Annotated in this window: 50 protein-coding genes and 1 tRNA gene (2 of these 51 only partly in view); 30 read left to right on the forward strand and 21 right to left on the reverse strand. The window is 34.3% G+C overall.

Features of this window, described 5'->3' with window-relative positions; all coding sequences use genetic code 11:
* Positions 1-875 carry the 3' portion of a tryptophan--tRNA ligase gene (trpS, locus tag EKL97_RS00950; protein WP_126457745.1) on the forward strand. Its footprint begins 100 nt before the window's first position, so the window shows 875 of its 975 coding nt (coding positions 101-975); its start codon lies off the left edge, out of view; its stop codon occupies positions 873-875.
* A 79-nt stretch (positions 876-954) separates the two neighbouring features.
* On the opposite strand, the gene dprA is transcribed toward trpS, so the two are convergent.
* Positions 955-2,055 (reverse strand): DNA-processing protein DprA, encoded by a 1,101-nt coding sequence (dprA, locus tag EKL97_RS00955; protein WP_126452292.1) that lies wholly within the window; start codon positions 2,053-2,055, stop codon positions 955-957.
* A 102-nt stretch (positions 2,056-2,157) separates the two neighbouring features.
* On the opposite strand from dprA, the gene EKL97_RS00960 reads away from it, so the two are divergent.
* Positions 2,158-3,102, forward strand: coding sequence for an SPOR domain-containing protein (locus tag EKL97_RS00960; RefSeq protein ID WP_126457747.1), 945 nt, complete (start codon positions 2,158-2,160; stop codon positions 3,100-3,102).
* Between the two features lie 57 nt (positions 3,103-3,159).
* Here the strand turns inward: EKL97_RS00960 and EKL97_RS00965 are convergent, their stop codons facing one another.
* From EKL97_RS00965 to EKL97_RS00990, 6 genes are all read right to left on the reverse strand, one after another.
* Positions 3,160-5,427 carry a helix-turn-helix domain-containing protein gene (locus tag EKL97_RS00965; RefSeq protein ID WP_126567805.1) on the reverse strand — a complete coding sequence of 756 codons (2,268 nt, stop codon included), beginning with the start codon at positions 5,425-5,427 and terminating at the stop codon, positions 3,160-3,162.
* Between the two features lie 284 nt (positions 5,428-5,711).
* Positions 5,712-6,278: an OmpH family outer membrane protein gene (locus EKL97_RS00970; protein ID WP_126459056.1), complete on the reverse strand. Its 567-nt coding sequence runs from the start codon at positions 6,276-6,278 to the stop codon at positions 5,712-5,714.
* Between the two features lie 316 nt (positions 6,279-6,594).
* The gene (locus EKL97_RS00975) at positions 6,595-7,443 is read right to left on the reverse strand and encodes a class I SAM-dependent methyltransferase (protein WP_126567807.1); all 849 of its coding nucleotides are present in this window, start codon (positions 7,441-7,443) and stop codon (positions 6,595-6,597) included.
* A gap of 220 nt (positions 7,444-7,663) precedes the next feature.
* Positions 7,664-9,535 carry a tRNA uridine-5-carboxymethylaminomethyl(34) synthesis enzyme MnmG gene (mnmG, locus tag EKL97_RS00980; RefSeq protein ID WP_126567808.1) on the reverse strand — a complete coding sequence of 624 codons (1,872 nt, stop codon included), beginning with the start codon at positions 9,533-9,535 and terminating at the stop codon, positions 7,664-7,666.
* A gap of 153 nt (positions 9,536-9,688) precedes the next feature.
* Positions 9,689-10,096 carry an rRNA maturation RNase YbeY gene (ybeY, locus tag EKL97_RS00985; RefSeq protein ID WP_126563538.1) on the reverse strand — a complete coding sequence of 136 codons (408 nt, stop codon included), beginning with the start codon at positions 10,094-10,096 and terminating at the stop codon, positions 9,689-9,691.
* Positions 10,093-13,395, reverse strand: coding sequence for a hypothetical protein (locus tag EKL97_RS00990; protein WP_126567810.1), 3,303 nt, complete (start codon positions 13,393-13,395; stop codon positions 10,093-10,095). The genes ybeY and EKL97_RS00990 overlap by 4 nt, the downstream gene beginning before the upstream one ends.
* 308 nt (positions 13,396-13,703) lie before the next feature.
* Between EKL97_RS00990 and gltX the strand changes: the two genes are divergently transcribed.
* Together gltX and EKL97_RS01000 are read left to right on the forward strand one after the other, a co-directional pair.
* On the forward strand, positions 13,704-15,209 hold the full coding sequence (gene gltX, locus EKL97_RS00995) for a glutamate--tRNA ligase (protein ID WP_126567812.1): 1,506 nt from the start codon (positions 13,704-13,706) through the stop codon (positions 15,207-15,209).
* A gap of 787 nt (positions 15,210-15,996) precedes the next feature.
* A complete protein-coding gene (locus tag EKL97_RS01000; protein WP_126457754.1) occupies positions 15,997-16,983 on the forward strand; it encodes an SPFH domain-containing protein in 987 nt (328 codons plus the stop codon).
* Positions 16,984-17,014: 31 nt separating this feature from the next.
* On the opposite strand, the gene EKL97_RS01005 is transcribed toward EKL97_RS01000, so the two are convergent.
* The 4 genes from EKL97_RS01005 to EKL97_RS01020 all read right to left on the reverse strand — a co-directional run bounded on the left by EKL97_RS01005 (position 17,015) and on the right by EKL97_RS01020 (position 20,396).
* Positions 17,015-17,266 (reverse strand): DUF6327 family protein, encoded by a 252-nt coding sequence (locus EKL97_RS01005; protein WP_126457755.1) that lies wholly within the window; start codon positions 17,264-17,266, stop codon positions 17,015-17,017.
* Positions 17,267-17,269: 3 nt separating this feature from the next.
* Positions 17,270-17,620 (reverse strand): competence protein, encoded by a 351-nt coding sequence (locus tag EKL97_RS01010; RefSeq protein WP_126452310.1) that lies wholly within the window; start codon positions 17,618-17,620, stop codon positions 17,270-17,272.
* Positions 17,621-17,659: 39 nt separating this feature from the next.
* Positions 17,660-17,989, reverse strand: coding sequence for a YtxH domain-containing protein (locus EKL97_RS01015; RefSeq protein ID WP_126457756.1), 330 nt, complete (start codon positions 17,987-17,989; stop codon positions 17,660-17,662).
* A 304-nt stretch (positions 17,990-18,293) separates the two neighbouring features.
* Positions 18,294-20,396, reverse strand: a complete 2,103-nt coding sequence (locus tag EKL97_RS01020) for a glutamine--tRNA ligase/YqeY domain fusion protein (protein ID WP_126561368.1) — start codon at positions 20,394-20,396, stop codon at positions 18,294-18,296.
* Between the two features lie 125 nt (positions 20,397-20,521).
* On the opposite strand from EKL97_RS01020, the gene folB reads away from it, so the two are divergent.
* Together folB and EKL97_RS01030 are read left to right on the forward strand one after the other, a co-directional pair.
* A complete protein-coding gene (gene folB, locus EKL97_RS01025) occupies positions 20,522-20,881 on the forward strand; it encodes a dihydroneopterin aldolase (protein ID WP_126515293.1) in 360 nt (119 codons plus the stop codon).
* An 82-nt stretch (positions 20,882-20,963) separates the two neighbouring features.
* Positions 20,964-21,034 (forward strand) — tRNA-Cys (locus tag EKL97_RS01030).
* A 305-nt stretch (positions 21,035-21,339) separates the two neighbouring features.
* Here the strand turns inward: EKL97_RS01030 and EKL97_RS01035 are convergent.
* The 3 genes from EKL97_RS01035 to rnr are packed head-to-tail and all read right to left on the reverse strand — an operon-like array spanning position 21,340 to position 24,997.
* On the reverse strand, positions 21,340-22,017 hold the full coding sequence (locus EKL97_RS01035; protein WP_126452318.1) for a LysE family translocator: 678 nt from the start codon (positions 22,015-22,017) through the stop codon (positions 21,340-21,342).
* A 41-nt stretch (positions 22,018-22,058) separates the two neighbouring features.
* Positions 22,059-22,802 (reverse strand): head GIN domain-containing protein, encoded by a 744-nt coding sequence (locus EKL97_RS01040; protein WP_126552834.1) that lies wholly within the window; start codon positions 22,800-22,802, stop codon positions 22,059-22,061.
* 5 nt (positions 22,803-22,807) lie between these two features.
* Positions 22,808-24,997, reverse strand: a complete 2,190-nt coding sequence (rnr, locus tag EKL97_RS01045) for a ribonuclease R (RefSeq protein ID WP_126567813.1) — start codon at positions 24,995-24,997, stop codon at positions 22,808-22,810.
* A 108-nt stretch (positions 24,998-25,105) separates the two neighbouring features.
* On the opposite strand from rnr, the gene EKL97_RS01050 reads away from it, so the two are divergent.
* Positions 25,106-25,339: a DUF2007 domain-containing protein gene (locus EKL97_RS01050; protein ID WP_126454931.1), complete on the forward strand. Its 234-nt coding sequence runs from the start codon at positions 25,106-25,108 to the stop codon at positions 25,337-25,339.
* A gap of 718 nt (positions 25,340-26,057) precedes the next feature.
* Positions 26,058-26,486, forward strand: a complete 429-nt coding sequence (rpiB, locus tag EKL97_RS01055; RefSeq protein WP_126454933.1) for a ribose 5-phosphate isomerase B — start codon at positions 26,058-26,060, stop codon at positions 26,484-26,486.
* Here rpiB and EKL97_RS01060 read toward each other — a convergent pair.
* Positions 26,483-26,761 (reverse strand): DUF1294 domain-containing protein, encoded by a 279-nt coding sequence (locus EKL97_RS01060; RefSeq protein WP_126567816.1) that lies wholly within the window; start codon positions 26,759-26,761, stop codon positions 26,483-26,485. The two genes, rpiB and EKL97_RS01060, sit on opposite strands and share 4 nt — an antisense overlap.
* Positions 26,762-26,825: 64 nt before the next feature.
* On the opposite strand from EKL97_RS01060, the gene EKL97_RS01065 reads away from it, so the two are divergent.
* Entirely contained in the window at positions 26,826-28,949 is a 2,124-nt protein-coding gene (locus EKL97_RS01065; protein WP_126567817.1) for a Tex family protein, read from the forward strand.
* Between the two features lie 40 nt (positions 28,950-28,989).
* Here EKL97_RS01065 and tatA read toward each other — a convergent pair whose 3' ends face one another.
* Positions 28,990-29,163, reverse strand: a complete 174-nt coding sequence (gene tatA / locus EKL97_RS01070; RefSeq protein WP_126454940.1) for a twin-arginine translocase TatA/TatE family subunit — start codon at positions 29,161-29,163, stop codon at positions 28,990-28,992.
* A gap of 214 nt (positions 29,164-29,377) precedes the next feature.
* Here tatA and EKL97_RS01075 point away from each other — a divergent pair, with 214 nt between their 5' ends.
* From EKL97_RS01075 to EKL97_RS01110, 8 genes are all read left to right on the forward strand, one after another.
* The gene (locus EKL97_RS01075; protein ID WP_126552842.1) at positions 29,378-29,899 is read left to right on the forward strand and encodes a peptidase; all 522 of its coding nucleotides are present in this window, start codon (positions 29,378-29,380) and stop codon (positions 29,897-29,899) included.
* Positions 29,900-29,966: 67 nt separating this feature from the next.
* The gene (locus EKL97_RS01080; protein WP_126567819.1) at positions 29,967-31,478 is read left to right on the forward strand and encodes a GH3 auxin-responsive promoter family protein; all 1,512 of its coding nucleotides are present in this window, start codon (positions 29,967-29,969) and stop codon (positions 31,476-31,478) included.
* Positions 31,475-32,353 carry a carboxypeptidase-like regulatory domain-containing protein gene (locus EKL97_RS01085; protein ID WP_126567820.1) on the forward strand — a complete coding sequence of 293 codons (879 nt, stop codon included), beginning with the start codon at positions 31,475-31,477 and terminating at the stop codon, positions 32,351-32,353. Before EKL97_RS01080 ends, EKL97_RS01085 begins: the two co-directional genes overlap by 4 nt.
* Before the next feature lie 43 nt (positions 32,354-32,396).
* Positions 32,397-34,076 (forward strand): DUF6909 family protein, encoded by a 1,680-nt coding sequence (locus EKL97_RS01090; RefSeq protein ID WP_126561364.1) that lies wholly within the window; start codon positions 32,397-32,399, stop codon positions 34,074-34,076.
* A gap of 7 nt (positions 34,077-34,083) precedes the next feature.
* Positions 34,084-35,067: a hypothetical protein gene (locus EKL97_RS01095; protein WP_126457764.1), complete on the forward strand. Its 984-nt coding sequence runs from the start codon at positions 34,084-34,086 to the stop codon at positions 35,065-35,067.
* A 34-nt stretch (positions 35,068-35,101) separates the two neighbouring features.
* On the forward strand, positions 35,102-36,412 hold the full coding sequence (locus EKL97_RS01100) for an MATE family efflux transporter (RefSeq protein ID WP_158614906.1): 1,311 nt from the start codon (positions 35,102-35,104) through the stop codon (positions 36,410-36,412).
* Positions 36,413-36,443: 31 nt separating this feature from the next.
* A complete protein-coding gene (locus EKL97_RS01105) occupies positions 36,444-37,508 on the forward strand; it encodes a hypothetical protein (RefSeq protein ID WP_126567823.1) in 1,065 nt (354 codons plus the stop codon).
* Complete coding sequence (locus EKL97_RS01110; protein WP_126567825.1) at positions 37,480-38,784, forward strand: O-antigen ligase family protein; 1,305 nt, start codon at positions 37,480-37,482, stop codon at positions 38,782-38,784. The genes EKL97_RS01105 and EKL97_RS01110 overlap by 29 nt, the downstream gene beginning before the upstream one ends.
* Here the strand turns inward: EKL97_RS01110 and EKL97_RS01115 are convergent.
* On the reverse strand, positions 38,720-39,826 hold the full coding sequence (locus EKL97_RS01115; RefSeq protein ID WP_126567827.1) for a glycosyltransferase: 1,107 nt from the start codon (positions 39,824-39,826) through the stop codon (positions 38,720-38,722). The two genes, EKL97_RS01110 and EKL97_RS01115, sit on opposite strands and share 65 nt — an antisense overlap.
* A 290-nt stretch (positions 39,827-40,116) precedes the next feature.
* Here EKL97_RS01115 and EKL97_RS01120 point away from each other — a divergent pair, with 290 nt between their 5' ends.
* The 3 genes from EKL97_RS01120 to EKL97_RS01130 all read left to right on the forward strand — a co-directional run bounded on the left by EKL97_RS01120 (position 40,117) and on the right by EKL97_RS01130 (position 43,358).
* The gene (locus EKL97_RS01120; protein WP_126457769.1) at positions 40,117-41,100 is read left to right on the forward strand and encodes a UDP-glucuronic acid decarboxylase family protein; all 984 of its coding nucleotides are present in this window, start codon (positions 40,117-40,119) and stop codon (positions 41,098-41,100) included.
* A gap of 120 nt (positions 41,101-41,220) precedes the next feature.
* Complete coding sequence (locus tag EKL97_RS01125; protein WP_126567828.1) at positions 41,221-42,573, forward strand: exopolysaccharide biosynthesis polyprenyl glycosylphosphotransferase; 1,353 nt, start codon at positions 41,221-41,223, stop codon at positions 42,571-42,573.
* 2 nt (positions 42,574-42,575) lie between these two features.
* Entirely contained in the window at positions 42,576-43,358 is a 783-nt protein-coding gene (locus tag EKL97_RS01130; RefSeq protein ID WP_126563527.1) for a glycosyltransferase family 2 protein, read from the forward strand.
* Here EKL97_RS01130 and EKL97_RS01135 read toward each other — a convergent pair.
* Complete coding sequence (locus EKL97_RS01135; RefSeq protein WP_126567830.1) at positions 43,342-44,652, reverse strand: phenylacetate--CoA ligase family protein; 1,311 nt, start codon at positions 44,650-44,652, stop codon at positions 43,342-43,344. The genes EKL97_RS01130 and EKL97_RS01135 overlap by 17 nt on opposite strands.
* A 132-nt stretch (positions 44,653-44,784) precedes the next feature.
* Here EKL97_RS01135 and purD point away from each other — a divergent pair, with 132 nt between their 5' ends.
* Complete coding sequence (gene purD, locus EKL97_RS01140) at positions 44,785-46,059, forward strand: phosphoribosylamine--glycine ligase (protein WP_126457773.1); 1,275 nt, start codon at positions 44,785-44,787, stop codon at positions 46,057-46,059.
* Between the two features lie 27 nt (positions 46,060-46,086).
* Here purD and EKL97_RS01145 read toward each other — a convergent pair whose 3' ends face one another.
* Positions 46,087-46,317, reverse strand: coding sequence for a DUF6341 family protein (locus EKL97_RS01145; RefSeq protein WP_126454980.1), 231 nt, complete (start codon positions 46,315-46,317; stop codon positions 46,087-46,089).
* Between the two features lie 143 nt (positions 46,318-46,460).
* Between EKL97_RS01145 and EKL97_RS01150 the strand changes: the two genes are divergently transcribed.
* On the forward strand, positions 46,461-47,390 hold the full coding sequence (locus tag EKL97_RS01150; RefSeq protein ID WP_126561356.1) for a DUF6427 family protein: 930 nt from the start codon (positions 46,461-46,463) through the stop codon (positions 47,388-47,390).
* On the opposite strand, the gene upp is transcribed toward EKL97_RS01150, so the two are convergent.
* Positions 47,385-48,038, reverse strand: a complete 654-nt coding sequence (gene upp, locus EKL97_RS01155) for a uracil phosphoribosyltransferase (protein ID WP_126454984.1) — start codon at positions 48,036-48,038, stop codon at positions 47,385-47,387. The genes EKL97_RS01150 and upp overlap by 6 nt on opposite strands.
* Positions 48,039-48,124: 86 nt before the next feature.
* Between upp and EKL97_RS01160 the strand changes: the two genes are divergently transcribed.
* Both EKL97_RS01160 and EKL97_RS01165 read left to right on the forward strand, forming a co-directional pair.
* On the forward strand, positions 48,125-48,730 hold the full coding sequence (locus EKL97_RS01160) for a DUF4254 domain-containing protein (RefSeq protein WP_126457775.1): 606 nt from the start codon (positions 48,125-48,127) through the stop codon (positions 48,728-48,730).
* A 43-nt stretch (positions 48,731-48,773) separates the two neighbouring features.
* Positions 48,774-49,781 carry a glycosyltransferase family 9 protein gene (locus tag EKL97_RS01165; RefSeq protein WP_126567832.1) on the forward strand — a complete coding sequence of 336 codons (1,008 nt, stop codon included), beginning with the start codon at positions 48,774-48,776 and terminating at the stop codon, positions 49,779-49,781.
* 85 nt (positions 49,782-49,866) lie between these two features.
* Here EKL97_RS01165 and EKL97_RS01170 read toward each other — a convergent pair whose 3' ends face one another.
* On the reverse strand, positions 49,867-50,919 hold the full coding sequence (locus EKL97_RS01170) for a ferredoxin--NADP reductase (RefSeq protein ID WP_126567834.1): 1,053 nt from the start codon (positions 50,917-50,919) through the stop codon (positions 49,867-49,869).
* Between the two features lie 151 nt (positions 50,920-51,070).
* Here EKL97_RS01170 and EKL97_RS01175 point away from each other — a divergent pair, with 151 nt between their 5' ends.
* From EKL97_RS01175 to EKL97_RS01200, 6 genes are all read left to right on the forward strand, one after another.
* Positions 51,071-51,412 carry a PadR family transcriptional regulator gene (locus tag EKL97_RS01175; RefSeq protein ID WP_091259149.1) on the forward strand — a complete coding sequence of 114 codons (342 nt, stop codon included), beginning with the start codon at positions 51,071-51,073 and terminating at the stop codon, positions 51,410-51,412.
* A 10-nt stretch (positions 51,413-51,422) separates the two neighbouring features.
* A complete protein-coding gene (locus EKL97_RS01180; RefSeq protein WP_126567836.1) occupies positions 51,423-52,094 on the forward strand; it encodes a hypothetical protein in 672 nt (223 codons plus the stop codon).
* A gap of 12 nt (positions 52,095-52,106) precedes the next feature.
* Positions 52,107-52,808, forward strand: a complete 702-nt coding sequence (locus tag EKL97_RS01185; RefSeq protein ID WP_126567837.1) for a hypothetical protein — start codon at positions 52,107-52,109, stop codon at positions 52,806-52,808.
* Positions 52,809-52,855: 47 nt separating this feature from the next.
* On the forward strand, positions 52,856-54,325 hold the full coding sequence (locus EKL97_RS01190) for a DUF5687 family protein (RefSeq protein WP_126563519.1): 1,470 nt from the start codon (positions 52,856-52,858) through the stop codon (positions 54,323-54,325).
* 50 nt (positions 54,326-54,375) lie between these two features.
* Positions 54,376-55,071 carry an ABC transporter ATP-binding protein gene (locus tag EKL97_RS01195; protein ID WP_126563518.1) on the forward strand — a complete coding sequence of 232 codons (696 nt, stop codon included), beginning with the start codon at positions 54,376-54,378 and terminating at the stop codon, positions 55,069-55,071.
* Between the two features lie 324 nt (positions 55,072-55,395).
* On the forward strand, positions 55,396-57,671 hold the 5' portion of the coding sequence (locus EKL97_RS01200) for a tetratricopeptide repeat protein (RefSeq protein ID WP_317125226.1). The gene runs 349 nt beyond the window's last position; only the first 2,276 of its 2,625 coding nucleotides appear in the window; the start codon lies at positions 55,396-55,398; the stop codon falls past the right edge of the window.

Raw genomic sequence — 57,671 nt, forward strand, 5'->3', positions numbered from 1 at the left:
AAAACGAATCGTTTCTTTTCATTGCTGATTTGCATTCAATCACGCAAATAAAAAACGGCGAAACTTTAAGAACAAATACTTACAGTACTGCTGCTGCTTGGCTTGCCTGTGGTTTGAATGTAGATAAAGTCGTTTTCTACAGACAATCAGATGTGCCGCAAACAGCCGAATTGTCATGGTATTTGAGTTGTTTTTTCCCTTTTCAACGCTTGACATTAGCGCATTCTTTCAAAGACAAAGCGGATAGACTGGAAGATGTCAATGCTGGTTTATTTTCGTATCCAATGCTGATGGCGGCAGATATTTTATTATATGACGCCGAGTTTGTACCCGTAGGAAAAGACCAATTGCAGCACGTTGAAATCACGCGTGATGTAGCGTCCCGTTTCAACCACCAAATGGGAGAGACTTTCGTACTTCCCGTAGCAAAAATTCAGGAAGACAGCATGCTGATTCCCGGAACTAACGGCGGAAAAATGAGTAAATCAGCTAATAATATTATCAATATATTCTTGGATGATAAGTCCTTACGCAAACAAGTTATGAGCATTGAAACCGACAGCACGCCGCTGGAAGATCCTAAAAATCCGGATACGTGCAATGCGTTTGCCATTTATAAATTATTGGCAAATCAACAACAAATAGCCACAATGACTGCCAATTACTTAAATGGAAATTACGGTTACGGTCACGCCAAACAAGCGTTGTTTGAGTTGATTGTAGAAACTTTCAAAACCGAAAGAGAAAAATACAAGTATTACATGAATAACCTTCCTGAAGTAGATGCTTTACTGAAAATTGGTGCTCAAAAAGCAGCTGTTGTTGCCAATGGAGTTTTGGCAAGAGTGAGAGAGAAATTAGGATTTGAGGTTTAAACAATCAATTTTTAAAACATATAAGTTTTTTTAAGTTTAATACTATTTTATTAAAGCTTTCATGACTTATATGTTAAAATCAAATCGCCTCAAACAATTTCCCCGGTAAAGGCCGTATCACGCCTTTCAATTCCATATTTAATAGCATTCCTGAGATTTTATAAATAGGAAAATCACAGCGCAAAGCAATAATATCCATTAGTTCTTTGCCTGTTTTAAGGAGGTAGTCGTATACTTTTTGTTCGTCTTCCTCTAAGCTTACAAACAATTGTTTTTGTATGGGTTTGGATTCCTTCTGAATGTCCCAATTCAAAATATAAACCAAATCAGCGGCACTAGTCAATACATTTGCTTTTTGAGTCTTTATGAGGTTGTTGCAGCCTTGGCTATACTTATCTGTAACACGACCCGGAACCGCAAAAACATCACGATTGTAATCATTCGCCATGTTTGCAGTGATTAACGATCCGCCTCTATCGGCAGATTCAATTACAATGGTCGCTTCAGACATTCCTGCAACGATCCTGTTTCTTCGCACGAAATTTTCTTTATCCGGATTGGAGGAACTCCAAAACTCAGTCATAAAACCACCGTTTTGCTCGACTTTAGCAACATATTTTTTATGGGTTTTCGGGTAAATTTGGTTTAAACCATGAGCAACAACACCAATGGTTTGTAGGTTATTTTCCATTGCCAATTGATGCGCCACAATATCGACACCGTAGGCAAATCCACTTACGATTATAGGATCGAGTGGAGCCAAATCTTCGATCAGTTTTCTACAAAATTCAGTACCGTACGAGGTAATTTGGCGCGTTCCTACAATGCTGATTATTCTTCTGTTTTTTAAATTGATATTTCCAGATGTGAATAATAAAAGTGGTCCGTCAATACAATGTTTCAACCGATCTGGATATTCTTCGTCCTGAAAATAAACCGCATTGATTTCATTTGCTTTTATAAACTCCAGTTCCTGAGTCGCTTTTTCGAAAACTGATTTATCTTTTAAATTTTTCAGCAAAACAGATCCTACTCCATCAATAGCAGCGAGTTGCGATGCTTTTGTATTAAAAACCGCTTCTGCTGTTCCAAAATGGGTAAGCAGTTTTTTGGCTATGATGTCGCCCACGCCCTCTATTCTTTGCAATGCCAATAAATAAAATAAATCCTGCTCTTTCATGCTAATTATTTGAGGGTGAAATGTATAAATTTTTATGCGGATTGTTAATAAAAATTGTAAATAAAATTTTGATACCTGTTTTCGTTGTATAACTTTGTGAGTATGAAAATCGAACTATACATCGCGCAGCTTTTATACCGTTATCAATGTGTAACCGTTCCGGGTTTCGGAGCTTTTTTGACCGAAATTCAATCGGCTAAACGGAACGAAAGCACGAACTCGTTTTCTCCTCCCAAAAAAATGATCGCTTTCAATGCTAATTTGAAAAACAATGATGGTTTATTAGCCAATCATATCGCTTTAGCAGAGAAAACGTCTTATGAATATGCCGTTAGTGCCATTCAATATGAAGTTTTTACTTGGAAAAAAACATTAGAAGAAAACGAACTTTTTTCTATCAAAAATGTAGGTGATCTTCATTTGAACGCGGATAAAAATATAGTTTTCACTCCATACGACCAAACGAATTACTTAACCAGCTCTTTTGGGTTGGCTCCCTTTGTTTCACCACTTGTAAAAAGAGCAATCTTCGAAAAAGAAGTAGAAGCAATTGAAGAAAAAGCAACCATCACTATGGTTCCTGAAACCAGAACAGCGAATCCATATTTAAAATACGCCGCTATTTTTGTGTTAGGATTAGGACTTGCGGGAAGTGTTGGTTATCCAATGTATCAAAATCAAATTGCCTCAGAAACGATTCTTGTAGAAACTGCCGTTCAAAAACAAGTTCAAAATAAAATTCAGCAAGCCACATTCTTCATCGAAAGTCCGGTTCCTGCTGTTACACTATCCGTAAAATCGACTATCGAAGCAAAAATGCCGTATCACATTATGGCCGGAGTGTACAGGGAAGAAAAAAATGCGGATAAAACACTGCGGATTTTAAATCGCTTAGGATATGATGCCAAGCGAATCGCTCCTAACCGAAACGGTTATTTTCCGGTTTTGTATGGCAGTTACGCCACATTTGCTGAAGCAGAAAAAGCAAAAAAAGAAATCAATGAAAAGCACAATCCAGAAGCTTGGATATTAATTCAGTCACTATAAAACAAAAACCCTATTCGTACCGAATAGGGTTTTTTAGTTTTAATACTTTCTTATTATTTAATTCAAACTCGCTTTGTACATTCTCGCTTCTTCCCAAGAAAATTTATGACCGTATTTCTCCATCAACGCATTCAGTGATTCTTCTTTATATCCTGCAAAAGCAGCTGCTAAATCCTGCATTTTATCCTCCGATAAAACCTCTGAAATTGAAACTGCTTTGGTTTGTATCAGCTTTACAAAATGGGTGTAAATCGTTTGTTTGGTCAGCACTCTGATAGTTGCAATATCCGCAATTGATTTCTTTTCGACCCACAATTCATAGGTTTCCTGCACCGTTGTTTTTTTAGGTACCGTTGTTTTTGCTTTTTTCGAAGTATAACGCTCTATGTCTTTATCATCGGTAATCAAGGTTATATTTAATTCCTTGAATTGATTTTGTATGGCTTCTGTCTTGCGGATGATGTAATTTTTTATTTCTGAAGAGGTCAATTTTTCTTTCGAAATGGCTTCTCCTGCCACAACGGTTTCTATCAATAATTTGGCCTTCATTAAGCGTAAAACGGCTTTGGTTTGCAATTCTTCCAGCACGATTAATTCATCATAAAACGTTTTTACTTTTTTGATGCGCTTTACTTCTTCAATTTTCCAAAGAATTTCAAAAACCAGCTCGTCCATTGGTTTTAGGAAATAACTGAAAGCGGCTTGAATGCGTTCCGATACGTGATTCAAATCGACCGTTTCCTGACCAAAAAGGGTATTCAACTGCGAAATGAATTTTTTGGATGGATCTAAAAGCTGTTCAATGATTTCTGTTTGCTTTTTGGCCCAAACAGCGTGTTTGGATTTCTCTGAAATTTCTGATTTTTCGTTATAACTGAATTTATGATTGCGCCATTCCTGAGCCAAATCGTTCCAATCAAAGGTGTTTGTCAGATAGTTATGGATGAAATTTTTGGTTTCAAAATGCAAGGCATTCTCTAAAAACGAATCCGAAGCTTTGTTTAATGAGTAATCCATGACATCCTGATCGTTTGAAATGCCATTCATACGCAACGGAGATAGTAAAATAAGCCCTTCTAGTGAGCGCAAACGAGATAATGCCACATAAGCCTGTCCGGGTAGAAAAACTTGCGAAACATCAAGTGCTGCTTTATCAAAGGTTAGTCCCTGGCTTTTATGCACCGTAATCGCCCATGCTAATTTGATGGGATAGTGCACAAAAGTTCCCAAAACCTCTTCATCAATTTCTTTAGTGGTTTCGTCTACTTTGTATCGAATGTTTTGCCATTCATATCTTTCAACTTCTATAGTTTTATTTTCTTCCGGAAAATGAACCAGAATTTCTTTACTCGAAAGGGATTTGATAACGCCCATTTTTCCGTTGAAATAGTGTTTATCAAAGGATAAATCATTTTTTACAAACATGATTTGCGCGCCCACTTTTAACTGCAATTGTTGTTCCACGGGAAATATCTTATCCGGAAAATCTCCGGTAATCTCCGGTTTATAAACCACCAGCTTTCCCTCCAGATCTTGTAAAGCCTGCGCGTTCATCGTATCGGCTTTGTTGTTGTGCGTGGTTAATGTGATGTATCCTTTATTTGCTTTTAAATCGAAATCGGGTTTTACATATTGGTTTAAGGTTTGAATGTCCTGCTGTGAAATCTCATTGTTGCGCAGGTTATTCAAAACCGAAATAAATGTATCGTCAGTCTGGCGAAAAATCTTGGACAATTCAATGTATAAAGGCGGATTTTGTTGCACGACGTGCGAATGAAAAAAGAATTTTCCTTTGTAATAGGTTTTCAGCGTACGCCATTCTTCGTCCCGAATGACCGGCGGCAACTGCAACAAATCACCAATATATAAGACTTGAACACCTCCAAAAGCAGTGTTGCGCTTGCGTACTGTTTGCATCATATAATCCATCGCATCCAGCAAATCCGCACGAAGCATACTGACTTCATCGATAATCAATAATTCCATATTGCGAATCACCGATTTCTTCAAACCACTCATTTTGAAATGCCTGCGCAAGGTAGCTTTGGTTTCAAATTTAGTACTTTCGGAAAATTGAGGTGATGAATTATCTGGAATAAATCCTCCAAACGGCAACTGAAACATGGAGTGAATCGTAACGCCTCCTGCATTTAACGCGGCAATTCCTGTTGGCGCCACCACAACGGTATTTTTGTGCGTGGTTTGGATAATTTCCCGTAAAAGTGTGGTTTTTCCCGTTCCTGCTTTACCGGTCAGGAAAATGGATCGATGAGTTTGATTGATGAATCGTATTGTATAAGCGGCGGCTTCTGAAATGGTTTGCATTAGGCGTGTATATATAAAGCTAAAGTATTGAAAATTAAAAACACTATTGGAATAATTGGAAAATATTTACGATTATAATTCGACTGTTTTTTAGCCCAGATAGCAGCGAAAATCCTCGAAATTTAGAAAAAACACTTGCTACACGAGAGATTACTTCACTATACTTTTATTTCAATTGGAGTTCAGTGAACTACGTTTATAGCGGATAACCGGGTATGGCTTCAAAAAAAAAGCCTTCAATCTAACTATAGACGAAGGCAATCTTTTGAATTAATAGTAAAAATTTATTTTTTAGCCGCTGCTGTTTCTTCCGTTTTTGCAGGAGCTTTATATTTATCGTTCAAGGCTTTGATAATTTCTTTTGTGATATCAAATTTATCTTCTGCGTATAAAATTGAGGCAGCGTCACCGGTTCCATAGATGTAGGCATATCCTTTTTCCTTACCGTAGGATTTAATAAATTTTTTCACACCACTCACCAGAGAATCCATTTCTTTTCCGCTTTCTTGCTGCAATTCCTGAGACAACGCTTGTTGTGCGTAGCTCAATTGTTGTTCTTTTTTTTGCAGTTCAGCTCCTTTTTGTTGTGCCCAAGCCTGCCCGTTAGCTTGTGCCTGAGCTTGGAAACCTGCTGCTTCTTGCTTGAATCGATTAATTTCAGCCTCTAGCTGTCTTCCTTTTTCTTCTGCTTTTGTCTTGTATTTTGCTTCAAGATCTTTGGCCTCTGTATATTCCTTCATTAATTCAGAAGTATCTACGTAAGCAGTTTTCACTTCCTTAACTTCTGCTGGTTTGTTACAAGCAACAATTGAAATTGATAATGCGATAATTACTAATGCTTTTTTACCCATATCTTTAATATTTCTTTTTTGGTATTGCGTTGCCAGTTCGCTAACGCTCGTGTCGTGAATCTTTGATTTCATTTTGATGAATTTCTAGTTTTGAGTATTGGTGACAAAAATATAAAAAAATAGATAGTATTGACATAAAGTTTGGAAAATGCTACTTTTTTATGATATAAGATTTTATTATTGTGATTCACAAATGCATAATCTATGACTATTAAAACCGAGCTTCATATCTTCTAAATAAACGAATTAGTTTAAAAATCCGATGATCATCTTCGATTTCATTAAAAAACACGCTTAAATACACTTAAAATGATTTTTAGATGTTTTTTAGGATGTAAATGTGTGAGGAATACTCAGAATTCTTCTTCGCTTCCCAATTTGATTGCAATCCAACAAAAAAGGCTTTTATATAATTCATTTTTCCGGTTTTGTATTTTTCCGAAAGCAAAGCAACATAAAACGAATCAAATTTCATGGGAAGCACTTGTACCAATTTCATTTCTTCTTTCTCGAAAAGCATTTTTATAGCCGTTTTAGAAAAATGCCAAAAATGAATTGGCACATCATAAGCGGCCCAAAACGTTCCGTAATGTTTTGCATCGAAGGATTTAAAATTTGGAACAGCAATAATTAAAGTTCCATTAGGTTTTAATAATCGTTTGAGTTCTTTGATTTGGTTTTCCAAATTAGGAACGTGCTCCAAAACATGCCACATCGAAATGACTTCAAAAGAATGATTGTCTAATTCACTGGTTTCGCCAACAAATGAAACGCCTTTCTTTTTGGCAATTGCTTTTGCTTTTTCACTTGGCTCTACTCCTATGGTATGCCAACCGTTTTCTTTGGCAACATATAAAAAATCCCCTGTTCCGGCACCTATATCTAAAATACTCCCTTTGTTGGATTGCAATGAATTGATTAAATTCAGTTTGTTTTTTAGCGCGATGCTTTTTACAAAATGATACGCTTTTTCAAACAAGGATCGCTTACCGTCTGTATGGGAAATGTAATCCACACTTTCATAATACTTCCCTAAATTTTCTAAACTGGGTTGTGGAGACGTAATCAGCATATCTAATTTGGCGTCATGATACAAGTTAAAAACCTCCTGAGAAACAGAATAATCTTTAACGGTTAAAAAAGGCTGTTGGTTTGAAATGTTCATTAATTAATAGTCTTTTATATTTTTAATTTTAAACAAAACCCTGAAAACACATACGAATGCTTTCAGGGTTGAATTATTTATTTTTATGATTCTTTAATAATTCCAAGGCTTCACAGCGTAGTTTCACGTGGAACAAATTTTAGTGTTCCGTGTTCAGAGGCGGTATTCAGTATAAATCGACAATTAAACTGATCACTATAAACTGAATACTGATCACTTCCTAACGTCCCATATAAATCAACAACACCGAAACATCACTTGGTGACACACCGCTGATTCTTGATGCTTGCGAAATGGTAACAGGACGAATCTTGCTTAGTTTTTGTTTGGCCTCAATTGACATGGACTTAATTTTATTATAATCAAAATTTTCAGGGATTTTAACATCTTCTAAACGAAGTAACTTATCAGCATTATTTCTTTCTTTTTCTATGTAACCAGAATATTTTACTTGGATTTCGGCTTGTTCTAAAATTTCTTGATCCACATCATTGGCGGCAACATAAGCTACTACTTTATCGAATTTCATCATGTCCTCTAAATCAATTTGCGGACGAGAAAACACTTTGAACATCTTATCCCCTTGCGAAATCAGCGCCGTCTCTTTTGCTTCTAAAACAGGATTTGCTTCCGCAACCGAAACACTCGTTTCTTTGAAGAAAGCCACCATTTTTTCGGATTCATTTAGTTTGTGCTCCATTCTGCGCAAACGTGCTTCTGAGGCCAAACCTATTTCATGTGACATGGGAGTTAATCTAAAATCGGCATTGTCCTGACGCAACAGCGTTCTATATTCTGCTCGAGACGTAAACATTCTGTATGGTTCTTCAGTTCCTTTCGTAATTAAATCATCAATTAAAACTCCGATATAGGCTTCGTCTCTTTTTAAAATTAAGGGTGCTTTTTCATGCACTTTCAAATGCGCATTTATTCCGGCCATCAGTCCTTGAGAAGCTGCTTCTTCATATCCTGTAGTTCCGTTTATTTGACCAGCGAAATACAATCCTTCAATAAGTTTTGTTTCCAAAGTATGCTTCAATTGTGTCGGCGGGAAATAATCATATTCAATTGCATATCCCGGACGAAAGAATTTTACTTTTTCAAATCCTACAACAGAACTCAATGCCTTGAATTGAATATCCTCAGGAAGCGACGTTGAAAATCCATTCACATAAACTTCACAAGTATTCCATCCTTCTGGTTCTACAAACAGTTGATGTCTTTCTTTATCCGCAAAACGATTAATTTTATCTTCAATCGACGGACAATATCTTGGCCCAAGACTTTTTATTCTACCGTTAAACATTGGCGAACGATCAAACCCTTCTCTCAAGATATCGTGAACTTCAAGAGAGGTATAGGTCATATGACACGATTTTTGATGAATCAACGGCGAGGTCACATCTGAATAGGAAAATTTATCCGGCTTCGCATCTCCTTTTTCTTCATTCATTTTTGAATAATCCAAAGATCGTCCATCAACTCTTGGAGGCGTTCCTGTTTTCATTCGTCCTGATTGAAACCCAGCAGCAACTAAATCTTCAGTAATTCCATGTGCAGCACTCTCGCCTGCTCTTCCACCACCAAATTGTTTTTCGCCAATATGAATCAATCCATTCAGGAAAGTTCCATTAGTCAACACAACCGACTTAGACCGAATCTCTACTCCTAGCGAAGTTCGGATTCCTTTTATTTTTCCGTTTTCAATAATCAAACCTTTCACCATTTCCTGATAAAAGTCAAGATTTGGAGTTCCTTCAAGCATCATTCTCCACTCCTCGGCAAAACGCATTCGATCACTTTGAACACGCGGAGACCACATTGCAGGGCCTTTGGATTTGTTCAGCATCTTGAACTGGATTGCAGTTCTATCCGAAACAATTCCAGAGTACCCCCCAAGCGCATCAATCTCGCGTACAATTTGTCCTTTAGCAATTCCACCCATCGCTGGGTTGCATGACATTTGGGCAATATTCTGCAAACTCATTGTTACCAGTAAGGTTTTAGAACCAAGATTTGCAGCAGCGGCAGCAGCCTCAGAACCAGCGTGTCCTGCGCCCACAACTATCACATCATATTCATTTAAAAACATCTTCTTTTATAATTTAATCCGTATTAAGGATTGTGATTTTGAAATCTATTTTATTGTTCCACGTGAAACATTACATACTCAATTTTCAAATCTAAACTAAATGTTCCACGTGAAACACTTTAGATTAAAATAAAGAAAACACTATTATTTGACCTAAAACATAGCGATTTTTTCATCTTCTTTACTACGCATTAAAAGCTCCTCCGACTCTCCTTTGTCTTTGTAGCCACAGTAATGTAAAATTCCGTGAACTAAAACGCGTTTTAATTCTTGCTCAAAAGAGACATTGAAATCAGCGGCATTGTCTTTCACTCTTTCGACAGAAACAAAAATGTCACCGTGTAACTCATTACCCATAGAATAATCAAAACTAATTATATCTGTTAGCGTATCATGATTCAAATATTCTACATTGATTTTATGTAGAAAGTCATCATCGCAAAAGATGTAATTAATCTCTCCTTCTTTCTTGTTTTCTGAAGTAATAACATTTTCCAACCAAGCTACAACAGCTTCTTCGTTGTCTAAATTAAAGTCGGTTTCGTAATTAAAATTGATCATTTTTTATTAAAATATTCTTGAACTTTTTGATTAAAATTCGAGCGTAAAGGTAAGGATTGTCTATTTAATATTTCTATGCTATTCAAATAATCTAATAAAGCTGCCGGAAGCACATTAGATGGGTTTTTAAACTCCTTTTTATTGGTTTCAGATTGGCGTTTGTTTTCTTCACCTTGTTGCTGAATAGCGGAATTTAATTTCAACAATTCCTGTTTCACATTCAATATCTTTTGAAGCGTTTCGTTCTTAAAACCTTTGTTTAATAATTGCTTTTCAATTTGCTTCATTTGTTCCAAAGCGCTTTGTCCATTACCAACCAATCCTTGTTTATTTAATTCGTTTTGCAATGCTTCCCTTAATTGCTTTTGTTCTTTGTAAATTTCCATTATAGCTTGTGCATCACCTTCTCCGCCCTCACCCTTTTGTCCCGGTTTTCCTTGATTTCCTTGTTTACCATTTTGTCCTTTTGGACTGTCCCCATACTTATCTCCTTTCTTAATTCCGTCTTTCATTTTCTCGCCAAGACCTTCTTGTTTTTTAATAATATCCGGCAATTGCATTCCTTGTCCTTGACCTGGCTTCGGTTTCCCAGAACCCATTCCTGACATTTGCATTTGCATATTGTAAAGCATGTCACTGAGAAAATCTGCTAGTTTGTTAGCCGATGAAATCGAATATTGTTGGTGAGACAAGCCTTTTGGAACTTGAGCGTCGGTTAAACTGGATAACGATTTGTCGACGTTGTAAACTACATTACCAATTTCTTTGGTAATATCCTCCGCAATTTTAGGATTACGCAAGGACATCGCAAATAAACTATCGTCAACATGCTTGAACTGTTGCTTTAAATCCTGTTGAATTTTTATGTTTTTATTGAACGCTGGAGACCCTGATTTATGCCTTTTGAACTGATTCATCAAATCTTCCTGTGACAAAGAAAAAGCTAATAAATTGTCTACGATTTGTCGCAACATGACAACATCTTCCTGCAACTGTTCCATATCTCCTTTATCCAAAGTTTGCGCCATTTTTTGCGCCATCTCTTTCATCTTTTTTGAAGCACTTTTTTGGTTTGGTTTAGCTTTATCCTTTTTATCTTTATTCAATTCCTCAGAAGCTTTCTTTAAATCATCATCAATACTTTTTTCTTTAGCATCATCTTTTGGTAAATCCAATGGTGATTTTAATTCCTTATTTTCTTTTTCCAAATCATTTAAATCTAATTGAATTTTATCAAACTCCGCATTAATATCTTCCTGTTTATCCAGTTTATTTTCATTTTCATCATCAGATAATTTGTCTAGTTTTTTAGAAAGCTTGTCCAGTTTTTCACCTAACTGTTCCGCTTTCTTTTCAACATAAAATCTCTTAGTCAACTCTACCAACTGTTCTAAATTCTTAGTCTGGTTTTTACTGTTTTGTTTAAAATTATCCAACTTGGTCAACAACTCTTCATTCTGGATTTTATCGTTAAGTTCTTTCAACTCATCTAAAAGCTTTTGGTTTTTTTCCAATTCTTTTTCCGATTTGTCCATTCGGTTTTGAAGCACTTCTTTTAATTCATCTTTTTTATCCGTTTTGAATTGCTCCAAATTGTCATTCATTTTTTTTGTAAATTCTTTCATCATCTCATCCTGTTTCATTTGACGCTTGATAAAATCATTTACTTTTTGCTGATCTTTGAAATCCAAATTTTCTTTCTCTTTTCCGGTTTTTTGAAACTTTTCTATATCGGCCATTTGCTTGTCCTGGTTTTTTAAAGACTTCTCTAAACTGTTAATGTTGTCGTTTTGCTGCTGCAAAATTTGATCTTCCTTTTCTTCATCTGTGGAAACACGATTAGAGAAAACCGAAGACTTCGTACTTTTAAAATTGTGAATCGCATCATTATCAAAAACTTCAAAATAATACTCATAAGAAACCCCTTGCTCCACCGGAAGATTACTTGGAAACGAAAACACGAATTGGTCAAAAGAACTTTTCTTAATAGCAATTGTTCCACGTTTTGCGGTTTGTGGTTTCTCTATTTCGTAATAAACAATCTGAAGTCTAGACAAACCATAATCATCCGTGATTTGGCCTAAAACATAGTTCTTAGCAATCTTCAAACTGTCCGGTGTATTGTTCACATTGATCGTTGGGAACTGATCTTTGATAACCATAAGCTGATAATTGAGTTTTTCGTGGTTTTTTACCTTATCATTTGAAGTAAATATTTGATAATCTGTATTTTGAAGTATATTTTTAGATAAAATAAAGGAGTTTTCTGTTTTCGAAAAAGAAGATTTGGAAATTCCGCTCATCCACGCAATATTTTGGGTCGCTTGAGTTTCTATTTTCCAAGTTACACGCGTTCCTTCAGGAATAACAGCATTTCCAGTTCCATTTATAGTTTCTGCTTTTTTATTCAGATATGAAGGAAAGTTCAATTGCATTTCGAAATTAGCAATCAAAGGAACGGTTATCACTTTCAATTCATAATCCGGAGAAGAAATAGCATTTCCCTCCACGTGAAACAAAATATTTCCTGAAGGCTTTGCCATCTTAAATTGAAATTCTCCAGCTTTCAATGATTCCATGAAATAACTTTCATCGCCAATGAAAATCATTGCATTCTCCGGAGCTATCTTTCCTTCGGTTTTTATTCGAAGTATAAAATCCTTTCCTTGCTCGGTTTGTAAATTCGAATTTAAAACTACAAATTTAAAAGGAGCCGGTGGTAAAAAAGCCGAATTGAAATGCACTACTCTATTCAAACTTTGAGAAATCATGCTGCTATTTCCAGAAAAATAAAAGAAAGAAAATAACAAAATTGGAATTAAAGCCAAAGGAAAATACTTTCTGTTAACATTATAATTTATGGCGTTACCAAAAGGGATTGGTTGCAATGCATTGGCTTTTTGTTCAATCGAAGCACCCAATAATTCCGATTTATTTTGATGAATATCCGAATCTGCCAATTGTAAGAAATTTGTCAACTTATCACTCACTTCCGTAAAATGATTTCCAATAATTTCCGAAGCCTGATTGTAATCGATTCCTTTTTGAAGTTTGAATAATTTAAAAATAGGAAACAAAATAAAACGGAACAACAAATAGAATTCTACTCCAATGAAAGTCCAAAATAAAATGGTTCTTCCTATTGGCTTGAGCCAAAGAAAATATTCGACAAAAAGCGTAAAAAGGAAATACAATAATCCTAAACCGACAAAGAAAATAGTTCCCCGTATCAATTCGTTGGTATAAAACTTCCTGATGAAAGCTTCTAATTTTAGATAAATAAATTCCTGAGTTTCCAAAATTTATGCTTTGTTTGTTGTAACCAATAAAAGTAATAATTTATATGCTGGCAATTATCCAAATTCCAAAATATCTGAATCAAAGATTGAAGTCTCTTGGCAAACAGAATCAACGTTTTTACCGCTAATTCGCTAATTTTTATAAAAAAATCTATATTAAATAAACCACTTGATGTAGAATTGCACTAATTAACATCCTAAAACACAAAATTTAGTTTTTCTAAAAATAAATTTGCGGATTTGCGGTTCTTTTAAAAACTGATGTGTTTGCCTACTTGAATTTGTATCTTTGCAAAAAAAATACAGCAATGTCTAGACAAGTTCGGGTGCGTTTTGCACCAAGTCCAACGGGACCTTTACATATTGGCGGAGTTCGTACCGCATTATTCAATTATTTGTTTGCCAAAAAAAACAATGGTGTCTTCTTCCTGAGAATTGAAGATACGGACCAAAATCGTTTTGTTCCCGGAGCCGAAGAATATATCATGGAAGCGCTAGAATGGTTAGGAATTGCACCCGATGAGACTATTGGTAAAAATGAAAAATTTGGTCCATACCGTCAAAGCGAAAGAAAAGAATTGTACCAACAATATGCTGCTGAATTAATCAATTCTGAAAATGCGTATTATGCTTTTGATACAGCCGAAGCATTGGATTCAGCAAGAAAATTAGAAGAAGATCAAGGGAAAACTTTTATTTACAATCATACTAACAGAGAGAAACTAGATACCTCCTTAGTGATTTCTGCAGATGAAACTGCTAAAAGAATTGCTGATGGAGAACATTATGTCATCCGTTTTAAAACTCCAGTGAATGAAACCTTGCATCTGAATGACATAATTCGTGGCGATGTGAAATTTGAAACGAATCTTTTAGACGATAAAGTATTGTTCAAAAGCGACGGAATGCCAACGTACCATTTGGCTAATATTGTGGATGATCATTTAATGAAAACATCACATGTAATTCGCGGTGAAGAATGGTTACCATCAATGCCTTTGCACGTTTTGTTGTACAGAGCATTTGGTTGGGAAGCACCGGAATTTGCACATTTACCATTGATTATGAAACCTGTTGGGAACGGAAAATTATCCAAGCGTGACGGTGATAAAATGGGATTTCCTGTATTTCCATTAGATTGGAAAACTACAGAAGGCATTTCATCGGGTTACAGAGAAAAAGGATTTTTCCCGGAAGCCGTAATCAACTTTTTAGCATTATTAGGTTGGAACGATGGAACAGAAAAAGAATTATTCTCGCTGGAAGAATTAGTGGAAGCATTTGACTTGAACAGAGTTCATAAAGCTGGAGCTAAATTTGATCCAGAAAAAAACAAATGGTTCAATCACCAGTATTTAATCAAGCAGGAAGATGCAACTTTGGCGAAAGCCTATACTCCTATTTTGTCTAAAAAAGGGTTTTCAGTTGATGAAAGTGTACTAACAAAAGTGGTTTCTTTAATCAAAGAACGTGCGGATTTCGTTTCAGAATTTTGGGAAATGAGCGATTTCTTTTTTGTGGCTCCAACAGCCTATGATGAGAAAGCAAGCAAAAATTGGAAAGCAGAAACTCCGGCATTGATGCAAGAATTAATTTCTGTTATAGAGGAAATTACCGATTTCACTTCGATGAACACAGAAACAATTGTCAAAGATTGGATGACAAAAAATGAAATTGGAATGGGAAAAGTAATGCAACCGTTTCGTTTGAGTTTGGTTGGCGCACTAAAAGGCCCTCACCTATTTGATATCGTTGAAGTACTTGGAAAAGACGAAACGATTAACAGAATTAAAAAAGCAATTGCTACTCTTTAAAACTAATAAAGCTTCTAGCCTTTTGAAGGCTAGAAGCTTTATATTTTATACAATTCACAAGTAAAATTTTACAAATAAATTATCATATTTCCGTTTAGTATTCCAGGATTTCCTTTGAAGTTGACTCCTAAATTCTTGTTGTTCCATTTTTAAAGCATATTATTGACTCCATATTTATAAGAAATATTAGCTCTAAAATGACGAACGCCAAAAGTGATTCTAACAGTTGGATAACAATTAAAATTTGAAATTTCCCTAATATCTTTAGCTAATAAAGTTATTCCGCAAATAACATTGTTTTTCTCCGTGTTATTTGTATTTAATTTTCTATTTACCGTGTAGCACGGGTCCAAACTCAATACTAAATGATTTTCAATAAGCCTGTAACACATTTGTAAAGACACTTGAGCTCATGCTAATTTATAATTTACATCTTCATTAACTGAAGATAAACTGTTTGTTGCTACAAAAAAATTATTTTCGCTAAACTGAATTACATACACCATATCCCAATTATTATAGAAATTTCCCCGCATAGAAAGTCCCGCATTCCAACCTAATTCAGGTTTAGTTTGAAAGTTATTCGCGTTCAGGGTAAATTGGTTGACTCCAAAAATAATCCCTACTCTATTGGAATACCGGTATTTGTATTAGGCAAAAGTGCTTATTGAAATAAAAACACAAGCTAAAGCAAACAAAATCTTTCTCATATTATTTGAAATTTACAAGAACAAACCTAAAGATTTTTTGTAAATTGTCGGATATTTATTTAACTAAAAAAAACATTATGAACATTCCATTAATAGTACTCTTAGTAGTTGGATTTTTTATTTTACTTTCCTCTTTTTTTACTGTCAAACAGCAAACAGCTGCAGTAGTAGAACGATTTGGAAGGTTTTTAAACATTAGACAATCAGGTTTACATCTAAAAATTCCTTTAATCGACCGAATTGCAGGTCGCGTTAATCTTAAAATACAGCAATTAGACGTCATAATTGAAACAAAAACCAAAGACAATGTTTTTGTGAAACTAAAAGTTTCGGTTCAATTTATGGTTATCAAAGAAACCGTTTATGATGCTTTTTATAAACTGGAATATCCACACGATCAAATAACATCTTATGTGTTTGATGTGGTTCGTGCCGAAGTTCCAAAGCTAAAACTGGATGATGTTTTTGAAAGAAAAGACGATATCGCCATTGCTGTAAAAAGAGAATTAAATGAAGCCATGACTACGTATGGTTATACGATTATCAATACATTGGTAACAGATATCGATCCGGATATTCAAGTGAAAAATGCGATGAACAGAATTAATGCAGCTGATAGAGAAAAAACTGTTGCAGGATTTGAAGCCGAAGCCTCCAGAATTAGAATTGTAGCTAAAGCCGAAGCAGAAGCAGAAAGCAAACGATTACAAGGACAAGGTATTGCGAACCAAAGAAGAGAAATTGCCAAAGGTTTAGTAGAGAGTGTAGATGTTTTGAACAGAGTTGGTATCAACTCACAAGAAGCTTCGGCTTTGATAGTGGTTACACAACATTATGATACGCTACAAGCGATTGGAGCAGATTCTAATTCTAATTTAATTTTATTACCCAATTCACCTCAAGCAGGAAGTGACATGCTGAATAACATGATTGCCTCTTTCAGCGCTTCCAATCAAGTGGGTGAAATGATGAAAAAAGGTAATAGAAAACCAAATCCTAAAAAAGAAAATAAAACGGATTATCAATTACCTGAAAAACCAGAAGCTCCGGAAACGGAAGAATAATTTAAATTCAAATCATAAAAAAAGAGGCTCATCAGCCTCTTTTTATTTTTTTTATCCACTTGATCACAAATGGTAATGCAATGGTCAATAGCGATCCGTACGAACCTGAAAATGCATTTAAGGATGATCCTATGACACCACTCACAATATTTGAGGGGGTTAAACTCTCTTTTGTTTTTTGAAAACCATACGCTAATTTTTGATAACTGATTTCTTTTTCAATCCTTAAAATTTCCAGTTCTCTTTCAATTTGAGCATAGGATGAATATTTTTTGGTTTCCATAAATTAGTCGTTAAAAAAGATTTCTGAAAATTTCTCTAAAATGGGTCCTTCAATAATTCTATCTTTAATAGTAAATAAAAGCATTGTCAGTACAAGATAAATTCCACCAACTATTAAAAACCCATAGGCATAACTATCTAAAGCTATTCCAATAGCAAATGCTGCCGCAACAGAACAAAACAATAAAACCATACTAAAGCAAAGTAAAATCAAAGACATTTTTATGATCATTGTCGTTGATTTCATTGCAAGCTTAAAGCCTCTTAATTTATAATAAGCAGCGGTAGCTTCCAAATATTCTTTAGCCTGTTCTTGAATGTTTTCTGTGTTTTCTTTTAGTTCTTCAAAAGCCATGTACTTATTTTTAGATTTTAATACTAAATTAAATCAAAATTACTTTTGAAGTTTGGCGTTTTGAGATTTTAATTCCGCCAATTTTTCTTCTAAGAAAGAAATGACATCATCCGTCTTGTGACTCATATTAGACACTAGCTCCTCATAAGTTCCTTCCAGATCGTATTTAGCAAGCGAAAACTTATCTTTCAATTCTAAAGATACACTATCAAATCTGTTTTTTAATTCATTTTTAGCATCCTCAAAACCATCTTTAAATTTTTCTCTAGTTCTAGATCCTTTATCCGGAGCGAATAAAATTCCTACTCCTGCACCTATAGCTACACCTGTTAAAAGAGCCAATACTGTATTTCCTGTATTATTCGACATGATTCTTACTTTTATATGTTCGTTTTATAAAGATACATATTTATAAACAACAACCCGTTAACAACTCGTTAAAGTGTAATTATACAAGACCAAAAGCAAATAAAAGCAAGCTCTTGTGTGTTTTTTTAAATTCTATAAAAGATGTTGTTTATGCTATAAAAGACGTTTAAAATCAATATATGGATGTTGTTTCCGATTAGATAAAAATATTAAAAATAGTATTTCTATAAAAAATTACTATACCAATCAAAAATCCTCTAAAAAGAGGATTTTTGATTGGTAAAACTATTTTAGCAATATGTTCTTAAAATGTAAGATCATTTAATACCTGTAGCACTTTATCGTTTTTTTCATTATTTTTCATTTCTGAAAGTTGTGTTTGAAAAAGACTAAAATTACCGCCGTCCTTTTGTAAGTTTTCGATAACTAAAATTCGAACCGCTGCCAATTGGCTTTTCAATGACATCGAATATAATTTTGTTAAAGACTCTTCATCAATATCTTTTATATTAACCTTATCAGAATGCAGTAAAATCAAATTAGAAAACAATAACGAGTTATTATCATTCTTAATATTTTTGACAATAGTCTGAATAATTAAACTGTAATTATCTATACTTTTTATATTAGTCACAATGTTGTTTAAAATCAAATTGGCATTGTTTTCATCCTTTTCTTTTACATATTTATTGATTTCTTTTTGCGTGTTCATCAATAAATTTTCTTCTTTTTTGCCCTTTTCTTCCCAAGCATCTTTTAATCCAACGGTTTTATTGAAGACAATTTTGCCTTCAGTTGAATCTTTATCCACATTGAAGTAACCCAATCGTTGAAACTGAAATTTATCTCCGGATTGTACCGTTGCCAAACTTGGTTCTACAAATCCTTTTACAATTTGTAACGAACCAGGATTCATAAATTCCAAGAAGTTTTTCTCTTTATGACTGTCTGGCGCTTCATCGATAAACAAGCGATCGTAGAGCCGAACTTCCGTCTCTAGAGCGTGTTGTATAGAAACCCAATGCAGGGTTCCGGCCACTTTTCGTTGACTGGCTTCGCTCCCGCTCCCGCTCCTGCTGTCTTCATCATACGTTACATGAATTTCAGTAATATTACCCGCAGCATCTTTTACAACACGCTCCCCTTTAATAATATAGGCGTTTTTAAGACGTACTTCTCTGCCTAAACTCAATCGGAAAAATTTGGCAGGAGCCTCTTCTAGAAAGTCTTCTTTTTCAATAAATAATTCTCTTGAAAAAGGAACTTTCCTAAATCCTGCACTTTCATCTTCCTGATTGTTTTCGGCATCAAGCCATTCTTCTTTGTCGTCCGGATAATTTGTGATGACTAATTTTATAGGATCTAAAACCGCCATAACTCTTGGAGCCGTTTTATTCAAATCTTCACGCAGGCAAAATTCCAAAAGTGAAAAATCAATTATATTTTCTCTTTTGGCAACACCAATACTATCACAAAACTTACGAATAGAAGCTGCGGTATATCCTCTTCTTCGCAATCCTGAAATTGTTGGCATTCTAGGATCATCCCAACCGTTTACAATATTTTCCTGTACTAATTGCAACAGTTTTCGTTTGCTCATTACCGTGTAGTTCAAGTTCAAACGGGCAAATTCATATTGTTGTGGTCGTACTTTTGAGTCATCATAAATTTGGTCTAAAAACCAGTTGTATAATTCTCGGTGCATTACAAATTCAAGCGTACAAATAGAATGCGAAATTTGCTCGATATAATCGCTTTCTCCATGTGCATAATCATACATTGGATAAATATTCCATTGATTGCCTGTCCTGTGATGGTGACGGTGTAAAATACGATACATCAATGGATCTCGCATCAACATATTAGTAGATGCCATATCAATTTTCGCACGTAAAACATGACTTCCTTCCGGAAAATCTCCATTTTTCATTCCTTCAAATAAAATGAGATTTTCTTCTATAGTACGGTTTCTGAAAGGCCCATCTACACCTGCTTGTGTTGGCGTTCCTTTTTGCAATGCCATCTTTTCCGAGGATTGGCTGTCTATATATGCTTTTCCCTTTTTAATCATCAAAATTGCCCAGTCATACAATTGCTGAAAATAATCAGAAGAATACAATTCCTCGGTCCAGTTAAATCCCAACCATTTTAAATCTTCTTTGATGGCGTCTACATATTCCTGCTCTTCTTTAGCAGGATTGGTATCATCAAAACGCAAGTTAACCGGTGCATTGTACTTTAATCCTAAACCAAAATTCAAGCAAATTGATTTAGCATGACCAATATGTAAATAGCCATTAGGCTCCGGCGGAAAACGAAAACGTAATTTATCTTTAGGAAAACCGTTAGATAAACTGTCTTCAATGATTTGTTCTATAAAATGGAGCGATTTTTCTTCAGTTGACATTTTTTTGTTTTATTTTAGCAAAGATAAAAAAAGTTTGAGGTTAAAGGTTTAAAGTTTCCATAGAAACCTTTGAAAAATTAGCGATTCCTCTTTACATTATACGCTTTACACAAAAAAATAAAATAATGGGAATTATAAAACTTAAAAATATCCGCACCTACTCCTACCACGGTTGCTTGATCGAGGAAGGAAAAATTGGGTCAGACTATATTGTAAATTTAGAAGTTAAGACTGATTTGAGAAAATCCAGTATTACAGATGATTTGAAAGACACGGTGGATTATGTGCTCTTAAATCATATCGTTGTAGAAGAAATGGCGATTCGTTCAGACTTATTAGAACATGTGGCACACCGAATCTTAACGCGAATCTTTGAAGAAATTCCGGAAATTTCCAGAATTATTGTGGCGGTTTCTAAACTAAACCCCCCTATTGGTGGTGATGTTGAAGCAGTTACTATTGAATTGGAAGAATATAGAAGCTAAATTAAAAATATTTTTTAAAACTTTTAAACTTTAAACTTTTAAACTTTAAACTTTTTGAGTACTTTTGCCGTCCATTCAACAGGGCGTCGTGGCCGAGTGGCTAGGCTGGGCTCTGCAAAAGCTCCTACTCCGGTTCGAATCCGGACGATGCCTCTAAAACCTTCAAAGCAATTTGGAGGTTTATTTATGTCTAATTTTTAGGAAAAATTAAATAAATATAGGTTCGAATCCGTCCTGAAGCTTCGAGAGATGCCTCTAAAACCTTCAAAGTAATTTGGAGGTTTTTTTATGTCTAATTTTTAGGAAAATTAGGGTTCGAATCCGGATAAAATATAAAACCTTTAAAACACTTTAGTTTTTTTTGACTCAAATTTTTACCATTAAGAAACTACATTTTATTAAGACTTAAGACTTAATTTTTCTTAATTTCTTAATGGTTTAAAAAAACGTAATAGACTTTAATTATCTATTTTATCAAATGCTTTTTTTACCAATTCTTTTTCTTCCGGAAACCAACCTTGGGTGATCAAAACCATCCCAAAAACCATCATTACAATACTGATTCCTTTTTTAATTTTAAGGATGTTATTAGGGGTAAGTTTTGTTTTTAATTGTTTAGCTAATCCAATTTTGATACAATCTATAAATAAATAGGTTCCAATAACTGCAATAAAAAAAGTGACCATTCTAAATGTTTGCATTTCTAGTTTTGGTCCTACTGAAATAATAATAGCCAACCAAAAACCAAGTACACCTATATTGATAATATTTAACAAAAAACCTTTTATAAAAAGGCTTAAATAATTTTTTTTAACTATTTCCTTATCGATAATGTCTGTATTTATTTTCTCTTCTTTTTTTAATTGCAGGAAAGAAATTACACCATAAGCGAGCATCAACACACCTCCAAAAATAAAAAGTGCTGGTTGGTCTTTTAAACTTTGAATTAACCGGTAACTGCCTAAATAAGCAATTCCGATGAAAACAATATCTCCTAAAATTACGCCTAAATCAAATATTAAAGCCGCTCTAAATCCTTTTATAATACTTGTTTCCAGTAAAATAAAAAAAACAGGGCCAATCATAAAACTTAAGAAAATTCCCCAAGGAATACCAGCTAGAATATCGTTTATCATTAAATATCTAAATTTATTGGTATGAAAAATAAACTAAAATACTAATTTTTCTCTAAGATAGTTCCACCAATAAAAATATTTTGGTTAATCTGTTTTGGTTTTCCATAGATAAAAATTGAGCCTCCAGCTTTTACTTTTGCATCCACTAATATTGTGGCATGAATTTCTGATTGTCCTCCTGCAGTAACACTTATGGTTGTTTGAGAAGTCTCTAAATCCTTAGCATTAAGAATTCCGCCCGAGGTAATTACAACATCTTGATTTTTGGCTCTACCGGATACTGAAACTATTCCTCCTGCATTCGCTTTCACTTCTACTTTATCAACATCAATTTCTAACTTTATTTCGCCTCCAGATTTTGCATTTAAATCTAATACTGTTTGTTTAAAATCAGAGTCACTTGATACATAACTTCCCTCGCTTACAGCAATACTTTGCAAGGTTTTAAAATATAACTTAACTTTAATATCATCTCCAGATAATAATTTAGGGAAAGGCATTCTGATTTTTAATTCACCGTTCTTATTCACCGTTTCCACTTCATCTGCACGAGCACCGGTTATAATAATTTTGTTTTCTGAGGCTGCAATTAATTTAACACTGATTTTATCAAATACTTTTACTTCATCAAAATCTCCTAAATTTCTGGTTATCTGAGCATTTGTTATTTGACTTAAAAATATAAAAGCAATAATCACTAATTTTTTACTCCTATTTCTAATATTTATTTTTTGGTATTGCTTCGCCAGTTCGTTAGCACTCGTGTCGTGAATATTTGATTTCATTTTTTTTATTTTAATGGTTCTCCAATTCTTCTTAAAAAATTAAAATCCAGTTGTTTTTTAACTAAATCAGCATTTTTTACTTTAACATAAATTTCATCTCCTAATTGTAACAATTTTCCAGAAGTTGCACCAGTAAGTGCGTATTGTTTTTCATCAAAGGTGTAATAATCGTCTTTTATATCCCTGATTCTACACATTCCTTCACATTTATTTTCGATAATTTCTACATAAATTCCCCATTCTGTCACACCGGAAATTACACCCAAAAATTCCTCGTCCTGATGATCTTGCATGTATTTGACCTGCATGTACTTAATAGAATCACGTTCGGCATTAGTTGCTAAACCTTCCATTGTGGACGAATGAACGCATTTTGTTTCATACGTTTCTTCATCTACTGATTTACCTCCGTCCAGATAATGTTGCAACAAACGATGCACCATCACATCCGGATAACGACGAATTGGTGATGTAAAATGCGAATAATAATCAAAAGCTAAACCATAATGTCCTATGTTATCCGTTGAATATTTGGCTTTACTCATACTTCTAATCGCAAGGGTATCAATTAAATTTTGTTCTTTTTTACCATTTACATCTTCCATTAATTTATTTAAAGCTTGTGAAATAGAACCTTGTTTAAAATCAATTTTATGTCCAAACTTAGCAATAACAGCTTGCATCGCAAAAAGTTTATCCTCATTGGGTTCATCGTGAATTCTGTAAATAAACGTTTTCTTTTGTTTTCCAATGTATTCCGCTACTTTTCTGTTGGCTAAAAGCATGAATTCTTCAATCAGATGATTGGCATCTTTCGAAACTTTAAAATAAACGCCTTGCGGTTCACCGGCTTCGTCTAAATTAAATTTCACTTCCACTTTATCAAAAGTAATAGCTCCTTCAGCCATTCTTCTTTTTCTAAGAATTTTAGCTAATTCATCCATTTTTAGCGTCGCAGCGACAATTTCTTTCGAAACTTGATACGAACTTGCCGTGATCGAAATTTCTGATGGAATCACATCGTCTTTGGTCTCTATGATATACTGCGCTTCTTCATACGCAAAACGTTGATCAGAGTAAATTACCGTTCGACCAAACCATTGGTTGATAACCTCGGATGTTTCGTTAATTTCAAATATAGCCGAAAACGTATATTTTTCTTCATTTGGTCTCAACGAACACGCAAAGTTTGATAATACTTCGGGTAACATTGGCACTACTCTATCTACTAAATAAACTGATGTTGCTCTTTGATACGCTTCATCATCCAGGATTGTTCCTTCTTGTAAATAATACGAAACATCAGCAATGTGAATACCAATTTCGTAATTACCATTTTCTAGTTTTTTAAATGAAAGTGCATCATCAAAATCCTTCGCATCTTTTGGATCAATTGTAAAAGTCAACGTATCTCGCATATCGCGACGTTTAGCAATTTCATTTTCTTCTATTGAAGTATCAATTTTTTGTGCAAACATTTCTACTTCAATAGGAAACTCTGACGGCAAACCATATTCTGCAAGAATGGCATGAATTTCTGTATCGTGTTCCCCTGGTTTTCCTAAAACTTTTATTACGGAACCAAAAGGACTATCAGCTCTGGCCGGCCAATCTTCAATGTGTACCAAAACGACATCACCTTGTTCGGCCTCGCCTATTTTATCCTTTGGAATAAAAATATCGGTATACATTTTTGGATTTGCAGTAGAAACAAAAGCAAAATTAGATTGAATGTCAATTACACCCACAAAATCTGTTTTATTTCTTTCAAGTACTTCAATTACTTCACCTTCGGGTCTTTTTCCTTTTCTGCGGTTGTATACATACACTTTGACAATGTCTTTATCTAAGGCGTGGTTCAAGTTATTGGTCGGGATAAAAACATCTTCTTCCATTTCAGCACAAACAAAATAAGCTGTTTTACGGCTTGTCATATCAATTTTACCCTCGTAATACTCCTTACTTTCGGCTTTTACTAAGTATTTACCCGGCTCTGATTCTATGATTTTGTTTTGCGAAGCCAGAATCTTCAAATCTTTTATAATTTGATTTCTGCTTTCGGTATCATCAAGCTCAATTTTTGCTCCTATCTGTTTATAATTGAATGCTTTATTAGCACTTTGCGATAATATTTTTATTATTTTTTCAGAGAAATCTTTCTCTTTTTTTATCGGCTTTCTTAGTCTTTTACTCATAAATCGGTTCTTAAAAGTCTAAAATTACAAAGAAGATATCATATTACAGATTTTACGGATTATATTTATTAAAAAAATAACTTTCGTATCTTTATAAAAATTGAAAAAATGGAAGATTTCAAAATAATTAGAACCTTTAATTATTCACATGAAATTGTGGTACTAAAGCATTTATTAGAACAGGAAAAAATCAACTATTTTTTTGAAAATGAAACGTTGGTTTCCATCGATCCGTTTGGCAGTTTTGCTTATGGTGGAATTAAACTTAAAGTTCATATTAATGATTTTGAAAAGGTTCAGGAATTATTAGATAACCTGAATACAAAACTGACTATTGTTTAAATCTAAAACAGTACTTTTTTTGAAAGTTGTCAACATCTATTATTTTAAATAAAAAGAAAAATTAAATTTAAATTATTTTTTGGTTGTTATTATAGCATGTTAATAGTGGCAATAAATTTATTTTAAAAATGGTTGAAATCAAGTTTAAAGATGTTATTAAGAGTTATTAACATACTTATTTTAAGATAAAGTATTAATTTTAAAGTCTTTTTATATTTTAATTAACAATGGTTGATAATATAAAAACTAGTGGTTTTGTAAATAACTCACACAACACTATTTTGTTGATAACCCACTTTTTAATATTAATAACTATTCTAAAAATTAACGAAACTAAATTAGGATTTAAAAACTAGGTTTTGGATTACTTATTTTTTAGATATTACCCAAAAATAGTTCTAAGATTCTATCTTAAGTTATGAACATAGTACGTTAATTTAAAGTTAACTGAATATCAAGCAATTGTATTTCGTTATTAACAATGTAAAATTTTAACATTTATAATACAAAATTTATATTGATTTACAACTATTTATGGATTAAAAGGAATTGTTAATAACTGTTAATTAAATAAGGATCTGATAGTTACAAAATAAAATATTAAATTCAATTTTAAAGGTATATTTAAATTGAATTTATCAAATAAATAGGACTTATTTAATTCATCAGAATAGATTACTTTATTTAAATTTGCACAACATTATTTAATACATAGTATATGAAAATCTCCATAGGAAACGATCATGCAGGTCCGGAATACAAAAAAGCAATTGTGGAAATGCTTCAAGCAAAAGGACATGAAGTAACTAATTACGGAACAGATTCAGCAGCAAGTGTAGATTATCCAGATTTTGGTCATCCTGTTGCTACAGATGTTGCAGAGGGAAAAGCTGATTTTGGAATTGTTATTTGCGGGAGTGGCAACGGAATTTCTATGACAGTCAATAAACAATCTAAAGTTCGTGCGGCTTTATGCTGGATGAAAGAAATAGCAGTTTTAGCTCGTCAACATAATGATGCTAATATTATTAGTATTCCCGCTCGGTACACTTCAATTCCACAAGCAGTAGAAATGGTTGAAGCATTTTTAAGTACTGAATTTGAAGGTGGAAGACACCAAAATAGAGTAGATAAAATTTCTTGCTAGAATTTAATTATTCCAAAATTATACAGTCCAAAAAGGATTAAAATTTGAATTACTATAATTCCGTAAAACCTCAAAAGGAAGCTTTCTTTTGAGGTTTTATGTCTAAATAAAAGCATTGCTAAACCGGAACCAAGTGCACCGCCAATAACGCTTGGCAGCAACAAATTAAGTTCTGAAATGCGTCTTTTTTGATTTACTGCTAGCTGTTTGTCAACTGCTATTATTGAAAAAGCAACCAAATTAATGAGTGCAAAATACCAGAATAAAAAAGACATAAATAAGAAATTTTGACTCAAAGATACTATTTTAGCAACATGATTTTATAATCTTAAATTTAAAATGACCAACATACAATTCATATCAAAAGTCGTTGCCACTGCAGCAATAAACATTCAAAAAACAGTACAATTATTACAAGAAGATTGTACTATTCCTTTCATTTCTCGCTATCGAAAAGATACAACAGGAAATCTGGATGAGGTACAAATAGAACAAATTGCAAAGCTTCAAAAAGAATACGAAGTGATTGTAAAACGTAAAGAAGCGATTTTAAAATCGATTCAGGAACAAAATGCGCTCAGTCCAGAATTAGAAAAAAAAATCCAACAAAGTTTTGATTTGCAGGAATTGGAGGATTTTTATCTCCCATTCAAAAAGAAGAAAAAAACTAAAGCGGATGTTGCGCGTGAAAATGGATTGGAACCACTAGCCAAAATCATTATGGCGCAAAATAATGATGATGTCAATTTTATTTCGACAAAATATTTGAACGACAAAGTAAGCAATGAAGCAGCAGCTCTGCAAGGCGCCAGAGATATTATTGCTGAATGGATTAATGAAAATAGTTATGTTCGAAAGCAACTCCGACGATTGTACGAACGCAAAGCCATTATTACGACTAAAGTGGTAAAAACAAAGAAAGAAGATGAAAAAGCACAAAAATTTAATCAATATTTCGATTGGTCTGAGCCGTTGACTAAAACACCTTCACACAGATTATTAGCCATGCTCCGTGCCGAAAATGAAGGTTTTATTAAGGTTAAAGTAGAAGTTGATATTGATGAAGCGTATGTTATTATTGATGCGTTAGTTTTAAAAAGTGAAAATAAAACCACACCGCACGTTCAATTAGCTATCGAAGATAGTTACAAACGATTGCTGAATCCGGCGATTTCAAATGAAACTTTGCAAGAAGCTAAAGTGAAGGCTGATGCCAATTCTATTCAGGTTTTTGCGAACAATCTTGGACAGTTATTACTGGCGCCGCCGTTGGGTGAAAAACGAATTCTGGCGATTGATCCCGGTTTTAGAAGCGGATGTAAAATTGTTTGCTTGGACGAAAAAGGAGATTTGTTGTACAATGAAACTATTTATCCGCATGCGCCTCAAAAAGAGGAAGCGATGGCGATGAAAAAAATTCGTTCGATGGTAAATTCGTATAAAATTGATGCTATTTCAATAGGAAACGGAACGGCTTCGCGTGAAACCGAATTCTTCATCAAGAAAATAGCTTTCGACAAACCGGTCCAGGTTTTTATCGTTTCAGAAGCGGGAGCATCGGTGTATTCTGCCTCAAAAATTGCTAGAGATGAATTTCCGAATTATGATGTCACCGTTCGAGGTTCGGTTTCTATAGGTAGACGATTAAGTGATCCATTGGCCGAATTAGTAAAAATTGACCCGAAAGCCATTGGCGTAGGCCAATACCAACATGATGTGGACCAAAACAAGTTGAAAGAAGAATTGGATAATACAGTGGTTCGTTGCGTGAATTCAGTTGGGATAAACATAAACACTGCGAGCAAGCATTTATTGAGTTACGTGAGCGGAATAGGAGAGAAGCTGGCTGAAAATATAATACAATACCGCTCGGATAACGGTCCTTTTACAGATAGAAAACAACTTAAAAAAGTGCCGCGTTTGGGTGAAAAAGCCTACCAACAAGGCGTTGCTTTTATCCGAATTTCGAATGCAAAAAACCCATTGGATAATTCAGCGGTTCATCCGGAAGCCTATGGAATTGTAGAAAAAATGGCTAAAGATTTGAAATTGACGGTGCATGATTTGATTGCCAACAAAGAGAAAATAGCTTTGATAAAACCAGAAAACTATAGTACACCAGAAATAGGTTTATTGGGATTGAAAGACATTATCAAGGAATTAGAGAAACCAGGATTAGACCCCAGACAATCAGCTAAAGTATTTGAATTTGATCCGAATGTAAAAATGATAAAAGATATAAAAACAGGAATGATTTTGCCGGGAATTGTCAATAACATTACTAATTTTGGTTGTTTTGTGGATATTGGAGTCAAAGAAAGCGGGTTGGTTCACATCTCGCAACTCAAAGCCGGTTTTGTTAGTGATGTAAATGAAGTGGTTAAATTGCACCAACATGTTCAAGTCAAAGTGACCGAAGTAGATGAGGAAAGAAAGAGAATTCAGTTGACGATGGTCATTTAAATTATAAAAAAAGGCTTTTCAAATTATGAAAAGCCTTTTTTTATTTTGTTTCGTCTACTTTTTTATCAGCTGACGGATCTTCTTTGGCTGCGTTTTTGAATTCTTTGATTCCGCTTCCTAAGCCTTTCATCAATTCTGGGATTTTTTTACCTCCAAAAAGTAATAAAACAACCGCCAATATAATAAGGATTTCTGTAACACCTATACTACTCATAATACGATAATTTATTGCCGAAGCAAGTTTGTAATAAACCTATCAGCAAAGGTATAGAGAATTAATTAATAGAAACTCATTTAAATTCATTTATTTTAATTTTAAAAACGTTAAAAATTTATTAAAAACGAATGCAAGATTAAGAAATATGATCCTAGAAAAGCGAATACAATCAACGACAATAATTGTTATATTTGTTAAATAATCAAAAAACATGCCCGACAAAGGATTAAAAAGACAGAAATTAAAGGAAAATTTATTTAATAAAAGACGTTTAATCATACTAAACGAAGATACTTTTGAAGAAACTTTTTCATTGAAGCTTACCCTAATGAACGTTTTTGTGGTAGCGACTTTAGGCGCTATAATTATTACATTTGTCACCACCTTTATCATTGCATTCACTCCTTTACGAGAATTTATACCGGGCTATTCTTCTTCAAAATTGAAAAAGGATGCAATGGAATTGTCTTTAAAATCGGATTCTTTGTCACGCGCATTAAAACAAAACGAAGCCTATATCCAATCGATTCAAAAAGTGCTGACCGGAGAATTAGAATATGCAAAATTCAATAAAGATTCAATACTCGCGGAGGCAGAGGAAGCGCCTTCACAGGTTGATATGTCTGCATCAAAACAAGAATTAGAATTGAGGCAACAGGTTGCGCAGGAAGAGAAAAATGTAAATTCCCTGCGATCCTCCAACAAAGGTAAGGGTCAACCTCCAATAAAGTAAAATAGTTTTTATTACAATAAAATGGAGTGCGCCCAGCGGCTCAAACAATTAAAATCAGAAGGAAGAAATGTCACTAAAATCAATTGCAGCAAAATTATTTGCAAAAAAAATTTACAATACCACACAAGCTTGGTCTACTGATCCTATTGAAACTCAAAAAAAAGTTTTTTTACAATTAATAAAAGACGCAAATAAAACCCAATTTGGCGTAGACCATCATTTTGACCAAATTAAAAATTACGATGATTTTACAAATCAGGTTCCTGTTCGAGATTATGAAGGGTTAAAACCTTATATTGATAAGGTGGTCAAAGGGTCAGTTGATGTGCTATGGAAAGGAAAGCCACTTTATTTTGCTAAAACTTCTGGAACAACATCTGGGGCTAAGTACATTCCTTTGACAAAAGAATCCATGCCGTTTCACATTACAGCAGCCAGAAACGCTATTTTGCATTATATTCATGAAACCGGTAACGCTGATTTTGTAGATGGAAAAATGATTTTCTTGCAGGGAAGCCCACTTCTGGAGGTGAATAATGGAATAAAATTTGGTCGTTTATCTGGAATTGTAGCGCATTTTGTTCCAAAATATTTACAAAAAAACCGAATGCCCTCTTGGGAAACCAATTGCATTGAAGACTGGGATACTAAAGTGAATGCAATTGTCGAGGAAACAATCAACGAGAACATGGCTGTGATTTCTGGAATTCCTTCCTGGGTGCAAATGTATTTTGAGAAATTGCATCAAAAAGGAGGGAAGCCTGTTGGGGAAATCTTCAAAAACTTCAATTTGTTTATTTACGGCGGTGTAAATTATGAACCGTACCGCGCCAAATTTGAAAATTTGATAGGTCGAAAAGTAGACAGTATTGAGCTGTTTCCGGCTTCGGAAGGATTTTTTGCGTACCAAGATTCACAAAAAGAAAAAGGAATGTTACTGCTTTTAAACTCGGGAATTTTTTATGAATTTATTAACTCGGACGAATTTTATACGAATCCCGAAGGTTCGGGACCAAGACGTTTTACGATTGGTGAAGTGGAACTGGGCGTGAATTACGTTTTAATCATTTCTACTAATGCAGGACTTTGGGGATATGATTTAGGCGATACCGTTCAATTTACCAGTTTAAAACCCTACAGAATTATAGTATCCGGAAGAATCAAACACTATATTTCGGCTTTTGGAGAACATGTAATTGGGAAAGAAGTGGAAAGTGCGTTACAGGAAGCAATTCTTGGAACTACCATTCGAATCAATGAGTTTACCGTGGCACCACAAATCACTCCTGCAGAGGGATTGCCGTATCATGAATGGTTTATTGAATTTGAAAACGACCCGGAAGACAGCGTATCTTTTGCGGAAGCGCTGGACAATGCCATGCGAAAACAAAACATGTATTATGATGATTTGATTGTTGGTAAAGTGTTGCGAAAAGTGGTGATTACCAAAGTGGCTAAAAATGGCTTTCAGGACTATATGAAATCCATTGGCAAACTGGGCGGACAAAATAAAATTCCGAGGCTTTCTAATGACAGAAGTATTGTGGAGCAATTAGAAAATTCACCAGTTAGAAAATGAGAAAATTCACACTGCTGTTACTGTTATTGAGCACTTGTATCTATTCACAAATTAAAGGGATTGTTCTTGATGAAAGTAATAAACCTATTCCGTATGTTAATATTTGGGTAGAAAATGAAAATTTAGGGACAACATCTGAGGAAAATGGTTCATTTTCTATTTATGTGGAAGATCAAAATAAGGTTTTAATTTTTTCCGCTTTGGGTTTTGAAACCAAAAAAGTTACAGTTTCGAATGCAGAAAAAGTAGTTTTGAAAGAAATAGCTTTTCAGTTGGATGAAGTTATAGTTAGTAAGAGTAAAAAAGAAATAACAAGACTTATTGGGGATTCAAAAAGTTCGAGTGCTATTTATATCTCTGGAAAAGCGCCATGGATTTATGCCAAGTTATTTAACCATGAAATTAATTATCAGAAAACTCCTTTTATTAAAAATGTAATAATTTATACCTACAGTGACATAAAAAATGCTAGTTTTAAAGTAAGAGTTTTTAAAGTTAAAGAAGATGGATTACCAGGCGAAGATTGCATCAAGGAAGATATTATTGTATTTGCAAAAAAAGGAACAAAAAAAAATGTGATAGAGTTATCAAAATATAGTCTGAATATTCCAAATGAAGGAATATTTGTTGCATTTGAATGGATGGCGATTGAAAATAATAAGATTGAGTTAGAAGAGAAGAATCAAGAGTTAAAAAAAACAATCAAATATTTTGACTATGCCCCATCTTTAGTGTTTAATTACAAGGATAGAAATTTAACAGTTACTTATTCTAAAGGAGAATGGAATAAAAGACCAAAAATAGATTTTGAATTAAACAAAAGTGTAAGAGGTACAGTTATCGAACCTGCAATTAATCTTACTTTAACAAATTAGAAAATAAAAAAACTAACTTTGAAGGTTAGAAAATAAGTAGAAAATGAAAGAAACAAAAAATATATCACGCTCCAGAGCACAAGAGTCTTCGGCAGCAATTGAAAAAATGTACATCACGATGCGCCACCTTTTTAACAGGGGATTTTACAAACCGATGGGAATTTCAGGCGATACATTGCGCGAAGCATTATTAGCATTACGACCAGAAATTTATGGAAATATTGCCGAAGAAAAAGTAGAATTGAACGGACTTTTATATGTAATTGAACGTCTGCCAGTAGGAATAGAAGAATGCAGATTTATCAATTTAACTTCGGATGAAGGGTATTCTAAATCGCATTTTCAGGCAATTGTACCGCCAAAAAGGCGACGTAATTGTTACCGTATCGATGAGGAGCAAATGAATGTAGAAATTACGCGAGGGCGATCTGATATTTATGATATTCTGACGCATTTGACGTTCATTTTCATTGAATCACACAAAATTAGAAACCGAGTTTTACTGGATGATGCCGGCGAAGTTTCTCGAGACTGGTTCAAACTGGAACAAGCAGTTTCTCAAAAGAAGAAACTGACTTTGGTAGAAAAAGAGAAAGCCATTTCACATGCCGCCAATATTCTGGGAAGAACATTTGAGGAAGTATTGGATATTTATGACGCATTTGGTTCAGCTGCTGCGCCAGATCGTTTCTTGCATGTTATCTTTTGGTTGGGGAAACTCGCCATTGAAGAAATTGTAGACGATAATAAGAGAACAATCACCTTTAGTCCTATTTTAAGAGAGCGATTGGGACACCACATTCATGGGGAAATTTGGGCTACCAAAATTAAAGAAGTGCTAGAAGAAAACGAACTTTTAGACCGCCCTATTCACGTGATTAGTGCGAACATGCACAGTGTGATGAATTCTATTTTTGCCACCGAAGTGTTGAAAACTAAGTTCAAAGACAAATCAGATTTCTTTATTTACGAGGAATTGAGTAAATCCGGAGCAGATGCTGTGCGAAACCAAGTGGAAGAAGTAGCCTTGAAATTTGGAATGATTTCGTTGCCGGATACCTCAGGAACGAATATCGATATTCAGATTTTTGATACTGCCAAAATTGACTGGGAAAAAACCTCATTTCCAAAGGCAAACACCGGAGATAAAAAACCAGTACTGATTGTTATGGATTATGCTTTTGGGGAACAGGCGTATGAAACGATTGATGAGTTGCTGAAACCGTTTAAAAAAGACACTTTATTGAATGTGGAATCGGTTTCTATCATGGGGAAAGCTGGGATTCTGGAAGGTGGAAAAGGGGACATTATGATTCCGAATGCACACATTAATGAAGGAACGGCAGATAATTATTTTTTCCATAATGAATTGTCGGCCGAGATGTTTGAAGGCAATGATATTGCTGTTTTTGCCGGACCCATGGTTACTGTTTTAGGAACTTCATTGCAGAACAGGGATTTATTGAAGTTTTTCCATGAGTCGACCTGGGGAATTATTGGGTTGGAAATGGAAGGTTCTTATTACCAGAAAGCCATTCAATCGGCTTCAAAAATTAGAAAGAGTGTTCCACATGATGTGAAGGTCAGATATGCGTATTATGCATCAGATAACCCGCTGGAAACGGGAAGTACATTAGCTTCAGGCGGACTAGGAACCACTGGTGTAAAACCAACTTACTTGATTACCATTAAAATATTAGAACAAATTTTCAACGTAAAATAATTAGCTCATGAATTTAAACGCGCATAGCGATTCAGAAATTGATGTATTTCAAATTACCAGTAAGCTAAAAAAAGGGTTCGGAAGGTTGAATACCCTGTTGTTCTATTGTATTCAGTTTTTTTTAAATCAACGGAAGGTTGTTTTAGTATTACTAATCATCGGTTTTGGTTTGGGATTGTTTTTGGATAAGAATAATAAATTGTATACTACTGAAATTACTGTAATTCCTAATTTTGGGAGTGTGGATTATTTGTATGCAAAAATCAATTTGATTCAATCTAAAATTAATGCTGGCGATATCGTTTTTTTACAAAATGAAATAGGATTGTCCCAACCTGAAGATCTAATAAAAATTGAAATTAAACCCATAGCTGATGTTTATAAATTCATTGAAGATAAAGAGCGAAACTTTGAGTTGATTAAGTTAATGGCAGAAGTTGGAGAGGTAAAAAAAGTACTTGAAGATAATATTACTAGTAAAAATTATACGTACCATACGATTGCGGTTGTTACCAATGGAACTACTAGTGAGAAAAAATTGATTACACCATTATTGAATTATCTAAATCAATCTGAATATTTTACCGCCATACAAAAGGTAGGATTGGCAAATTTAAAACAGGATATTACTCAAAATGACACGATTATTCAACAAATAAATGGAGTTCTTAATGGGTTTACGGCCAATGTAAAAAGTGCATTAAAAAATGATAAGCTCATGTATTATAATGAAAATACACAACTGAATGATATTATTAAAACCAAACAGGAATTGTTATACATTCAAGGGCTAAACCGATTAAAATTAATCAATTTTCAAAAAACGATTAGAGAGGTAACATTCACATTGAATAGTGATACTTCAAAATCAGTAAATGGCGTTATGAAGTTTGTATTGCCAGTATTGCTAGTATTATTATTTGTTTTTATTCATTTGTTCATTCGATTTTATCAAAAGCAATTAGCAAAATCAAAAGTAATTGCTTCTTAAAAAAAATATTTTTCTTTTGCAAAACAGAGCCATTGTGTTAAAAACAATTCGATACTACTTACTTACAACAGTCCAAAATCCTGTAGTTCGGCAAAGTTTACTAACCTTATTGATTCGGGTTTTTGGTGTGGTTCTTTTATTTGGTTTTACTTTGTTTTTAACTCAAAAATATGATCCTAAACTAGTTGGGCAATATGATTTTGTGCGTACGTTTCTTTTCGCAATCGGTAGTATTTGTTTGCTAGGATTTGACCAATCCATATTGTATTTTAAAGGGCGTTTGTATCCTAATTATTCTTTAGGCCATTTGAAGAAAGTATATTTAAAAATGGTTTTGATGCTGTTTTTAGCATCCTTACTTTTATTTCTTTTTTTTGTACTATTGGACGCTTCTGTTATTACACAATTTTTTGCTGATAATGCAACTTATTTCCTTCTATTCAAAGCCTCCGCAGTTATGTTTTTTTATGGACTTGCTATTCTAAACGTTGAGGTTTTTAGAGCATTAGAGGAAATAGTAGTAGCTGAATTATTTCGAAATGTTTTTAAATACTTGCCTATTATTGTTCTGGCTGTTTTATTAGTTCAATGGCAATTAGAATTGTATTTAGTGGATGCTCTATTGTTGAGTTTTGTTTTTTTGGGAATTGTTACTACAGTACTAACTTTTTATTTTTTTACAAAAAAAACAGCTATTTGCACTACGGATTGTTTCTCAGCTCGAGAGATTATCACTCAATCTTTTCCCATAGCCGTAAGCGGAATGGCTATTTTTTTGATGATGAGTTTTGACATCTTGTTTTTAAAAAAATACCAAGGTTACGCAGCAGTTGCTTTTTATTCGGTGGCGGTCAAGTTAATGACATTGTTGTCTGTTATTATTTTGACAATAAACATTACCGTTTCGGCATCTATCGCAGCAAGTTTTTCGAATAAAGAAATTGAAAAAGTACAGCAAATAGTTCAAAATAGTTCCCGATTAATTGTAGCGATTACGCTACCCGCAGTTATTGGATTGCTTATTTTTCCGGAGTTTGTTTTGAATTTTTTTGGCCCCAATTATTTAGCGGCGAAAGAGGCATTAGTAGTATTGGTTTTGGGACAAGGTTTTTGTGCCTTTTTTGGGTCGGCTCCTGTTTATTTAAACATGACTGGGCGGCAACGAATTTTTCAACGTATTGTTTTGGGCGCTCTTGGCCTTAATTTTATTCTCAATTATTGGTTAATTCCTTCCTATGGAATGTTAGGAGGGGCAATCGCTTTTTCGGCGAGTGCAATTTTTTGGAATTTTGGAACAGCTCTTTTTGTGTATTACAAAGACGGGATTAAGTTGTTTTTGAGTTAAGTTTGTCACTTCTATTTTCAATCAGAACTAAATGTCTTTACTCATAAAAAAAAATAAAGTAGCTTTTTTACTCCTTGTGGGACTCAATCTATTTGTGGCCTTTGCTGCGAGTTTTATTTTACCGAAACGTTTTTTTTATGATGCTGCTATAATTGCTTATGATAATGGTAACGAAATTGGTTATTTTGGAAGTTACCCATTGACTATTTTGTTTTATAAAATTACAGGTTTGCGTTATTTGCCTTTTTCAATAATTGCATTGATTCAGTTTTCCATTTTAATGGGTATTTTGTATAAAATAGGAATTCCAAGTACGTTTGAGAAAGTTACAATTAAGAATATTTTGGTGTATTTTGCTTTCATCATGATTGCGATTTTTATGGCAATGCCTTCCAAGGAGTTTATTACTTTTTTGTACCTCTCCGTGATCGTTTTCTTATTTCAAAATAAGCATTTTACTTTTCAGACTACCTTATTTATAGCCTTGTCTCTTTTTGTGTTTTTTGGAGTTATCTACAGGCCTTATTTTGCGCTACTGCCTATCGTAGCCATGGGAATGTATTGGGTTACTTGTGTCAAGATTCCGAATCGTACTTTTGCAACTCTTTTTTACGGAATTGTAATTGTAATTTTTTTGTCATTGAGTTATGGCTTTGTACAAGGAGAATTTCTTTCAGAGCAAAGCAGAGAGCTTATAAATAGCGCCCGATTAGGATCTGTTGATGCTAATTCAAGCATTGTTTCACCTGTAAAAACAGACACTTGGTATGGTGAAATCATAGGGATTTTGTATGGTTTTTTTACTGTAAATGTACCCCTTAATGGGTTGAAGCATATTTTTTCTCCACAAATTTTGTTATTCGTAATTTGGCAATTATTTCTGTTTTATATTTTATTGGTTCGATTGGCACGTTGCATAAAAGATAAAAAAAAATATGTTTACGAGTTATGGATGCTTCTTTTTATATTTTCTTTTTTTATCATTCAAGGGGTTTTTGAACCTGATTTAGGATCAGCGATTCGTCACAAAATGGGTGTTTTCCCATTAATTTATTATGCTCTTTATTATGACCATTTCCGAAAAGCAGTTCAATAAAGTTTTCTCTTTTTTTTTGGTGGCGATAGCTTGTACGCTAATTTTCAGGAAGCCTTGTACTTGGTTAATTTTTGCTTTCGCTATTTTTAATATGTTCTATTTCAAGAAAATAAAGTTATCTAGAAAGGCATTGATTTTAGCCATTACAATCGCGTCGCCTTTTTTGTTAGAATTATTGCTATTTTGGAAAAATGATTCTTTTGCGCAAGGTATTAAATCTTTAGAAAAGACAGTCTCTTTAGTGTTATTTCCACTAATTATTTTGGGAAATTACAAACGCATTTCATTTCAAAAATTGTTACAATTTTATGTAAATAGTACCACGTTATTAATGATTGCTTTTGTGTTGCGTTTTGTATTTGTTTTTCCGGAGCATATCACTAAGTATTGGCATGGAATTCACCTATGGGAAATGGGCTATGTTTTTGCAAATTCTATCGGAATTCATGCTCCAGCTCTCAATATGCACTTGGTTTTTGTGAGTATTTCAGCCTTGTATTTGTTAATGCAAAGGTGCCAATCGAAAAAGAAGATTGGACTTGTGTTTATATCCTTTTTGATATTTGTAATCTCTTTTTTTGTTGTGCTTTTAGTTAATACTCGAATGGCTTTATTCAATGTTTTAGTTGGGTATTTATTGGTATTGTTTTCGTTTTTTGCAGCACAATTTGACCTAAAAAAGGTATTGCTTTATACTGTAGTTATTGGTGGTGTAGTGTGTGGGGTTCTTTTTCTCTTTATTCAAAAAAATTCGTATATGAAAGAAAAATATAGCACGGTAACTTTTGCTTACATGGACAAAGTGGGGAAGCTTGACGAAATTGATCATCCCGAAATAAAGGTTTTTAATTCTCTCGTAACCAGAGTTTCTATCTGGCAATCGGCTTGGGAATTATCTTTGCAACATTTACCTTTTGGCGTTGGAGCTTCGGATGGAAAACCAGAATTAGTAAATTATTATAAACAAACGAATCAGTATTTTTTAGCAAAATATGCTTTTCCTACACACAATCAATTTTTAGACTCTTTGTTGAAGTTTGGTGTTTTAGGGCCGCTAGTGGTTTTGCTTTTTATTGGAACGATTGGTTATCTGGGAATCGATTTAAAAAACGCATTAATTTTTGCTTTCTTTTTTCTTTTTTTTACTTCGAATTTGACTGATGATTTTTTATTGCGTTTCGACGGAATTACGTTTAGCGGCTTTTGGTTTTCTATTTTTGGAAGTTTTTGGCTGCAGCAAAAAAGTAACGTTCATACAACTTCTGAAGTGCTGTGAAATTAATTGTTGTATTAAATAAATCTTTACATCTTGTTTTGCCCTTGTTGCCAAATTGAGCTCTAACTTTTGAATCTTCAAGGATTTTGAAATAGAGCGATAACTCCGATAATTCTTGGTATAAAAAGCCAGTCTCTTTGTGAACAACGGTATCTTTATTGCCATTTATTTTAGTCGCAATTATTGGTTTTTGTAATGCCATAGCCTCAAGAACCGCGATAGGTAATCCTTCCCAAAGTGAGGTTTGAAGATAGATATCTAAAGCATTTATTTGCTCGTACACCTGTTTTTTTTCTATAAACCAACCTGTAATTTTGATATTTGGGGCAGTAATTTTATCGCGTTCTTCTCCATCGCCAATCCATACAAATTGATACTCTGGAAATTGCAAAGCAATGGCATTGAATTGTCTTGGATTTCTAGCCGCAGTAATCCTCCCTGCAATTCCTATGGTTAGTTTTGTATTATCAACGGCTTGTGAATAGTTTTCGATGGCAGAAATATCTATTCCATTTCTAATCATTTCTGCTTTTCCTAGTTGTTTTGCCATTTCAAACTCCGAGTCACCACAAGCGATGGTGATTCCTCCGAAAATTTTCTGAAAGAATTTCTCGATGTACCAATATCCTTTTTTGGCCATAGTAGAAATATCGGTACGCAAAAACGCATATCCGTGCGGTGTATAAAAAACGTTTGGTTTTGGGTTCAAAAAACTGCAAGCGATTCTCCCTAAAACTCCTGCTTTAGAAGAATGTAAATGGACTATATCAGGTTTGATTTTTTGAAGTTCAAAGACTAATTTTTGTAATGCTTTAAGGTCTGAAATGAAGTTTATTTCTCGCCTCATCTCAATTTTGACAGTTGGAATAGTAGCAAATAATTGGGTTACTTTTTCTGGGTCAATCTCTTTGCGATTGTCACTGTATAGGATGGAAGTTTGTACTTTTTGAAGAATGATTTCTTTTTCGAAATGATGGGTTAGATCTTCAAAATAGGTATAAATGCCTCCGCCTAATGCTTCAATTATATGTACAACTTTCAAATGTTTGTTTTTTGCGTGGGAAACAAAAATAAAGTATTCTTTTGCACTTTTACAATAAACGGAGATAGAATTGATGTAAAATTAAATCCGAAAAAGCAATTTGTTGTTCCTTAGCCCCGGGAGGAGCGGTATCCTTTGTTTTTTCTTTTAAAAAGCAAAGATATAGTGGATCACGGTACGATATGTCCTAGAAAGCCTTGTATTTCTTGCTTCGAATTTAAAAAGAAAGATGCGGTTTGTGGGTGAGTTTTCTTCAAATCAATTACATTTGTTACGTTTAAATAATTACTATGAAAAGAATACTTATCACCGGAGCCGCAGGATTTTTAGGATCACATTTATGTGACCGTTTTATCAAGGAAGGCTATTTTGTTATTGGAATGGACAATCTCATAACGGGAGATTTAAAAAATATTGAGCATCTTTTTAAATTAGAACAATTCGAATTTTACCATCATGACATCACTAAGTTTGTCCATGTACCGGGAAATTTAGACTACATCCTTCATTTTGCCTCCCCGGCAAGTCCTATAGATTATCTAAAAATTCCAATTCAAACCCTGAAAGTGGGTTCTTTGGGAACGCACAATTTGTTGGGATTGGCCAGAGTAAAAAATGCACGAATTCTTATCGCATCCACTTCTGAAGTGTACGGAGATCCATTGGTTCATCCGCAAACCGAAGAATATTATGGTAATGTGAATACCATTGGACCAAGAGGGGTTTATGACGAAGCAAAACGTTTTCAAGAATCAATCACTATGGCATATCATACGTTTCATGGCGTCGAAACCAGAATCGTTAGAATCTTTAATACGTATGGGCCAAGAATGAGACTTAATGATGGCCGTGTTATTCCAGCATTCATAGGTCAGGCGATTCGCGGAGAAGATTTAACCATTTTTGGTGACGGGATGCAAACGCGTTCGTTTTGTTATGTAGACGATCAAGTCGAAGGAATCTACAGATTGCTGCATTCGGATTATGTTTATCCGGTCAACATTGGAAATCCGGACGAAATTACGATCAAAGATTTTGCCGAGGAAATCATAAAACTAACCGGAACCAATCAAAAAGTGGTGTATCATCCCTTACCCATAAACGATCCGTTGCAGCGTCAGCCAGACATCACAAAAGCTAAAAACTTGTTGGGATGGGAAGCTAAAGTGGGTCGCACCGAAGGAATGAAAATCACCTATGATTATTTCAAATCGTTATCTAAAGAAGAACTTTCTAAAGAGGAGCATAAAGATTTCTCAAAATATATCTTTTAATTCAACGATTTTAAAACAGTTTAAAAAGCCTAAGTTTAGGTATGAAAATTCAGCATCAGAGTAATTATGGATTATAGTAGTAAAAGAAGAGTATTACACTTTTTCTAATCAGATAAATTTGTGAAAACCAAAACGGGAAGGTATTCAGGTTACATTCGCCCTTTTTCATTTGTAATAGACTTGATCTTTATCAATGTGCTTTCGGTATACTTGACTGACTTTCCTGTAAATAAGGTTTTTTATTCCTTATTTATAAGTGCCAGCTGGTTTATTATAGCGGCCAATCTTGGGTTTTATGAAGTATACAGATACACAAAATTGATATCTATATTAAACTGTGCTTTAAAACAAGGTGTTTTATTTACCCTTTTTTGTCTCGTCTTGGCTTTTTTTGACTCTGAAAATTCCAGTTTTCAAAGAATTGTTCTCTTCACTTCAGTTTCGCTGTTCTTAATTCTAATCATTAAACTGTGTATTTATTATTTTCTAAAAAGGTACAGAGTGCTTTTTGGCGGTAATTTTAGAACTGTAATACTGTTAGGAAATTCTAAAAGTGTGGAGCCATTACAACAGTTTTTTACTAAAAATCCAGATTATGGATACAAATTAGAAAAAGTTTTTGACTTGAAAAAAGATAAAGTGCGAAAGCTTAGGGAGAGTTTTGCCTTTGTTTTGGAACACAAAATAGATGAAATGTATTGTTCGATGAGTGATTTGACGCAAAGTCAAATTAATGAAATTGTATATTTTGCTGACAATAACCTAAAAACATTAAAATTTATTCCGGACAAAAAGCAGATTCTTTCCCGGAACTTTACTTTTGAATATTACAATTACATTCCAGTAATTTCCTTGAGAAATATCTTGTTAGACGATAGCCTGAACAAGGTGATCAAACGGGTTTTTGATATTTTATTTTCGGTTGTGGTGATTCTAGGGTTGTTATCTTGGCTTACCATAATTCTCGCAATTTTTATAAAATGGGAATCCAAAGGGCCTTTATTTTTTATCCAAAAAAGGAACGGATTAAATTATAAAGAATTCAATTGCTACAAATTCAGATCGATGGAATTAAACGATGAAGCTGATATAAATCAGGTTTCTAAAAATGATATTCGGGTAACTACAGTAGGTCAGTTTATACGGAAAACAAGTATTGATGAGCTGCCACAGTTTTTAAATGTACTATTTGGCGATATGTCCGTTGTAGGTCCCAGACCCCACATGGTAAGTCATACCGAAATGTATGCGCTGAAGGTGGATAAGTTCATGGTACGCCACTTTGTAAAGCCAGGAATAACCGGACTTGCTCAAACCAAAGGATTTCGTGGTGAAGTCGAAACAGATAAAGATATTATCAACAGAGTAAAATTTGATATTTTTTATTTAGAAAATTGGTCTATTTTATTAGATATTAAGATTGTTTTTAACACAATATACAACACCATAAAAGGTGATGAAAAAGCGTATTAATAATGGAAAAACCACTTGTATCCATAATTACGCCTTCTTTTAATTCGGAAAAATTCATCACTGAAACCATTCAATCCGTGCAAAATCAAACCTATAAAAACTGGGAAATGATTATTGTAGACGATTGCTCTACGGATCAAACGGTATCTATAGTTGAAGAAATCACAAAAAAAGATAGCAGAATCCACCTTTTTAAACTTATAAAAAACTCCGGAACAGGAATTGCCAGAAGTACCGCTTTGGCCCAAGCTAGCGGGAAATTTATTGCTTTTTTAGACGCGGATGATTTGTGGAAACCCGAAAAACTAGACAAACAACTTGATTTTATGAAAGTGAATAAGCTTCCTTTCACATTTTCATTTTATGATTGCATAAACGAAGGGGGAAACCTGTTAAACAAAAGAATTGAAGCGCCATTGCATCTTTCCTACCAACAGTTATTTTTTTGTAATTATATAGGGAATCTAACGGGAATCTATGAAGCTAATTACTTTGGAAAAATCGCTGTTTCCCCCATTCGAAAGCGTCAGGATTGGATACAATGGCTTACAGTACTCAAAAAAATAAAAACTGCACAGCCCGTTCCGGAAAGTTTAGCTTTTTATCGCATCCGAGAAAATTCTATTTCGGCTTCTAAAATGGAGTTAGTAAAGCATAATTTTGCCGTGTACAGAACGCATCATCATTTGAATTTAATTAGCGCAACACTTTGCATGGTTGGGTTTTTATTTACGCAGTTAATTCTCAAACCACGGTATTCCAAGACCATTAAAGCATCGATTTAAATTGCTTCAATTTGCCTCGATTGCTTCTTTCTAAACTTTTTTTTCGGATAAATATAAAATTCAAATTCGGTTCGAGATATTGTTCAATCGCCTTTTTAATTTTTTCAATTTGTTCCAAATTTAATTCGGTTTCACTCACATATTCAATTTCAAAAGTATCTATTTTGGTTTGTTTTATCAGAAATTCATTCACGTTTCCGTCGTCCTCGATGATGCTTTTTGTCACATAATAAAAGGTAAGTCCAGGTGATTTTTTCCCGCTGGGTAAAATGGCAACATCATTGGTCCGGCCTATTAATTGCTTGAGAATGGGTTTCTGTAATGTGCTTTTTTCGTCTAGAATTCCAAGATCGCCAATGTCATAGCGAATAAACGGATGCGCTTTGTTGAACAAGGAAGTAATCACGATTCGGCCTGAAGTACCATTTGGAACAACTCGATTATTTTCATCCAAAATTTCCATAAATAACGTTTCTGAATTCACTTGCCATTCTCCTTCTTTATTCTGAAAAGCAATCAAATCAAGTTCTGATGCACCGTATTCATTGACAATAGGAATGCCAAATTGTTTTTCCAATAGGAGTTTATCTTCTTCAAAAAGCATTTCAGAAGTTACCATGCACACTTTCAAACTCGGACAAATTGCTGATAATACGATGTTTTTCTTTTGTAAAAATTTAGCAAACAAAACAATGGAACTTGTATACCCATTGATATAATCGAATTTTTTAGTTCGAAAATGATTCAAAAATCCTTCTAAAACAGCATCTGATAAATCAAAAATGGAGAACCGAAACCGATGGCTCAAAAAATCCTTGAAACGTTCTTTTTTGTTGCCAATAAAGTTCATTGGAATTCCATAAAAACGCGCTTGATAGGAAGTATTAAAATCAATTTCATACCAGCCAAAACGATACATGTTTGAAGCCCAAGTCAACGCATGGCAGTATTTGTCTTTGGCAAAAATAAAAGGAGTTCCGCTGGAACCAGATGTTTTATTGATGTAACTGTTTTTAGCGGAATAGCCTTCCGAAAGCCGTTCCTTTAAAGGTTTTTGTAAGTTTTTTTTATTTAAAATCGGTAAGTCTTCCCAGTTTGTAAAAGTTGTATTTCCAACTAAATCTTTGTAAAAAGCATTATTTTGCAAATGAAAATGGACAATTTCCACTTTTTTATTTGCAACGAAAACTTCAAGTTCTGTTTCAGAAAAGGCTACAATTTTTTGCAATTCGGCTTTAGCCTCCTTCATTGGAAAACCATTTAGCTGCAACGATAAGTCGAAAAGTGGGAGCATTTTAAAGTGATAATTCATCAAAAATAATATTTACCAACAACTAATGACAGACAACGAACAACTTTTTAAAAATTAATTATTTTTTACGTACAAAAGCAATTATTTTTGCACTACAACTAAACACAACTACACATGATAATTTTACTACTGGGTTCGGGCGGAAGAGAACATGCTTTTGCGTGGAAAATGATTCAAAGTCCGCTTTGTGATACACTTTTTGTAGCACCAGGAAATGCTGGAACAGCTTCAATAGCTACTAATGTGGCTATTAGCCCAACTGATTTTGAAGCTATAAAAACGTTTGTTCTTCAGGAAAAAGTAGCAATGGTTGTGGTAGGACCAGAAGATCCTTTGGTAAAAGGGATTTATGATTTCTTTCTAAACGATGCTACATTAAGTCATATTCCGGTTATCGGTCCATCAAAAATGGGGGCACAACTGGAAGGAAGTAAAGAATTTGCCAAAGAATTTCTAATAAAACATAATATTCCAACGGCTGCTTACGATAGTTTTACTGCTGAAACAGTAGAAAAAGGATGTAAATTCCTAGAAACATTGCAACCGCCGTATGTTTTGAAAGCAGATGGTTTAGCTGCCGGAAAAGGGGTGTTGATTATTCAAGATTTGGCAGAAGCCAAAGAAGAATTAAGAAATATGCTCGTGCATCAAAAATTTGGTGCCGCCAGTTCTAAAGTCGTTATCGAAGAATTTCTGGACGGTATAGAATTAAGCTGTTTCGTTCTTACGGATGGAAAAAACTATAAAATCCTGCCAACTGCCAAAGATTATAAGCGTATAGGTGATGGTGATACAGGTTTAAATACAGGCGGAATGGGAGCCGTTTCTCCAGTTCCTTATGTTGATGCTGTTTTGATGGAAAAAATAGAAACACGCATTGTAAAACCTACAATTGACGGTTTCCAGAAAGACGGAATTGCATATAAAGGCTTTGTTTTTATTGGATTGATTAATGTAAAAAATGAGCCAATCGTAATAGAATATAATGTGAGAATGGGTGATCCGGAAACTGAGGTGGTTATACCGAGATTGAAAACGGATTTAGTAGAATTATTTTTGGCTGTAGCCAATGAAAAACTAGACGAAATTAATCTGGAAATTGATGAAAGAAGTGCTACTACCATTATGGTTGTTTCCGGTGGATATCCGGAGGAATTCGAAAAAGGAAAAGTAATTTCAGGATTAGAAACCATTGAAGATTCGATTGTTTTTCACGCAGGAACTACACTCGATAACGGAAATGTAGTTTCTAACGGAGGAAGGGTTTTGACCGTAACTTCGTATGGAAATGATTTTGAAGAAGCCATAAAAAAATCCTACCAAAACATAGACAAGCTACATTTTGATAAGATGTATTTTAGAAAAGATATTGGAAACGACTTAAAATAGTTTCCAGTTATCGCTCATTTTTAATTCTTATTTTAAGAAAGAGTGAGCGGTAGTATCTTGTTTTTCTGTTCCTGCTTCTTCAAAAATTTTCAATTGTTTGATCCAATATACCATTGCTGAGGCACAAATAATCATGAAAATCCAGTTAATTGTGTTTGCAGCAAACCAAGAGGTAAGCTCTAGTGAGCGTAAAAAGTCTAGAGGAGCAAATAAAATATTTACAAATAAGTATTGTATTCCTTCGAAAAATGCTTTCATAATGTATAAAATTAATTTTAGTAGTTGTCTTTTGGGAACTCTGACGGGTAAAAATTCTTATTTAGAAGAATCTTTTTGAACTTACAGGGTTTGCTTTTTAAACAAGTATTATATTTACGAACACAAAAGTATAAAATATCCGTATGATAACAAGTATTTTTAGAAAATCTACACCATTAAATTTTTCATTGGTCGTAATTTTGATGCTGGTTTTCTTTTCTATATACCAATTTCAAGATTTATCGTGGGTGAATTCCTTTTTTTCGATCCTAAATAAAGCAGGATTGTTCTGTTTTGTAGTGGCTTCAGTTTTTATTACCGATTTTGTGGCCAAAAAAAACGGATTGAGCAAAGACAGTACCTACACGATTTTTTTTTACTTTTTGTTGTTGCTTTTTTCCCCAACTATATTCGACAATACAAATCTGATTATTTCGAATTTCTTCATTTTATTAGCCCTACGTCGATTGATTTCATTGCAGTCCCTGAAAGCTTCTAAAGAAAAAATATTTGATGCCTCATTGTGGATTTTTCTGGCTGCTTTATTTCATTTTTGGAGCATAATCTTTATCGTATTGGTTTTTATATCTATAATTTTTCATGTTTCCAGAGATTATAGAAACTGGATGTTGCCTTTTATTGCTTTTTTTATTGCAGGAATTATGTTTCTGCTTTTTGCAACAGTTTTCAACCTGAATGTGGTTGATTACGTTTTGAAAAGTGTAAAAATTAATTTTAAAATTGATTATTTCACTACCAATTATCAAAACGGCGCCTTGTCTATTTATGCAACAATCGCGCTATTTTTTCTGGTTTCGATGTTTGCCACATTATCTAACAGGCCACAATTGGTGCACACTTCTTTCAAAAAAATTGTTGCTTCGTTTTTTATTGGGGTACTTATTTTTCTGATTTCATCAAATAAAAGCAGCGACTTATTAGTGTTTACATTTGCTCCTTTGGCCATTATGGCAACCAGTCACATTGAACTGCCTCAACTTAAACTAAAACAGGAAATGGTACTATTTGTGCTTATTGCCTGCAGCTTGTTTGCTTTTTTTACGCAATTATAGCTTTTCACCGTAGGCTAAATCACCTGCATCTCCTAAACCGGGAACAATATAACTGTGCTCATTTAGCTTTTCATCTAATGTAGCGACCCAAAGATGACAATTTTCCGGTAAATGTGCTTCCAGATGCGCGATGCCTTCCGGAGCAGCAATAACGACCGCAATGTGAATCTCTTTAGGTGTGCCTCTCTCCATCAATTTATTGTAAACCGCAACGATAGATTGACCAGTGGCAAGCATAGGATCTACTAGTACTAAATTTTTGTTGTTGATGTCAGAAATGGCCTCGTATTGCACAAGTATATCAAAGGAATCATCATGGTTTGGATGGTGCCTAAAAGCAGAAACGAAACCATTTTCGGCATAGTCAAAATAATTCAGAAAACCCAAATGTAATGGCAATCCGGCCCGTAGAATGGAACATAAAACCAATTGATCCTTGATTTCAGTGGTTTTTTTAAGGCCTAATGGTGTTTTGATTTCTACACTTTTATACTGTAATTCTTTACTCAATTCATACGCCATTATTTCACCAATACGTTCAATGTTTCTTCGGAAGCGCATGCTGTCATTGTGAACGTTCACATTTCTAATCTGCCCTAAAAAATGATTTAGGACGCTGTTTTCCTCTGATAAATAATGGATTTGCATGGTCGTATTTTTGTAATTAAACTTATAGTTATTTTTATATGGTATAAAAGTATAAAAAGTATCTTTGTCTTTTAATATTTAAAGATATGTTTTCAAAATTAGCGTACTCCGTATTCGAACAAAGTATCAACGATTATCATCAATTTGATAATGTGGATCAGCCCATAAATAATCCTTTCCCAAAGGATAAATTTGAACATTTGTTGTATCACAAAAACTGGATTGACACCGTGCAATGGCATTTTGAGGATATTATTCGGGATCCAAATATTGATCCGGTTGCCGCTTTGACCTTAAAAAGAAGAATCGATGCTTCTAATCAGGAACGTACCGATATGGTGGAATATATTGACAGTTATTTTCTTCAAAAATACAGTGCTGTAAAAGTAAAAGACCAAGCAAAAATCAACTCCGAAAGTCCGGCTTGGGCTTTTGATCGATTGTCGATTTTAGCCTTAAAAATTTATCACATGAATGAAGAAGCTACTCGTACAGAAGCTTCACAAGAGCACAGAGATAAATGTCAGGCTAAGTTGAATATTTTATTGGAACAAAGAACAGATTTGTCAACTGCCATTGATGATTTATTAACAGACATTGAAAATGGCAATAAATTCATGAAAGTGTACAAACAAATGAAAATGTACAACGATGATGATTTGAATCCTGTTTTGTACCAAAACAAGAAGTAATTTAAACCCTCTTTTGTCAAAAAAAATCCAACATATAGCCGTCATGAGACTTTCCGCAATGGGAGATGTCGCCATGACGGTTCCTGTTTTACGCGCTTTTGTAAACCAGCATCCGAATGTTAAAATCACAGTGATTTCCAGACCGTTTTTCGAACCTTTTTTTGAAGGAATTCCGAATCTTTCTTTTTTTGCTTTCGATGAAAAAGTACGACACAAAGGGGTTGCAGGATTGTTGCGTTTGTTCCAAGATTTAAAAGGTTTAAACATTGATGCTTTTGCCGATTTACACAATGTCTTGCGCTCTAAAATCATCCGAAACCTTTTTGCTTTAAGCGGAAAGAAAATAGCTGCGGTAGATAAAGGAAGAGCCGAGAAAAAAGCGCTGACCCAGCCAGAAAACAAAGTGTTCCAGCAACTCCCTACGATGTTCGAAAGACACGTTAAAGTATTTGAACAACTCGGTTTTACAATTAATTTATCACAACCTGAATTTCCTCAAAAAGCAATTTTGAGCCCAGAAATTCTTGCGATAATTGGAGAAAAAAACCAGAAATGGATTGGAATTGCTCCTTTTGCACAATACGATTCTAAAGTGTATCCGTTGGATTTAATGCAGGAAGTAATTGACAAATTAGCTCTGGACACAACCAATACCATTTTGCTTTTTGGCGGTGGAAAAAAGGAAATCGAAATCTTAGATTCGCTTGCTGCTAATAAAGAAAACATGATTGTTGTTGCGGGGCAACTCAAATTGCGACAGGAATTACAACTCATTAGCAATCTTGATGTAATGCTTTCCATGGATTCTGGGAATGCACATATTGCAGCAATGCTAGGCGTAAAAGTGATTACACTGTGGGGCGCGACGCATCCGTATGCGGGATTTTCACCGTTTAATCAGCCATTGGAAAATTCTTTGGTTTCCGATAGAAATATGTTTCCAAAATTACCGACTTCGGTTTACGGGAATAAAAAAGTAGCTGGTTATGAAGATGCGATGCGTACGATTTTGCCGGGGACAGTAGTTTTAAAAATAAAAATGTTTTTTTGAACCATTAAGGGATTTAGAAAAATTACATCTCAATTATGCCTCTCAAGATGTTTTAAACAAAGCTACCGTAAAGGGAACAGTTTTCCTAAACATCATCATAATCCACATAAATAGTTTCAGAAGTTGGATGTGCCTGACAGGTAAGAATCAATCCATCGGCAATTTCTTTATCGGTTAGGATGGAGTTTTTGCTCATTTCGGCAGTTCCGGAGGTAATGCGAGCCAGACAACTGCTGCAAATTCCGCCTTGGCAGGAGTACGGAGCATCAAGGCCTTGTTTTAAAGCGGCATCAAGAACGGTTTGTTTTTGTGACATTTCAAAAGTCGTTTCCTCATCATCCACCATAATCGTGATTTTGGTATGTCCACCCAATGATTTTTTTATTTGATTTTCTTCGGCAGACGGAGTGAAAAGTTCAAATTTTACAGCCGATTCCTTGACATTATTTTCTTTTAAAACATCCGAAACCGTATTGATCATTGTTTCCGGACCACACAAATAGAATTTTTCGAATTCTAATTCTTTGTGTTTATTTTTCAAAATGAAGTTGACGGTTGATTTTTCAATTCTGCCGAATAATTCACCTTCAATTTTGGACTGACTGTATACATAGTGAACAAAGAAACGAGCTACATATTTTTGTTGTAAATCATGTAATAGTTGGTGAAACATGGTTTCTTCTGGAGTTTTATTTCCGTAAACCAAGATAAAACTGCTTTTAGGTTCGCTGCTGAGAACACTTTGAATGATGGATAAAACCGGAGTAATTCCGCTTCCGGCTACAAAAGCTGCATAATTTCTGGCGCGATCCGCATCAGCAACAAAGGTAAATTTTCCTTCTGGAGTTCCTACTTCCAGGGTATCTCCCGCTTTTAGTTTTGTATTAGCCAATTGAGAAAATGCACCACCTTTTACGGCTTTTACCGCAATTCGCAATTCGCCGCTTTCCGGAGAAGAACAAATGGAATACGCACGACGGATCTCTTCACCGTCAAGTTTCAATTTTAAGGTTGTGTATTGACCAGCCAGATAGGTGTAAAAAGCTTTAAATTCTAATGGGACGTTAAATAAGACCGAAACCGAGTCTGTGGTTTCTCGTTTAACTTCTTTAATGTTTAATTTATAGAATGACGACATGTTGTTTTTTTTGCAAATATAGTAAACAGAATAGGTTTTTTGAATTCAAAATATTTGAAATTTAACATACATCATTAAGTTATGTATAAGTTTCTTATGTATATTTGTTAGGTACAATCGAGATGATTCCAAAACGCTCAATGACAAAAAAATGAAAAACTCACAATTATACAAAGGAAGTCTGAATACGATTATCATGAAATTGCTCGAAGAAAACGGCAAGATGTACGGATATGAAATCACTCAGAAAGTAAAGTTAATTACCCAAGGCGAACTCAACATCACCGAAGGCGCTTTGTATCCGGCCTTGCACAAACTGGAAGCCGAAGGTTTGCTGGATGTAGAGATCGAAAAAGTGGATAACCGCATGCGTAAATACTACAAACTCACGGAGAGTGGTCAGAAAGAAACCGTAAACCGACTCTCAGAACTTGAAGATTTCATCCGGAATATGCAGAGTTTAGTGAACCCAAGTCCAAAATTAGAATTTTAATTTTTTGAAGATGAAATTAACTACCGAACAAATAGAATATGTATCCAATTATGTCAGATCCTTTGATATCAAATGGTGTGAATTACAAGTAGAATTGACGGATCACATGGTAACCAGTATGGAGGAAATTTGGGAGAAAGATCCAGAACTTACTTTTCATCAAGTGAAACAGTATGCCGAAGATCGTTTTGGTCGCAATGGTTTTAAAGTCATTGAAGAGGACCGCACACAAATTTTGAGAAAAGAGTTTAGAAAAGCACAGTGGAATATGATTACTGAGTATTTGAGGTTTCCTAAAATTATTTTAGGCATTTTGCTTGCCCTTTTAATCTTTAAAGCAACTTTTTATTTTGATGAACCAATTAAGTTTGTTAAAAATTCATTCGTTTTATTAGCAATACTTTTTATTCCAGCATTCTATTCTTTTTATGCAAATAGAAAAATCAAGGGGAAGCGTTTTTTAGAATTGAATATTAGTCATAGTACTTTCACAGGGATCTTTGTATTTATGTACTGGATAGTGTTTCTATTAAACACTTTTAAGGAGTCAATTCAAAGATATCCAATTATAATGTTACCTTTTTGTTGTGCTTGGGTAATGGGAATATTATTTATAATTACGGGAATTCACCTTCAAAGGAAGACAATAGTGAATGTCAAAAAACAATATCAACTGAATTAATTTTTTTTGAAGATGAAACTAACCGCCGAACAAATAGACCAACTTTACCTTTTTACCCGTCAGCATTATGTAGAATATTATGATTTGCAAACGGAATTAGTCGATCATTTGGCAAATGCCATTGAAACCGAATGGCAGCAGAATCCCAAGCTTACTTTTGACGAAGTTCTACATAAAGAGTTCAGGAAGTTTGGTGTTTTTGGGTTTATGGATGTGGTAGAAAGTCGGCAAGTAGTTTTAGGAAAAAAATACAACCGTATCGTATGGAGTCATTTCAAAGGGTTTTTTACGATACCTAAAATTATATTAACTGGGTTTTTGATTTTAGCAGTGTTTTATTTTCTTAAAGAATATTATACAAAAGAGATTTTTACCGCAACGATGCTTTTTTTAATTAGTAGTATGCTGACTTTTTTGTTTTTTGAAAACAGAAAAATGAAGAAGCGCAAGCAGGAAACGGGAAAAATTTGGCTTTTTGAAAAGACACTATCTAATTATGGAACTTTTCCGTGGTTAATGATTTTGCCCATTCATTTTTTTAATATCATTAGAATTGATCGAATTTCAAATCCAAGTGACTTGGCACTATTTTGCATGACCTTGTTTATAGTCTCATTGTCTTTGGCGATTTTCATTGTATTAAAAATAATCCCTTCCAAAGCTGAGGCCTATTTAAAACAAACCTATCCGGAATATAAATTAGAAAATTTGTAACGTTTTCTCATTTTGACTACCTACTATAAAACCAAAAGAACCAAACTATGATTCAAAAATTTCTTTATCTCGAATGGAAAGCATTTTTTAGGTCAGCTTCCTTCGCAACTAATTTGGCTTTGAAAATCCTGATGGGTTTTGTTGCCATTTATTTCATTTTAATTTTCTTGGCATTAGGAGTCGGGGCCTTTTATATTCTGAAGAAAATGAATCTGGACCCAATTGTTACCGTGAATCAATTCATGATTTATTATGTGTTGATGGATCTAATCATCCGATTGCTGTTGCAAAAAATTCCGGTAATGAACATTCGTCCTATGTTGATTTTCCCCATAAAAAAATCAACAATTGTTCATTTCTCACTAGGGAAGACGGTTTTGTCCTTCTTCAATTTGGTGCACTGTTTTTTCCTGATTCCGTTTTGTGTTGTTTTAATTATCGAAGGATACGATGTAGTTTCCGTAATGCTTTGGTACACTGCACTATTTTCTTTGCTGTTCAGCAATAATTTTCTGAATATTCTACTGAGTAATAAAGATAATTTATTTGCCATTTTCTTGGCAATAGCTGCTATTTTAGGAGGATTACACTATTACGGACTCTTTAATATTACGGAGTTTACAGCGCCATTTTTTAATGCTATTTTCAATACGTATTGGGTTTTTGCTATTCCGGTTTTGGTTTTAATCGTACTATATTATATTACTTTTCAGTATTTCAAAAAGAATTTATACCTCGATGCGGGGTTGTCAAACAAACATGATGAAGCCAAAACAGAAGAGCTGACTTGGTTAAACCAATTTGGAACCATAGGAACCTTCTTGAAAAACGACATAAAATTAATCAAAAGAAACAAACGTTCTAAAACCACTGTGGGATTGAGCGTCATGTTCCTTTTTTATGGCTTTCTTTTCTTCACTAATGGGATTGAAGCGTATAATAATCCTACAATGCATATTTTTGCGGGGATATTCGTTTCGGGTGGATTCTTAATCACCTTCGGACAATTTGTACCGAGTTGGGACAGCGCGTATTATCCGTTAATGATGACGCAAAACATTCCGTACAAAGGCTATTTGAGTTCTAAATGGTGGCTGATGGTAATTGCTACAATTGTGACTACAACCATTGCTTCGTTCTATCTTTACTTTGGATGGCAGGTATATTTAACCATTATTGTGGGTGCCATTTATAACATTGGAGTCAATTCTCATTTAGTTTTATTGGGCGGCGCGTACACTAAAACACCAATCGATTTGAGTTCCGGGAAAGGCGCTTTTGGAGATAAAAAAGCATTCAATGTAAAAACGATGCTAATTTCACTGCCGCAATTAGGATTGCCCGTTTTACTGTATTGGGCCGGTTCTACTCTAGCTGGTGCTAATGTGGGATTAGCCATAGTGGCTTCGGCAGGAGTAATAGGTTTTGCATTCAAAGACAAAGTTTTCACCTTGATTGAAAAAATCTATAAATCAGAGAAATACGCAACCATTGCGGCTTACAAACAAAAAGGATAAATAGCAATCACATTATCCAAACAACCAGTTAACCGACTAAACTTCAAAAAATGATACAAGTAAACAACCTTTCGAAAACATACAACGGAACAACCGTATTAAAAATAGATACTTTAGAAATAAAAAAAGGCGAAAGCTTTGGATTAGTAGGGAATAACGGTGCCGGAAAAACCACTTTTTTCAGTCTTTTATTAGATTTAATTCAGCCATCAACGGGAAATATTATCAATAATGACATTCAGGTAAACACCAGCGAAAACTGGAAACCGTTCACCGCTTCTTTCTTGGACGAAAGCTTTCTTATTGGGTACTTAACGCCCGAAGAATATTTTTATTTCATTGGCGATTTACGCGGACAAAACAAAGCCGATGTGGATGCTTTACTGGCAACACACGAAGAGTTTTTCAACGGAGAAATCCTCAATAACAAGAAATATTTACGCGATTTATCCAAGGGGAACCAGAAAAAAGTAGGCATCATCGCCACTTTAATTGGGAATCCGGAAGTCATTATTCTGGATGAGCCGTTTGCCAATTTAGATCCCACGACCCAATTTCGATTAAAAAAAATCATCAAGGATTTAGCGGGTAATCCGGAAGTAACCGTTCTGGTTTCTAGCCACGATTTACTGCACACCGTTGAGGTCAGCAACAGGATTGTTGCGCTGCACAAAGGCGAAGTGGTCAAAGACATTCAAACTTCGGAGGAAACCTTAAAGGAATTAGAACTATTTTTTGCCGTTTAAAATTCAACGCAACAGTCGTAGACTAAACTTTTACCGCTAATTTGCTAATTGCATTTATTAATTTAAATGTTCAGTTTGCGAATTAGCGGTTTTTTTTGGGCGTAACCCTCCGTGATTGCTTCGTCGTTCCTCCTCGCAACTTCGGGTCGGGCTGTACGCTGTATCCACGCTAAAAAGCGAGGGATGCCGCTTCCATCCCTTACGCACGATAGGAAAACCGAAATATAACACCATAATTTTCACGATAGCAAAAAGAAATGTATTTTTACCACTAAATATACTAAAACGGGTATTTACTAGTTAATTGATAAAAAACGTTTTCCATTGAAAATCAATAGATTCAAGCAGTTATTTTTCTTTTTCTTTTTTTCTTTTTTGGTAGCCTGTTCTACCAAGAGAGATACTTTTATGGCAAGAAATTCACACGCGTTAAGTACCAAGTATAATATTTTATATAACGGTCAAGTAGGATTGGATAAAGGAGTTCTGGCGGTAAATGCCAATAGCGATGATGATTTTTGGCAACTTCTGCCGGTAGAAAAAATGCAAATTGTAGAAGATTTTACTTCCACAACAAAACCTAAAAATACCGATTTTGAATTGGCAGAAGCCAAAGCGACCAAAGCCATTCAAAAACATTCGATGAACATTGGTGGCAGAGAAAAAAACAGTCAAATAGACGAAGCGTATCTGATGCTTGGAAAAGCCAGGTATTACGACCAGCGATTTGTTCCGGCACTCGATGCTTTCAATTACATTCTCTACAAATATCCAAACAGCAGCAAGATTTATGAAGCCAAAATTTGGCGGGAAAAAACAAACATGCGTCTGGGAAATGATGCTTTGGTCATAAAAAACATCAGTAAATTAGTAGAAGATCACGACCTGAAAAATCAAGTTTTTGCGGATGCAAATGCCCTTTTGGCCGCTTCTTTTTTTAATTTAGAAGAAAAAGACAGCGCCGTTGCTAAGATCAAAAACGCGATTGAATTCACTAAAATAAATCAGGAAAAAGCACGATACCGTTTTGTTTTGGGACAACTGTATCAGGGATTAGGATACAAAGACAGCGCGGTTGCATCCTATCAATCCGTGATTGACATGAACCGAAAATCCGAAAGAAGATTTGTCATTCAGGCGCATGCCAAAAAAGCCGAATTGTTTGATTATGAAAAGGGAGATTTTAATTCTTTTGTTGAAACCTACGATGAATTAATAGAAGACAGAGAGAACAGGCCTTATAAAGATCTGATTTTTCATCAAATGGCAGTGTTTTATGATAAACAAAAAAGACAGGAACAAGCCTTAGATTTTTATAACGCCTCGTTAAAGACCAGTTCAAAAGACACCTATTTAGTAGCGTCAAATTATAGAAATTTAGGAAACCTGTATTTTAGAAATGCGGATTATCCTGTGGCGGCAAAATATTATGACAGTACCTTGGTTAAATTGAATACAAAATCAAGGGAGTTTAATAAAATACAAAAAATAAGAAGCAATCTCGATGAGGTGATTTTGTATGAAGCGCTAGCAAAGCGAAATGACAGCATCCTGAATGTGGTGGCGATGAACCCTGCGGATCGTCAAACTTATTTTGAAAAGTATATCGTTCAACTAAAAGAAAAAGAGGAAGTCAAAAGACTTTTAGCGGAGCAAAATAAAGCAAAACAGGAAAACATAGAGCGGAATAATTCGATTGGATCGGCAGGTTCGGCTTCAGATCAAGAGTCCGCAAAACCCATTCGGAAATCACCCATGATGCCACCAACCATTCCCAGCGCGACGACCCAATCAGCGGGTAGTTTCTATTTTTATAATCCTACAACAGTTGCTTTTGGAAAAGTAGACTTCAAGAAAAATTGGGGAGAAAGGACTTTAAATGGGAATTGGAGACTTTCATCAGGAAATGCTAACCCAACTTTGGCTGCTGCTTCGGTTGAGGACAGTCAATCCGTTGAAAAGAAAACGGAATCAAATAAAATTATAGAAGAACATACACCAGATTTTTACCTGAAACAGCTTCCTACGGCACAAATCGAGTTAGACAGCATAGCCAAAGAACGTAATTTTGCTTACTATCAATTGGGTATTATTTATAAGGAAAAATTCAAAGAAAATAGTTTGGCTATTGCAAAACTGGAACAATTATTAAACAATAATCCAGAGGAAAAACTGGTACTTCCAGCGATGTATAATTTGTATAAATTATATCAAATCACCGATGTAAACATGGCAACTGCGATGAAAAAGAAGATAACAATTCGGTTTCCGGATTCGCGTTATGCACAAATAATTAACAACACCAATCCGGATGCAATTTCTCAAACCGAAACCCCGGAAAGCGTCTATGCTAAGTGGTATAAAGCATTCCAAGAAGAGCAATTTATTGCCGTTATAGAGCATTCAGACAGCTTGATTACTCAATTTTCAGGCGAGGATATTGTATCTAAATTCGAATTGCTCAAAGCAAGTGCCATTGGAAAACTAAAAGGTGTGACGGCCTACAAAAACGCATTACAAGAGGTGGCTGATAATTATCCAAATAGCGAAGAAGGCAAAGGAGCACAGGTTATTTTGAATGACCAAATCCCGTTTTTAGA

The sequence above is a fragment of the Flavobacterium sp. LS1P28 genome, assembly GCF_003970335.1.
Classification (GTDB): Bacteria; Bacteroidota; Bacteroidia; order Flavobacteriales; family Flavobacteriaceae; genus Flavobacterium.

Excerpts from the sequence above, each read along its gene's own strand:
- dprA (WP_126452292.1), bottom strand. The coding sequence starts at position 2,055 with ATGAAAGAGCAGGATTTATTTTATTTATTGGCATTGCAAAGAATAGAG.
- EKL97_RS00960 (WP_126457747.1), top strand. The coding sequence starts at position 2,158 with ATGAAAATCGAACTATACATCGCGCAGCTTTTATACCGTTATCAATGT.
- EKL97_RS00965 (WP_126567805.1), bottom strand. The coding sequence starts at position 5,427 with ATGCAAACCATTTCAGAAGCCGCCGCTTATACAATACGATTCATCAAT.
- EKL97_RS00970 (WP_126459056.1), bottom strand. The coding sequence starts at position 6,278 with ATGGGTAAAAAAGCATTAGTAATTATCGCATTATCAATTTCAATTGTT.
- EKL97_RS00975 (WP_126567807.1), bottom strand. The coding sequence starts at position 7,443 with ATGAACATTTCAAACCAACAGCCTTTTTTAACCGTTAAAGATTATTCT.
- mnmG (WP_126567808.1), bottom strand. The coding sequence starts at position 9,535 with ATGTTTTTAAATGAATATGATGTGATAGTTGTGGGCGCAGGACACGCT.
- ybeY (WP_126563538.1), bottom strand. The coding sequence starts at position 10,096 with ATGATCAATTTTAATTACGAAACCGACTTTAATTTAGACAACGAAGAA.
- gltX (WP_126567812.1), top strand. The coding sequence starts at position 13,704 with ATGTCTAGACAAGTTCGGGTGCGTTTTGCACCAAGTCCAACGGGACCT.
- EKL97_RS01000 (WP_126457754.1), top strand. The coding sequence starts at position 15,997 with ATGAACATTCCATTAATAGTACTCTTAGTAGTTGGATTTTTTATTTTA.
- EKL97_RS01005 (WP_126457755.1), bottom strand. The coding sequence starts at position 17,266 with ATGGAAACCAAAAAATATTCATCCTATGCTCAAATTGAAAGAGAACTG.
- EKL97_RS01010 (WP_126452310.1), bottom strand. The coding sequence starts at position 17,620 with ATGGCTTTTGAAGAACTAAAAGAAAACACAGAAAACATTCAAGAACAG.
- EKL97_RS01015 (WP_126457756.1), bottom strand. The coding sequence starts at position 17,989 with ATGTCGAATAATACAGGAAATACAGTATTGGCTCTTTTAACAGGTGTA.
- EKL97_RS01020 (WP_126561368.1), bottom strand. The coding sequence starts at position 20,396 with ATGTCAACTGAAGAAAAATCGCTCCATTTTATAGAACAAATCATTGAA.
- folB (WP_126515293.1), top strand. The coding sequence starts at position 20,522 with ATGGGAATTATAAAACTTAAAAATATCCGCACCTACTCCTACCACGGT.
- EKL97_RS01035 (WP_126452318.1), bottom strand. The coding sequence starts at position 22,017 with ATGATAAACGATATTCTAGCTGGTATTCCTTGGGGAATTTTCTTAAGT.
- EKL97_RS01040 (WP_126552834.1), bottom strand. The coding sequence starts at position 22,802 with ATGAAATCAAATATTCACGACACGAGTGCTAACGAACTGGCGAAGCAA.
- rnr (WP_126567813.1), bottom strand. The coding sequence starts at position 24,997 with ATGAGTAAAAGACTAAGAAAGCCGATAAAAAAAGAGAAAGATTTCTCT.
- EKL97_RS01050 (WP_126454931.1), top strand. The coding sequence starts at position 25,106 with ATGGAAGATTTCAAAATAATTAGAACCTTTAATTATTCACATGAAATT.
- rpiB (WP_126454933.1), top strand. The coding sequence starts at position 26,058 with ATGAAAATCTCCATAGGAAACGATCATGCAGGTCCGGAATACAAAAAA.
- EKL97_RS01060 (WP_126567816.1), bottom strand. The coding sequence starts at position 26,761 with ATGTCTTTTTTATTCTGGTATTTTGCACTCATTAATTTGGTTGCTTTT.
- EKL97_RS01065 (WP_126567817.1), top strand. The coding sequence starts at position 26,826 with ATGACCAACATACAATTCATATCAAAAGTCGTTGCCACTGCAGCAATA.
- tatA (WP_126454940.1), bottom strand. The coding sequence starts at position 29,163 with ATGAGTAGTATAGGTGTTACAGAAATCCTTATTATATTGGCGGTTGTT.
- EKL97_RS01075 (WP_126552842.1), top strand. The coding sequence starts at position 29,378 with ATGCCCGACAAAGGATTAAAAAGACAGAAATTAAAGGAAAATTTATTT.
- EKL97_RS01080 (WP_126567819.1), top strand. The coding sequence starts at position 29,967 with ATGTCACTAAAATCAATTGCAGCAAAATTATTTGCAAAAAAAATTTAC.
- EKL97_RS01085 (WP_126567820.1), top strand. The coding sequence starts at position 31,475 with ATGAGAAAATTCACACTGCTGTTACTGTTATTGAGCACTTGTATCTAT.
- EKL97_RS01090 (WP_126561364.1), top strand. The coding sequence starts at position 32,397 with ATGAAAGAAACAAAAAATATATCACGCTCCAGAGCACAAGAGTCTTCG.
- EKL97_RS01095 (WP_126457764.1), top strand. The coding sequence starts at position 34,084 with ATGAATTTAAACGCGCATAGCGATTCAGAAATTGATGTATTTCAAATT.
- EKL97_RS01105 (WP_126567823.1), top strand. The coding sequence starts at position 36,444 with ATGTCTTTACTCATAAAAAAAAATAAAGTAGCTTTTTTACTCCTTGTG.
- EKL97_RS01110 (WP_126567825.1), top strand. The coding sequence starts at position 37,480 with ATGACCATTTCCGAAAAGCAGTTCAATAAAGTTTTCTCTTTTTTTTTG.
- EKL97_RS01120 (WP_126457769.1), top strand. The coding sequence starts at position 40,117 with ATGAAAAGAATACTTATCACCGGAGCCGCAGGATTTTTAGGATCACAT.
- EKL97_RS01130 (WP_126563527.1), top strand. The coding sequence starts at position 42,576 with ATGGAAAAACCACTTGTATCCATAATTACGCCTTCTTTTAATTCGGAA.
- EKL97_RS01135 (WP_126567830.1), bottom strand. The coding sequence starts at position 44,652 with ATGCTCCCACTTTTCGACTTATCGTTGCAGCTAAATGGTTTTCCAATG.
- purD (WP_126457773.1), top strand. The coding sequence starts at position 44,785 with ATGATAATTTTACTACTGGGTTCGGGCGGAAGAGAACATGCTTTTGCG.
- EKL97_RS01145 (WP_126454980.1), bottom strand. The coding sequence starts at position 46,317 with ATGAAAGCATTTTTCGAAGGAATACAATACTTATTTGTAAATATTTTA.
- EKL97_RS01150 (WP_126561356.1), top strand. The coding sequence starts at position 46,461 with ATGATAACAAGTATTTTTAGAAAATCTACACCATTAAATTTTTCATTG.
- upp (WP_126454984.1), bottom strand. The coding sequence starts at position 48,038 with ATGCAAATCCATTATTTATCAGAGGAAAACAGCGTCCTAAATCATTTT.
- EKL97_RS01160 (WP_126457775.1), top strand. The coding sequence starts at position 48,125 with ATGTTTTCAAAATTAGCGTACTCCGTATTCGAACAAAGTATCAACGAT.
- EKL97_RS01165 (WP_126567832.1), top strand. The coding sequence starts at position 48,774 with ATGAGACTTTCCGCAATGGGAGATGTCGCCATGACGGTTCCTGTTTTA.
- EKL97_RS01170 (WP_126567834.1), bottom strand. The coding sequence starts at position 50,919 with ATGTCGTCATTCTATAAATTAAACATTAAAGAAGTTAAACGAGAAACC.
- EKL97_RS01175 (WP_091259149.1), top strand. The coding sequence starts at position 51,071 with ATGAAAAACTCACAATTATACAAAGGAAGTCTGAATACGATTATCATG.
- EKL97_RS01180 (WP_126567836.1), top strand. The coding sequence starts at position 51,423 with ATGAAATTAACTACCGAACAAATAGAATATGTATCCAATTATGTCAGA.
- EKL97_RS01185 (WP_126567837.1), top strand. The coding sequence starts at position 52,107 with ATGAAACTAACCGCCGAACAAATAGACCAACTTTACCTTTTTACCCGT.
- EKL97_RS01190 (WP_126563519.1), top strand. The coding sequence starts at position 52,856 with ATGATTCAAAAATTTCTTTATCTCGAATGGAAAGCATTTTTTAGGTCA.
- EKL97_RS01195 (WP_126563518.1), top strand. The coding sequence starts at position 54,376 with ATGATACAAGTAAACAACCTTTCGAAAACATACAACGGAACAACCGTA.